A 57671-nucleotide genomic window follows, 5' to 3' on the forward strand; every position below is an offset into this window, starting at 1 on the left:
TGTTTCGCGAGACCCTGGATAAATGGCAGGCCCGGTGTAAATTTCATTCTCTTCAATCAGACAGACTTAAAATAACTGTATAAACACTGTGAATTCGACGATATTAATTCTTGGGGCCACTTCGGATATGGCCCAGGCATGCGCTTACCGCTTTGCAAAGGCTGGTTGTCAATTAATCTTAGCCAGCCGGAAAGTGTCCCGTTTGGCTCCCTTGCAAAGTGATCTGGAAATCAAACATCAGGTAAAGGTTCATTTGGCCGAATTTGATGCTTGTGCTTACATCACCCATACACAATTTTATCAATCTCTTCCGTCCAAACCGGATGTAGTCATCCTTGCCTTTGGGATTCTGGGTGAACAGGAAATTGCTCAAAAAGATGATTTTGCGGAAGCGCATAAAATCATCGATGCCAACTATACCGGGGCGGTTTCCATTTTGAATATCATTGCCAATGATTTTGAACAAAGGAAAAGCGGTACGATCCTGGCCCTTTCTTCGGTAGCAGGTGACCGCGGAAGGCAAAGCAATTATATTTATGGTTCGGCAAAAGCAGGGTTAACGGCTTATTTGAGTGGTTTACGCAATCGCTTGAGCAAAGCAGGCGTGCAGGTCATTACGGTGAAGCCAGGCTTTGTGGCTACCAAAATGACAGAAGGCTTGCCTCTTCCCAAACCGCTGACTGCAAAGCCGGAACAAGTGGCCAACAGCCTGTTCAAAGCGGTGAAAAAGAAGCCGAATACAATGTATGTATTACCTGTTTGGCGATACATCATGTTGATTATCCGGAATATACCGGAGGGGATATTTAAAAAATTAAATTTATAGTCTTGGTAAAGCTGTCTTATCATTTTGATATGTTCGTACAGGACTGCTCAGCCAGAAAAAGACGAATCACATACTGATACTTACTGAAAATCATATTTATGCAACCACTAGCAGTATTTGACCTGGACGGAACCATTACCCGGAAAGATACATTTTTGGAGTTTATCAAATTCACTCATGGGAAAGCACGCTTGTATATGAATTTTGCCTTAATCTCTCCTTTGGTGTTATTGTATTTTTTAAAATTATATAACAATACAAAGTTGAAAGAGTTGGTTCTTGGCCTGTTTTACAAAGGTGAAAAACTGGATGAATTAAACCGGTTGGGTAGAAATTTTGCCTTAAAAGAAATTCCCCGCCTCTGTTTTCCGGCCATGTCGGAACGGCTGGAATGGCATAAGGCTGAAGGGCATAAAATTGTGATTCTAACAGCTTCATGCAGTGTATGGGTGAAAGCCTGGTGTGACGCAAACGGATATCAGTTGATTGCTACGGAATTAGAGGCAATTCAGGGAGTAGTAACAGGCAAGTTAAAAACAGAAAACTGCTATGGGAAAGCAAAAGTGACCCGCTTGTATGAAGAGTTGAACCTGGCTCAATACGATTATAAATATGCCTATGGCAACTCCAATAGCGATAAGTATTATATTGAAATGGCTAGTGAAGAAAAACACTATCAGCCTCTGAACGGATTATAGGTTAATTATAAAGTGATTTAAACTAATTATTAGGTTTTAATTGTAGTTAGTTCATTTACAGGAATTTAATTGTGTTTTCAATCTTAAAAAACGCTTTTGTTTTTCGACTTTTTATGAATTGTTTTTTCTATGAAGTAGACAGAGATTAACCCCTAAAGCAACTTTTCAGGAATGTCCAGTTTCAAAAGTTTAAATCACTTCTATATGATTCAAAAAAAAACAGGAAAGGTTTCCAAGAAGCCTTTCCTGTTTTTTTGAATTCTTCTGCCACTCCTTAACGGCCTTGTTTTTCTGCCTTGGCTGATTTGGGCAGTACGTTGGTCCGGATTTTTAATTTTTCTTGAGGAGTATTGGCATTAGAATATACAGTGATAATTTTATTTTGAATGCCTGATTTGTGGGCGCTGTTGAATTTAACGGTGATTTCACCTGTTTCACCGGGCAATACGGGTTCACGTGGCCACTCAGGTGCAGTACAACCACAAGTGGTAGAAATATTGGTTAATAGTAAAGGAGCATCTCCGTTGTTTTCAAACTTGAAAACGTGTGTCACAACATCTCCTTGGTAAATATCACCAAAATCAAATTCTCTTTCATTAAATTTAATTTTAGCATTTGATTGTGCTTGAGCCACAGCTACCAAGCTTCCCATCAATAATAAAATACAAACAATTACTTTTCTCATATTGATTCAATTAAGTTGTTTCAAATTCAGTATACGTATACAGATATTATTCCATAAAGATAAAAATTTTATCAGTTTTCATTTCATTGTGATTCCTTAACAGGGTATTTTTTAACGTATATTTAACTCCTCTTCGTTTTTCCACTCTTTCCGTCAAACATAAAAAAGACGGACAAAGTCCGCCTTTTTTGAGTTACACACGAAATTTATCGAACTAGGTTGAGTGGTTCGATGAAAAATCAGATAGTAAGGTATAGGCAATGAACAGTCTTTAAAGCCCCATCCAGGGTACTATTTTTACAACTGGCAATGGGTTTGAATTTATTTTTTCGATGGAAAATGAAATCTTGTCAATCTTATTTTTCGTCCTTTTCAGGCTCATGACTTTTGATCCAGTCATTTAAATTTTTTGTCTTATCCACCCATCCGGCTTTTTCAATTTGTTGGGAAAGTTTATGAAGCCTTTTCCAATTAATGTCATAGTGGTTGGGATCTGCTCGTTGATCCAACCAAGCTTGAATTTCTTCAGCAGGTAACTGTTTGATTTCTTTTTGCAGGAGCAGGTCAGTAGAAAGTTTGGGCAAAGCATATTCCCTTCCACAAAGCAGGCTGTCTACCGCTGCGCGTATTTTCTTACTATAAGGTCTGAGGTAATTATTGTTCAGGATGATAAAGGTTTTGTTTGCATCGACATACCGCTTGATGTATGCCAAATTACCGGCCCAGCTTCCACTATGATAGACCACTTTTCCATAAGTGGAATCCTGATAAATATGCCAACCAAAGCCATAATCAGATTCTTTGTCAGGAATTGAGAAGGGAGTGAAAGCTTCTTGTATAGTTGCTTCCGAAACCAACGTATTGGTATAAAGTACACTGTCCCAACGAAGCAAATCTTCTACGGTAGAAGACAGGCGCCCGGGACCCAATCGAGCGCTTAAATAATAATAATAATCTTTTCCTGGCAAAGTTTCAGGGCGCACATATTTTCCTTCTGTTGGATTAAACATAAAACCAGGCGCATAGTTTTTTTCTTGGAAGATGGCATCCCTCGCCCAAAATCCGGTGTGTTGCATTCCCGAAGGCTGGAATACATATTGATTTAAAAATTTGTCCAAAGGCATCCCACTGGCTTGATGTACAATTTCAGCCAATAGGACATACCCTGTATTGCTGTAATGGTAATCCTGTCCCGGGGCAAAGGAAATATCCGGACGTTGCTCGTGAAAGTAAGCAACAATGTCTTTATTATTGGCCAGGCTATTAGGAGGCCAATGCTTTTTAAAATGATCTTCGTAGTCCGGTAAACCGGAAGTGTGGGTGAGTAAATGCCTGACTTTTACACCGGAATAAGGTAGGGAGGGTGTGAAAAAACGATTGATATCATCGTCAAAAGTTAATTTTCCTTGATCTTTTAGGATCATGACTGCCATGGCCGTAAACTGTTTGGAAACAGATGCTACTTCCATAGGGGTGCTTGTGGCAAAAGGTGTGTTGGACTCGAAGTTGGCAATACCATATCCTTTTTTGAAAAGAACATTTCCTTGATCGGCTACCAAAACAGCGCCATTAAACTGCCCTCTTTGGTATAAGGAATCAAAAAAACTTTCAACTTGGAATCCCAAAGTACTCTTTGGTGCTTCTTGCTGTTGAGTAGCGGCCTTGTCACAAGAGAAATATAAAAAGGGGAGTAGTGTCAGCAGTAGTATTTTAATACGTTTGTACATTTGAATCTTGGTTTTATTACCTTATTCGGAATTCCTGGAGAAAAATTTTATAATAAAAATGGACATTGTAAAAAACGCCCAGCCATAGCATGCACTATGACCGGACGGGTAGTCGTGTTGTATTAGTTAAGTGAAATATTACTTATTCACCCTGAATAGCCTCCCAGTCGACAGGGGCCAGCCCTAAGCCAGGAGTATTGGATAATTGTAACTTTCCTTGCTCAAGTCCCACACCCAAATAAGGGTTATTGGTGACCAATAAATTGCCATCCAGGTCTACAAAGTCCGCATGATGGGCCAATTGAGCTGCTGCGGAAATTGCACAAGAAGTTTCGGACATACAGCCCAGCATGACTTTTAATCCCATACTTTTGGCCAATACGATCATTTGATAGGCTTCTCGCAGACCGGTAGACTTCATCAGTTTGATGTTGACACCGTTATAGATATGTTTGGCCTTTAACACATCCGGTAAGCGTTGAACACCTTCGTCACCGATGATGGGTAAAGGGCTTTTTTCAGAAAGCCAAGCCAAATCCACCACTTGGTCTACAGGCATAGGTTGCTCAATCATGACAGTCCCTTGCTCTTGTAGCCAGTAGATCATCTCCAAGGCCTTGTTGCGGTCGGTCCACCCCTGGTTGGCATCGATGTACAAAGCCTGGTTGGAAACCTCCCGGACCGCTTGGATAATTTCCTTGTCCGTATCACTACCTAATTTGATTTTCAGGTATTGAAATTCCTTGGCTTCCAACACCCGTTCTTTTACGACATCGGGCGTGTCAATACCTATGGTTTTGGAGGTATAGGCTTTTTGAGAAGCCGGTAGGCCAAAATATTGGTAACAAGGAATTTTTAGAAGCTTACCGATCAAATCATGCAAAGCAATGTCAATAGCTGCTTTGGCTGCCGGGTGGCCGGGAGCTACTTGATCCACATAGTTGAGGATAGTTTCTAACTCAAATGGGTTTTGAAATTGCGATAAATCCAGTTGTTGGTAAAAAGCCATAGTGGACTCAACGCTTTCTCCATACAAGGGAGGCATAGAAGCTTCTCCGTAGCCGCTTACCCCTTCAAAAGTGATTCGGGTAAGTACCAGGGGAGTGGAAGTCCGGGCTCCCCTGGCGATTCTGAAGACATGCTTCTTTTTAAGATTATAAGGTTTATAGGTTAATGAAAGCATAGACAGTGGTGTTTGAAAATTAATAACCTGGGTTTTGCTCCAGATTAGGATTGGTATTCAATTCCCGTAAAGGAATTGGGAAAATAAACCTTTCATTAGGGTATTTGATGTCAAGTACATCGTCACCGCGGTTGATCATCACGTCTTTTTTCTTCCGGGTCAAATCAAACAAACGATGGCCTTCAAACGCCAATTCCTTTCTTCTTTCCAACAAAATTCTGTCTTTCAACTCCTGACCGGTTACGGTGATCGGGGCGGCAGTAGGCTCTGCACGCTGCACAATGGTTTGTAAGTCTTCTTGTGCTTTTGTATCGTTGGCAAGTTCCGCATAGGCTTCTGCCCGGATCAAATACAGTTCGGAAAAGCGGATAAGTTTGATGTTTTCATCTTGAATGACCGCTTTGTTGGGGCTGTTTCTGGAATATTTGTACACAAAATACACGTCCTTTTCATTACCCTTATCCCCCAGGTAAAAGAAGTCGGTACGGCTATCTTGATCAGTGTAGAGGTTCACCAAATCCTCTGTGGCCAGTCCATATGCATACCCATCCGGATCAAAGAAATGTGCTAAACTGTTTGAGCCGCTATGGTCGGTAATATTATTGATGATTTCGAAGATCGTTTCATCGTTAAATTCCTGGTCCCATTTGGCGGGCAGGTCTTCTGCATTGTATAAAGCATACTTGCCACTTTCAATGACTTCCGTAGCCATTTGAGCGGCTTCGGTCCACTCTTCTTGATAGAGGTATACCCGGGCCAACAGAGCCTTGGTTGCATTGATGGAAATAATTCCTTTTCCGGTTTCTTCGGAAAGTAAACTAAGTGCTTTGGTAAGATCAGCCACTACTAATTGATAGCCTTCTTTCACTGTATTGCGACTTGGGTAAGTAGGTTGGTCACTTACTTCGGTGATCAAAGGCACTCCCGCATGACTGGCATTGCTCGTAAAGTTGTAAGGTTGAGCAAACAGGCGTAGTAAGTCAAAATGGGCCATGGCTCTCAAGGTATACGCTTCTCCCAAAATTTGTTTGGCATCTTCCGTGGCTGTCTTTTCATCTGCTTCCATAAAAGCCTCCGCCCCTTTGATGGCCCGAGTGGAATTTACCGCCACCGAATACATCACATTCCATGCATTTTCTACTTCCGAGTCATTTACTTTTACTTCAAAGCGGTTGACATTGAGAAAAATACTGCTTGAGTTGGACGAACTAAGGTAAATGTTGTCGGGCATTAAGTCCGGTACCAGGATCATAGTGCGACCATAGTAATCATCGTTTTGCAGTTGGCTATAAATTCCGTTGACAGCCGATTGTAAACTGTTTACATCTTTGATGGCATCCTTAATGGCGATATTCTGTTTAGGAGTGACATCCAAAAATGAACTGTCACAAGCATTCAGCCCCAGAATCGCAATGATGTATAGTAGGTTTTTTATTGTTTTTTTCATGATCGTCAAAAGAATTAGAATGAAAAATCAACTCCGAATAAGATTTGTCTGGACATGGGGATTCTGAAATCCGTTCTTCCGGTTACTCCTACTTCCGGATCCCCTTCCAAATCTTTGTCCTTCACATACGTCCAGAGGTTGCTTCCTCTTACATAAATCCGGGCATTGCTTAAGTGAATTTTTTCTACCCAGTTTTGTGGAAGTTGGTAAGCAAGGGTTACATCACGCAAACGGATATAACTTCCATCGTATAAGAAGCGAGTAGAATGTTGCTCGGCATCTCCCGATTGGGAATTGCCAAAGACAAACTTAGGTACATCGGTAATATCACCCGGCTTTTGCCATCTGCGTTCGTAGGTTTTCCGCGATAAGTTTCCCCGGTCGCTTATTCCCAGTTTTCCATCATGGTTCGTATAGCGACTCATATGGTCGTAGATTTTATTACCCCAGTTGAAATAGAACATAAAGGAAAGGCTGAAGTTTTTATAAGCCAGGGAGTTGGTAAGACCTCCGTAAAACTTCGGCAAAGCACTTTCTTGCTTTTGATAGGTGGCTTCACGGTAATTGTTAGTAGGCACTTGTTCGCCATCTTCTACCTTGTACCAAAGGGCATCTCCGGTTTGAGGATCTACTCCGGCATAAGTTGGCAGGTAAAAGGAATAAAAATCCCCTCCTACTTCACGAATATACTGGCCATCGATGATGGGTAGGGTGTCAGCCAAAGCCTTGATTTCATTTTTATTAAAAGAGATATTGAAATCGGTGTTCCATTGGAATCCGTCTTGGCCGGCACTTTTGATATTTTCCGAAGACAGGGCTATTTCCCATCCGGAGTTTTGCATTTCACCTATGTTGGTCAAGGTGCGGGTCAAACCATTGGTAGCGGGGATAGGAACATTGAATAACAAGTCAGAAGTGACACGGTTGTAATATTCTACCGTACCGCTGATTCGGTTGAAGATCCGGAAATCTACCCCAACGTTAAAAGGTTTGTTCTTTTCCCAGGTAAGGTTCGCATTTTCGATTTGGCTGTAAATGTATCCCGGAAAATTGTTGTAATTATGTGTAGGCTCGTAAAGACCTTGTGTAGAATAATCTCCGATTTCCTGGTTACCGTTGATACCGTAACTAGAACGTATTTTCAATTCCTGCACCAGTTTCTGGTTTTGCATAAATGGCTCTTGGATAACATTCCAGGCAAACCCTACAGAACCGAAATTGGCAAAGCGAACCTCCCGGCCAAAACGGGAAGAACCGTCTCTACGTCCGGAAATATTGATCATATATTTTCCTTTGAAATCGTAACTGGCACTAAACAGGTAAGAAGTCAGTGAAGATCCGATTTCGGCAGTGCTGGCATCGATGATTTCGGAAGCATTTTCCAAAGTGGTTTGCCCTGCCGGAAATTTTTGTGCTTGGGCATAAGTGGATTTCCGGGTGATCTTTTGGGCTTCTTGTCCTAAGATAAAGTTAAAAGAGTGGTCGTTGTTTAGCTGAAAACGATACTTCAAGAGGTTGGTAATGTTCCAGTTAATCACCTTGTTGTTATAGGCACGGCCAATACCTCCTTTGTTTCCTCTTCCAAATCCGAAGTAAGGGTTATCATAGCGAAATTCGTCTGCAAGGTTAAAGTCCAAACTTCCCTTGGTTTCGAAGCTCAGGTTATCCAGAATATCGTATTTTAAGCCTAAATTACCCAAAGCACCGTACAATTGCGTTTCCCGGATATTTTCATTGACCAATCCTACAGGGTTATATGTCAATAAAAAACCTGTATTGTAAGAACCGTCAGGGTTATACACCGGCTCATAAGGTACCGCCCGGTACATAGCCCGGACAGGGTTGTTAGCATTTCCTCCATCGTCATTGGTGTGCAAGGTTTGATTATTGGCAGCCAAGCCTAACTCCAACATTAATTTGTCAGTAGCTGCATGACGCACATTCACCTTTCCGTTGACCTTTTTGTAATCAATTCCGATGATGACAGCTTCCTGATCATAGTAACCCAAGGAAGAGTAGAAGTTTGTTTTTTCGTTTCCTCCCGAAGCACTGATATTGTATTGTTGGTATTTCCCGGTGCGGGAAATCACATCCACCCAATCGGTGTTTACGGAAGAATCGATATTATTCTTTACAAAAGTCTCTGCTTCTTGCCGTGTCATTCCTGCATTCACTTGTCCTTCTGCGATCAACTCTGAAAGCTCTTTAGTATTTAGAGGCTGGTTTCTATCCGCTAACATGATATCACTTATCCCGTATTGAGCCGATGCGTCAAATTTGGTTTTTCCGGTTTTCCCCCTTTTCGTTGTAATCAGAATCACCCCATTGGCCGCTCTGGAACCGTAAATTGCAGTTGCAGAGGCATCTTTCAATACGGTGATGGACTCGATGTCATTCGGATTTAAACCGGCTATAGTGTTGGAGGAAGTTGCGATTTTTGAAATATTTCCGGCCACTACCGGGATTCCATCAATTACATATAAAGGGTCGCTACTGGCGTTGATCGAACCGACTCCCCGGATACGGATATTGGGCTCGGCACCGGGCTGGCCTGAAGCCGAAAGGGATTGTACACCCGCAACGTTTCCTTGTAAACTTTCCTGAAATGACGCACGGGGCGATTCTTTGATTTTGCTGACGTCCAACGCAACCGCCGAACCGGTAAAGGATGATTTGGATTGCTCGTTATATGCTACGACAATTACCTCTTTCAAGGTTTGTACATCTTCTTTCATCACTACTTTAAAGCTTTCCTGTGAAGCAGACAGCTCCTGGCTGACATACCCAACTGATGAAAATACCAGTGTGACTTCCCCTTCCGGAATACTTAACCTGAATTCACCGTTCAGGTCCGTAATGGTACCGTTGGTGCTTCCTTTTACCACTATACTGACCCCTGGTAAACTTAAGCCCTTTTCATCCATTACTTTACCACTGATAGTACGGTCTTGGCGGATCACTGGCTGGGTGTTTTTCTCCTCCTGTTGCGTTTGTAGGGCCACTGTTTCCAAATGCTTAGTGGACGGATTGTTTTGCCGGCTCCTGAAATCTACCGTGTAGAAATTCTTTTTGATTTTTTTAAACTGAATGTTGGTGTTGTATTGCTGAAGTTGTTGAATGCCTTCCTGCAAACTAAGTGCATTCCAGTTTTGAGGGGTTTGTATTTGGCGGTTAGCAATGGCCTCTTTGTACAAAAACTTGACAGCGTACATTGCTTCCAATTCTTTTAACACATGAGCCACTGTGTTTACAGATTTGTGATTGCTCTCTTGTGCTAGTTGTAATGAGCTACTGCCTAAGGCTTGCCCGATTGCTTGGGAAAGCTGAAAGCACAGTAGTGCCGATAGTAAAAATCTCATATTCATTCTTATTGAAAGTTTATTGTGATTGAGAAGAAATTTTAATGTGGTTTTGCTCTTGGCGGATGCTTACCGGTAGCAGAGATTCCAAACCTTGAAGCAAGGTTTCCAAATCGTTGGAGGGTATGGTACCGCTAAAGTGTTCATTGAGCAATTGTGGGTCGGAGACTACCACCGTAAGGCCATAGTTGTCTTTGATAAGTTGGGAAATTTCGGAAAGAGAGGTGTTGTCAAAAATCATCTCACTGTTTTTCCAACTGGTATACAAATGTGTATTGACTTGTTTTTTGACCACTACGTTGTTTTCCCGTGTAAATTCGATGAGTTCCCCGGGAATCATGTCCAGTTCGTTGACTTTGCCGTTGTCCCGGATTTGCAATTGCACCTTGCCGGACTCCAGTACCACCCGGCTGGTTTGGGCTCTTGAGGTAACATTAAATTCGGTGCCCAATACATTTACATAAAAACCATTAGAGGTCAATACTTTGAATTCCTGGTCGGTATTTGTATGCCGGACCGAAAAGTACGCCTCTCCGTCCAACTGCACGACCCTGGCTTCTTGGGTAGGCCAGTCTTTTGCATATTTTAAGGTGCTGTTTGCATTTAAAATTACCATTGAGCTGTCGGGTAACAGAAGGGTTTTGTTTTCTCCGTAATTTGCCTTGGCCATGACCCATTTGTCTTCTGTGATTTCTTTAAACACCAGCCAACCTGAAAAGAACATGACCAGGGTAATGACCGCTGCAATGGAATAGAAAAAATGACGATTCTTTTTGGCTTTTGATGCGTTTTGAGGTCTGTTATGAATCTTTGTTAACAGGTCATTGGCGGTGAGTTTGGGCTTGTGAATAAAGTGTTGATTGTCAGATGCGGATTCCAAATCACTCAACAAGTGGCTTTCCAGATACAATTTCCCTTCTTCCGTTTTGAACCAATCCAATACAATTTTAGCCTCCGGCTTTGAGCATTGGTTGAGAAAGTATTTTTGAATTAAATGAGAGTCAGGTGTGTGCATATAAGCGTTATTTTCTGTCTAAGGCATTTTAATTTTTGCTTTGCCGGTAATAAGAATACCTTGAAGAATTGATTTTCCTGCAAAGAATAAAATGTAATTATGACTTAGTACACCTGAAGTGGAGGGGGGTATTACTCGCTATTCAAAAAAAATTAAAAAAAGTAGTAATAGCTCGTAATGTTGGGTGATAAACTCTTTTAAAAAGTTGATTGCTTTGGTGTATTGGGCCTTTACCGTGTGAATAGAGATGCCCATATGGGTGGCAATTTCTTGGTTGGAAAGTTGTTTTTTGTGTTTGAGTTCAAAAATGAGTTTGCGCTTTTCCGGGAGTTGTTCGATTCCTTTTTTTAAAATACTGTTGGTTTCGTTGTAAAACAACGTTTGCTCCGTAGTGTTTTTATGCGCTTTGTTTTGCTCCTTTACCAGGTCGATATGTTTGAGGATTTTGCGCTGTTCGTTGCGGATGGTATTGAGCAAATAGTTCTTCAGACTGGTAAAAAGAAAACCTTTCAGTGAGTATTGGCGGTCAAGTTTGGTGCGGTAATCCCACAATTTGATAAAGGTATCCTGTAAGGCATCTTCCGCCAAAGCTTCACTCTTCAGGTATTTTAATGCCACATGATAAATTTGGGGAGAGTATTTGTTAAATACTTCCGTGAATACTTGTTCATCGCCTTGTTGTAATGCTACAATCCAGCTTTTTTCATTTTCCTGTTGCTTGTGTAGAGAGCTGTGATCTACTTGCTTGTTCATATAAGCTGCCTTACCAAATTAAGGCGTAATATAGTACAAATTTTATAAAAGCAAGAAAATCAGCTGAATGGCCGGAGAGGGGGGAGAGGGAGGTTTTACAAAAAAAAAGACGGACATATGCCCGTCTTTTTTCGCTATACACAAATTTGAAGGAAATTAATTATCGTATCCCGGATTTTGCACCATCCCCTCATTGTTAGAGTTTGCATCTAACTCTCTTAAAGGAATAGGCAGAATGAAACGGTCATTCGGATATTTCGCTACGATCACTTCATTGGTACGGATGATGTTTACATCCATCTTTCTTCGGTTCAAATCGAACAAGCGGTGTCCTTCGAAGGCCAATTCCTTTCTTCGCTCGGTTTGAATCAGTTCTTTTAAAGCATCACCGGTAGCCGTCACGTCCGGAGCACTGGGTAATGCGCGTTGGATGAGGGTTTGTACATCTTCTTGTGCTTGCGCCTCATTGCCCAATTCTGCTGAGGCTTCCGCCCGGATTAAGTATACTTCCGGTAAGCCGATAACCCGGATGTTGTCCTCTCTGCTGGAACCTCTGGGGTATTTATAAACTAAATAAGCGGTTTCTTCTCCATCTTCTCTTTCTCCCACTTTGATTAATTTTTGTCGCACATCACCCGCCTCGTACAGTTGATATAATTCCTTTGTGGCCAATGCGTCTCCGTATCCTTTTTGATGATAAAAGTAGCTCAAGGCATTGGTACTCGGGTTATCAACCAACGTATTGACAATTTCGAAAATTGATTCGGCAGGAAAGTCCGTAGCCCAGCTTTCCACAAAAGCCTCATTACTCACCAAAGAGAATTTACCGCTTTCTATTACTTCCGTAGCCAAGTCGGCCGCGCTTTGCCAATTTTCCATATACAAATGCACCCGGGCTAACAAACCTTTGGCGGCATTGATGGAAATTTTGCCATTATTTTTTTCCTTGTTCAATAGGCTAAGTGCTTTGGTAAAATCACTGACCACTTGTTCATAACCTTTTTTGACACTATCCCGGCCCGGATTGATAATTTCACCCCCTGAAGTAGTGATGACGGGAACACCCATATGGCCGGCATCTGCTGTAAAGTTATAGGGCTGGCCAAACAGACGTAACAAATCGAAATAGGCCAAGGCCCGAATGGTATAGGCTTCACCTATTAGTTGATTCGCATCCTCTTGGTTGTCCTCATCTTCAAAAGTTAGCTTTTCACCTGCCTGAATCATCAGGTTGGTATTGGCGATTACTTCATAGATCTGATTCCACAAACCGGATACGTAACCGGAGTTTTGCTGTACTACAAACGCATCAAAGTTTAAATAGCGACCCGCATTTTGTGAACTGATAAATGCATTGTCCGCCATCAGGTCGGGGATTAAGGTAAAGCTCCGGCCATAATAGCTGTTGCTTTGCATGGCACTGTAAGTTCCGTTAAGAGCGGCCTCCATGCTGGGCAGATCCACAATGGCATTGTTGACATCGGCAGATTGTTGGGGTTCGATTTCCAAAAAGGAATCACCGCAAGAAGAGGCAAGTAGGCAAAGCCAGGTGGCCAATAGGCATTTATACATCGGATTCAATATATGTTTCATCTCTTTTTCTTTTTAGGGTTAGAAAGAAAGGTCAATTCCGAACAAGATTTGCTTGGCAATTGGAATTAATTGATCAAATTGTCCGGCAATGGTGGTTTCGGGGTCGCGGTCCAGCTTGTCATCTTTTACATACGTGAATAAGTTATTTCCTCTGACATATACCCGTGCATCAGACAAGCGCAAGCTGTTGATTACATTTTTAGGAATTTGGTAAGACAGGGTAATATCTCTCAGACGGATAAAGCTGCCATCATAAAGGAAGCGGGTAGAGCTTTGGCTGGAACGGCCAGATTGCTTATTGCTATATACTACTTTGGGAATGTCTGTAATATCCCCCGGTTTTTGCCATCTTCTTTCATAGATTTGCCGGGACATGTTACCGGTACTGCTGAGGGTTCTGCTTCCGTCACTATGGGTATAGATCCCCCAGATATCATACACTTTGTTGCCCCAGTTGTAGTTGAGCTGAACGGAAAGCGTAAAGCCTTTATAACTAAGGGTGTTGGTCATCCCTCCGTAGAATTTAGGCAAAGCACTTCCCTGCTCAAAGCGTTCTGCTTCGCTATATTTGTTGGTGGTTTCCGTTTTTGTTCCGTCCGTATACCACAAGGCGTCTCCTGTTTGCGGGTCTACCCCGGCATAACCTACCCTATAGTGTTGGTAGAAATCGCCACCCACCTTGCGGATAAATCCGTTTTCGATGATCGGATCATCGCCTTGCAAAGCGGTGATTTCGTTTTTGTTTTGGGTAAAGTTGAAGCTGGTATTCCAGTTGAAGCCACCAGGGGTCTGAGATTTAATATTCTCCGTGTTTAAAGTAATTTCCCATCCCTTGTTTACCATTTCTCCCACATTGTCTACATAATTCGTTACCCCGTTGGTAGAAGATACCGGCACATCCAATAATAGGTCGGAAGTGGTTCGGTGGTAATATTCTACCGAAGCAGTAATCCGCTGCCATAATCCTACATCCATCCCTAGATTAAAGGATTTGTTCTTTTCCCAGGTAAGCCCGATATTTTCTCTTTGCGTGTAAGCAAATCCCGGTTGTCCGTTGTAGTTGTTTCCTGTGCCGTATAAGCCCCGGGAAGCAAAATTGCCAATGCCTTGGTTACCGTTAATACCGTAACTGGAGCGCAGTTTTAATTCATTGATCCAATCCAGGGGTTTTAAGAAGTTTTCCTTGTGAAGGTTCCAGGCAAGACCTACCGACCAGAAGTTGGCATAACGTACATCTCTACCAAAGCGCGAAGACCCGTCTCTCCGGAAAGTACCGTTGATATAATACTTTTCCCGGAAGTTATACCCGGCATTCACAAAGTAAGAGGCAATGGCTGACGCAGTTTTACTGGACGCAGCATCTTTGTATTCCGAAGCGTTATCCAGTGTTTCCAGATTCGGAATGAAATTGATCGCGTAGGCATTAGAGGTCGATTTGTCAATTCTCTGTGCCTCTTGTCCTAAAGTGACATTAATGCCGTGTACACCCTGGATAGAATGTGAAAACTTCAACAGGTTTGTGACGTTCCAGTTCACATATTTGGTCGTATAGGCATATCCCCGGCCGTTATCATTTCGTCCGGCACCGAATTCCGGGTTGTCAAACTGGAATTCATCGGCAAAGTTGAAATCCAAGCTGGCTTTACTTTCAAAGCTTAAGAAGTCGGCAAACTCATACCTTCCGCCAATATTACCTAAGGCATTATACAGTTTACTTTCTTTTGTGTTTTTGGCAACTATTCCGACAGGGTTATACGTACTGTTCATCCCTGTATTAAAACTGCCGTCTTCGTTATACACGGGGTTCCAAGGAGCCAGACGATACATGGCTCGTACAGGGTTGGCAAAAGAACCTTCGTCACTGACCGTATGCAATAGCTGTTGGTTAAAGGCCAGGCCCATGTTAAAGTTCAACTTTTTACTTGCCTGGTGGCGTAGGTTAACTTTCGCATTTAACTTCTGGTAATCCACACCAATGATGGTCGCCTCTTGCTCATAATACCCCAAAGAGGTATAGAAGTTGGTTTTTTCATTTCCTCCGGAAGCACTCAGGTTGTATTGTTGATATTTACCGGTTCGGGTGATTTCATCAAACCAATCCGTACTTACAGAGGTATCCACTCTGGCAAGGATAAAATCCCGGGCATCTTCCGGGGATTTTCCGGCATTGACACGGCCTTCAATCAATAGCTCCGTCATTTCAGCGGTGTTCAAAGGACGGTTGCGGTCAGCCATGGTGATTTTGCTGAAGCCGTACTGGGCATTTGCATTGAATTTGGTTTTTCCGGCTTTTCCGGACTTGGTTGTGATCAGGATTACCCCGTTTGCCCCTCTGGATCCGTAAATGGAAGTAGCTGCAGCATCTTTCAAAATCGATACCGATTCGATATCATTATTGTTGATTCCGGCGATGGTGTTGGCTGAGTTGGCAATCCGGGAAATGTCCCCGTTGACCACCGGAATACCATCTACTACATACAAGGGAGTGCTACTGGCGGTAATTGAACCGATACCCCGGATACGTACATTCGGGTTGGCTCCGGGCTGTCCGCTTCCTGACATGGATTGCACACCTGCTACATTTCCCTGTAAACTCTCTTGGAAGGAAGCACGAGGTGCTTTTTCCAATTTATCGTTTTGGATAGCTACGGCCGATCCGGTAAAAGACGCTTTGCTTTGGGTGTTGTAAGCTACGACCAACACTTCCGATAGTTGCTTGACATCGGATAACAAAGTGACACTTATCTCTTTTTGAGAGCCTACTTCTACTTCTTGAGAAGCATAACCGATAAAAGAGAAAACCAATACATCTTTGTTTCCAACCTGTATTTTGTATTTGCCGTCAATGTCGGAGATGGTTCCTTGAGAAGAGCCTTTGATCATGATGTTGACTCCCGGCAATGCAGCTCCGTTTTCATCCTTTACGGTTCCGGTAATAACCTTTTGCTCTTGTTGAATACGCAAATTGACATTGTCCAAACGCTTGAGTCGCTTCGGGTTTTCCGTAGGTTGTTTGCTGGTTTCTTCCTTTAGGGATGCTTTGATCTTTTTGAGTTTTTTGGCACTCAATTCACTTTTACTCCGGATGATATAAAAGTTTTTGCGAACCTTTTCAAAGACCAAGCCTTTGGGTTCTAACAAACTGTTGAGCACCTTTTCCAAGGAGGATACTTCTTGCTCAGCCGGAGAGTTGACATTGATTTTGGATAATTTATCTTTATATATAAAAGATACATTGTACTTCGGCTCTAACTCTGCCAGGGCCTCTTTTAAGGATTGGGTTTGTGCTGGTTTGCCTTTTTGGGGTTGCGCATAAAGATACGCGATGTCCTGACCAAACGAAGGGGACAGGCCACTGCACAGCAGTACTCCAAAACATAAACTCAGTAGATAGTTTCTCATCAGATACAAAAGTTTAAATGAACAATCTGGATCGTGTATTTGTCAGTAATTGACTAAAATCCCTTATCGAAAGGGCTGGGTTTCCGGCAATGCGGAAACAGCTCTGCCATAGGTTATTTCAAGAGTTGAAATAACCGGGCATAATTAAGTTTTGATAAAATTTGATATACTATTATTCTTAAAAATAGAGAGCCTAGCCCTATTTACGGCCAATAACTACCAGGGTCCTTCTGAATGGAAGAACGAGACCAAGCGCATAGTAAGCTTTGTTATTGACTTTGCGTATTTTGTTTTTCCGATAAATCGAAAGTAGGGTCCCTGTCTGGTGATTATGTTATTCCCTCAATATTGATTACTAGGGTAATGAACTTTAAAAAAACTCTGAAAGTGGCATTCCAAAGTCAATAGTTAGTAGATATTTTCTCATCATAGATTAAAATTTAGATGTAAATAATTAGTCATGTATTTGCTGAAATTTCACGAGGTTTCCCTCCCGTATAACTTCTATTGTCAAGAGTCGAGACAAGCCCTCCAACAGCAAGTCTACATCATCACTTGGAAAGGAACCACTAATGGTTTGTCGTAGTAATGTTTTGTCTGTGATCAGTACAGAAATCCCATAATTGTCTTTCAGGATTTGTACGAGTTCCTCTATACTGGTTTGGTCAAAGATTAATTTGTTTTCTTTCCAGGCTGAATATTGTACAGGGTTTACTTCTTTTTTGACATAGTAGGCCGAGTTTTCTTCGAATTCTACGGCCTCACCGGGTTTCATCAGGATGGTATTTTCCTCTCCTTGTTCCTGAATATGCAGTTGAATGCTTCCGGAATTCAAGACTACCCGGGAGTGGGCCTTTCGTGTAGTGACGTTAAACTCTGTGCCTAGCACCTGTACGGAAAATTGCTTTGGGGTGTGAACCAAGAATTTTCGATGATTGTGTGTATGTACTACTGAAAAATAGGCTTCTCCTTCCAGCCATACTTCCCGCGGCTTTTGGCCTTCCCAGTTTGTATCGGCAACTTTCAACGTTGAATTGGCATTTAAAGTCACTACGGATTGATCCGGTAAGGTAATTTGCCGGGTTTCTCCGAAGCTCGTATGGTAGATGCGCTCTGTGGGCATAACAAACCAATAAATAGCTCCAGTCAATAAAAACAGTGAAATACATGCGGCCACAAATAAAGGCCAACTCCTTTTTTGTGGAGATAAATCAAAAGGAGCTGAGCCTACTATTGCCTGACCTATCGAAGCGTATTGACTTTCTTTTTGATAAATGTTTGCCAACAACTTTTCAGAGTCTACAGGATCCTTAAAAAGAAAATGACTCTTGTCTTCGGTCTGTTGAAGTTTGTACGCAATGTGCTGCTCCAAGAAATGTTGGCCCTCCTCCGTGTCAAACCAATCCAATACGGCACGGGCTTCTTTGGGAGTACATTGGTTGTTTAAATATTTTTCAACAAGACTTTTGTCAAATTTCATAGAGTTCATTTATCTCTGGTGTTGTAGGCTATACACATAAGTGATAGAAAAGTATTAGGGGGAAAGAAAATTTTTTTGTGAAGCAGCTTGTGAGATCCAAACAGATCCTAAGAAATGAGAATATATCCGCCCTTAAATAGAAGGGAAAGCTAAAGAAAGGTTTTATTAAAAATCTTCGTAATTCCCAGCTTTCCAGATAAGGTTCTTATTTCAAATAATGAAATAACAGAATCAAGACAGGAATGGAGAGGTTGGAATTTTTCTTCAAATATTCCCTTAGATAATTGACCGCTTGGGTATAGCGGACTTTCACCGTGTTGACAGAAATGCCCAGCTTTTTGGCAACGTCTTCATTTTTAAGACCTTGATAGGTTTTCAATTGAAACACTTCCCGTTTGCGGTCAGACAATTGCTGTAAGGCCTGGGTTACGGCTTGTTGATATTCGTTGAGGAGGACTTGCTTTTCCGTCTCATTGCTGTTGTGCGGTTGACGGTTGGCAATTTCCATGTGTTTGAGAATGGTGGTCTTTTTATGACGAAGGAGGTTGAGGACGTGATTTTTCAGGGTTGTATACAAAAAATTTTTAATCGAAAGGGAAGGGTCGATTTGGTGCCGGTTGATCCATAGTTTTAAAAAGACATCTTGAAGCACATCTTCTGCCAGTTTGGGGTCTTTTACATAGGTCAATGCCACATAATATAATTGTTGATGGTATTCAAAGTAAATTTTTTCAAAAGCTGCTTTATTGCCTTTAATGAGTTCCTTTACTTCCGTAGGTTTGATTTGTTGGATGTTTTCAAGGTATACCTGTTCGTTCATGGTCTAGTCTCCATAATTTTCACCGAATTTTAAGAAAATATTAACAAAATATCAAATTTTCATATGTATTGGGGGATAGAAATTTCCATTTCAGCTTGATTGGAGAGGAGGGTACTCAAGTGGTAATAAAAAAAAACGAAGTAACTTGGTGACCGTTACTTCGCTTTTTTAGTGGTATGGCGAATTGAATTATTACAATATGTATTGACTCAAATCTCTGTTTTGTACCAAGCCGGAAAGTTTTTGCTGAACCATGTCCCGGGTGATGGCAATTTTAGCATTGGGGCCGATGACATCCGGCACATCAAACAAGAACTCGTTGAGTAAATGACTCATGACCGTATGCAAACGTCTGGCTCCGATATTTTCCACTTCGGTATTGATTTGGAAAGCGATTTCGGCAATTTCTTCCAATGCATCTTCATTGAATTCCAATTCCACATTTTCCGAGGCCAACAATGCATGGTATTGTTTGGTCAAGGCATTTTTAGGCGCTTTCAAGATTTGGAAGAAATCTTCTTTGGTCAAGTTTTCCAATTCTACCCGGATGGGGAAACGGCCTTGTAATTCGGGAATCAAATCCGAAGGTTTGGAAATATGGAATGCTCCGGCTGCAATGAAAAGGATATGATCGGTATTCATCGGGCCGTATTTCGTATTCACGGTGCTTCCCTCTACAATGGGTAAAAGGTCTCTTTGTACCCCTTCCCGGCTTACATCAGGGCCTTTCCCTTGTGAAGAAGACGCGGCAATTTTATCTATTTCATCGATAAAAATGATTCCGGTATTTTCGGCTTTTTGGATGGCCAGCTCCTTTACCTCATCCATGTCGATGAGCTTTGCGCTTTCTTCTTCCAAAAGGATTTTGCGAGCCTCGGCAATGGTTACTTTGCGCTTTTTATTGCGCTTAGGAAGCATTCCGCTGATCATTTCCTGAATATTCATCATGGATACTTCGTCCACGGCCCCTCCAATCACGCCAACACCGGGGTTGGTGTTGTTTTCCACTACGATTTCCACTTTCCGGTCTTCCATTTCCCCGTTGCGGATTTTTTCCCGGAAGCGCTCTCTGGTTTTTTCGTTGAGGTCTTTATCCGGGTCGGGTGTACTGAGTTGTCCGGCACTTTTCAATGGAGGAATCAAAGCATCCAAGATGCGGTCTTCCACAATTTGTACGGCACGCTCTTTTACTTCTTTTTTCTTTTGAGCTTGTACCATGCCCACTGCTTGTTCTACCAGGTCGCGTACCATGCTTTCCACATCGCGTCCTACATACCCTACTTCCGTAAATTTAGAGGCTTCCACTTTTACAAACGGAGCATCGGCAATTTTGGCAAGCCTTCGGGCGATTTCGGTTTTTCCCACCCCGGTCGAACCAATCATTAAGATATTATTGGGCATGATTTCCTTTTGCATATCGGCCTGGGCATTCATTCTTCGCCAGCGGTTACGCAAGGCAATGGCCACATTCCGTTTAGCATCGTTCTGACCAATAATGTATTTATCAAGTTCCGCAACTATTTCTCTGGGAGTAAAATAGGTTTCTTTCTCTAACATCAGCTTATAGTTTTCTTAATTCTATTTTTTATTGAAATAGCCTTTTGCTAAGAGCACGTTTCATCCTAATCTGTTGTGTTGTCTGAAGGATGCTCCAAGGCTAATTTATGGAAAAGTCCTTAGATATTTGATTTCTTATATTGGGATTTCTCTGTCTTCTCTGACGGTATTGTACTTAAAATCGGATTTGTTGGGTTCTGTAAATGGTGGAGAAAACAATAGTAACGAAAGCTGGAAATACGATGTAAATAAAGAGAGTGCTTTTTGTCGTAAAAGAGTACTCTCTTTACTTATGGAAAAGATATTTTCAATCATATTGTTCATTCTATCACTTTTTTCTTTTTGATTAACCCCTTGGTATTCAGTGTTAAAGTGAAGTTGTTTACTCCGCCGGCCAAATGATGGGTTTCCCGGGCATAAGCAAATTCCAAACGTTTGACCCGGAGCATTACACCTAAAGAGATACCTGCAAGCCCGCTTCTTTGTTCCAGTCGTAGTTCCCGCCTGCGCAAAAAATTATAGGCAGCCCTAAGCTGAAAGTTCTTACTCAGTACAAATTCTCCACCAATGATAAAGTGCCGTGCCAATTTGTCAGCAAAGCTGATTTCTTCCTCAATGGGATTACCCAAAGCATCCAAACGTGCTCTTTGGGAAGGGTCTTGATAGGCAATGTCAAATTGATGTAAATGATGGATGGTTACCGAAAGCCGCATGGGCATCCGTTCCGGTTTGTAAGTAATGCCGGCTTGTACATCAAAAGGCATCCGGAAGCTATGTTGAGGTGTGTAAGACTGAAACGCAAACCCCAGGTTTTTAAACGTTAACCCAATGACTAAATCTTTATCCGGATGGATAAAGGCCCCACCTATATCAAATAATAGCCCGGTGGCATTGTAGGTTTCAATATTGGAATGGACAAACTTGGCATTAAGTCCTAATGAAAATACACTGAGCTGATGGGCATGCGAAAGGGTAAGTGCATAATCTTTTGCCTGAAATACGCCTGTTGCATTTTCAAATGCATCATACCCTTCAAATTCGCCATAGTTTAAGTATTGTATGCCAAAGCCCCATGTGCCTGTCTTTTTGAAATGATGTGTATAAGCCAGGTTGTAATTCTGAATATCCGCATAGTAATTATAAAAGCTCAAAGCGAGATGCCGGTCGGTGGAATCGCGGAGTAAGGCCGGGTTAGCCATGAACATACTGACTTCTTTGCCGGCTGCCGAAACGTTGGTGCCTCCCAAAGCGGATTGTTTGGCTGAAACGGGTAGGTGGAGGAATTCAAAGTCCGCAATACCTCCTATTTGGGCCTGCATCGAATGTGCATAAACAATTAAAAAGAAGAGTATGAGGGGGCGATGAGTTTGTCTGTTTAATTTCTTCATGCATCAAGTTCCAAAGGTTCCGCTTTGCGTTGCCGAGCCGTAAAATATCATGATTGTTTTACGGATGGGGTGTGTTTTTCAATAAAACTTAAAGATACAATATCCACTCTCGAAAATTTAAGGAAAGTATCTTAGAGAGAAAATAATTCAAGAAGGAATTTTGTGAAATGCGAATGCCATGGTGCTATGCCAAAAGAATGGATTGGGGGTATATAAGGGTCCCCAACCTGACAAAAAAAGAACCCATGGAAAAACAAAGGTTTCCATGGGCTGTACAAAACAATGCTCTTTACATCATGCTTTGTGATTATTTTCATTCCATTTGTACCAGTCGATTTTGCGGGACAAGTACATGACAATAGCGAGAACGGTAAATAACCCTATACTACCGATCAATAAAGAGTAATCTTGCATTTGAATAATCACATACATAAAGGTATAGAGAATCAGCAAGATCAAGGCCATGAGCCGGGTGAGTTTTGTACTGCGTAAAACCGTTTGTGAATAGGCGGTGATCATGGTGATAATGGCAATACTGGATACCAAATAACTATACTGGAAACTGATATGCTCGGAAAGGGCAATTAATAAAGTATAAAAAACACAGATGGCCAAACCTACTATGATGTATTGAATAGGGTGAATACGAATCCGTTTAAGAATTTGTACAAAAAAGAAAATCATAAAGGTAAGTGTGATAAACATGATCCCGTATTTGACGGAACGGGTACTTTTTTGATACTCATCTACCGGCATTAATAAGTTGACGCCAAATTGGGAGGAGGGAATACCTGATACACTTTTGCGGAAACTTTGCGGATAAGGGCGGTTCAGATGCAAAACCTTCCAATGTGCCGAAAAGCCGGAGGGATTTATATCCCTTTGGTCTGGCAAAAAAGCCCCGGTAAAACTGGGGTCTTTCCAACCGGACTGTACATCTACCAAGGTTTCTTTACCTAGAGGGGTAAAGTGTAAACCCGAGCTTCCATTCAAGTCAAGGATCAGTTCGAAATTAAATTCTTTCAGATTCCCGGTTAACCGTAAAGGTACTTTCGTGCTAATGCCTGATTGGATTACATCTGTGCTGGGAACTCCGGGGTTAAAATTGAAAGTTTGCCGGTTCCATTGTAACTGAATGTCCTCTTGAATTCCGCGCAAGTCCGACAAGCCCAAACAAATATGCGCATCCCTCCATATGACATTGGCGGAGTCGATGCCCCATTGTGCGAAATCGGGTGGTGAGATTTTTCCTTTTAAGGAAAGTTTACTGTTATAAACCACTACTTCGTAAATACTTCTGTACCGCACTTCCGGAGAAATTTTCCCTTCAATTTGCAGAGTCTCCGGTAAAAAATGGGCATATTCCGTTGACTTCACTAAGCGAAATTTATCCGGGTTGCTGGTATCGTCATATACCTTGGTGTATACATGATAAGGAATGGTAAGTACTAATCCTTGTATGGTTTGAGCATCAGCCCATATCGAACTGATCTCTTGTACGGCTTCTTGTTGCCGGTACATTCGCTCCCTGATAAGGTCTTCAACCATATTAATCGGAATCAAAAGCAACAAAATCATGATCCCTATGGTAAGCAAGCGGATGGTAATAGAGTTTTTGATCCAATGGTTGGCTTTTTCAAAAAAAGTAGGAGGTTTAAAATTCATAGTGAACAATCTGTTTGAAGGGTGAATTTATCAAAACGGAATTGACCTCTTGCCGTTGCCGGTTTGTGAGAACAAATCCCGCTCAAGCTATGAGGAACTCGAGCCGGTACAAAGTTGAAAAGAGAAATCTTGAATTATATCCCCTTTTCCAGTGGTTTTTACTTTTATAAGTCTTTGAAGCTCTCGTATTTGGTTGGAAAAAGCATTGAGCTTTTATTTCTGTTGATGAGTTTTTCAGTAAATAATATCAAAGGAGCAAACCCCCTTAAAACCCGGTAGTTTTTTCCGGGAAACTCGACTCTGGTCAGGCTCCTTCCTAAAATATTCCCGTTCGTTCCTTTTTGCTTTTGTTGACATACACACATCCGTATGTTTGTAACAGAATTTTGAAGTTGACGCAATAAATAACTTCTAAAAAGACTAAGGGTAAAGAAAGTGCCGGGTTGGAGTAAAACAAGGGTAACCCGGCTTTTTTAAAGAAATAGAGTATAGTTGACGTGAACGTACACGAAGTAGGAAGCCAAATAATTCCTTTTTAAAAATACAAAAACAGAAAACACTCCTAAAATTAAGAATAAGAGAAAAACAAACAACAAAGACAGCTTTTTCATTACTAGCTAGTCCAAAAGAATCCTTACCGAATGGCCAAGTCATTCGGTTTTTTTATTTATACCTTTTGCCTTTGTAAAGTGCCTCTTCTTTTACAAGCAACTTTATAAAAAAGCTTGAATGCTTTATTGTAAAAGCAATGCCTTCCGGAAATAAATACCCCCCGCCTGATTAAAAGCAGTCGCCAACGGGGGGAGTATATGGGGCCTATTTTCCTTTTTCGGTTTTAATCTTAGGCTGGCTAGGTTCCAAAGGGTTGCCATTGGGGTCAATGGTAATGATCTCGTCAAAATCCAGTTCCTGGAGGCTTGCCATGATTTTTTCTTTATCTCCTACTACCAACCAATTGAATTCCTGAGGTTTCACCAGCAGTTTGCTAAGTTTTCTGACCTCCTCTAAGTCCAGGCTGCGTACATTCTGATCGAACTTTTGGTAGTAATCATCTTTCAAATTGTACTTGACAATATTGTTCAAGGAACCGGCAACCGAGCCGTTGGTTTCCCATTGGCCGGGTAATTTTAATATCCGGTTTTCTTTCACTTTGGTCAATTCCGCTTGGGTAACAGGTTTGTCTCCTACAAACTGGCTGAGTTCTTTTTGAAGTTCTTGAATCGATTCTTTGGTCTTATCCGTTTGCACCGGAGCATAAGCAAGTAGAGGCCGTTGTCCTTTGGCATTCCATACCAAGGTAAATGCACCGTATGCCCAATGTTTGTCTTCCCGTAAATTCATATTGACCCGGGAGGTGAATTCCCCACCCAGTACATTGTTCATCGTTTCGCGGGCAATTTCATTGATATCGCCATAGGGTTGGATCAATTTTCCGGCTACAATAATAGATTGTTGAGACTCGGGCCGATCCATTACATACAACTTGTTGCGGTTTGCAGGCTGTACGGCATGTATGTTTTTGGCGGGTAATTTTCCTTTTTCCCAAGCGCCGAATTTTGCTTCCAGTTGCTTCAGAAGTTCTCCCATTTCCAAATCTCCGACTACTACCAAAGTAGCGTTATTGGGTCTTATCCACTTCTGATAATAGCTGGTAATATCATCCCGGCTAATGGTCTGCACGGTGTGTTCATAGCCTGAGCCTGTGAGTGGTATGCTGTAGGCGTGAGCATCTCCGTATAAAAATTTGGGCAGTACTCTCAGGGCCATGGTTACGGGCGTTGCTTTTTCTCGTTGAATACTGGCCAACTGTTGTTTTTTTAACCTGTCCAGTTCGTCTTGTTGAAAGGCCGGACGCAGTACCACTTCTGCAAATAAATCGAGGCTGGCTTGAAAACTGGGCTTGAGCGTGTTCATGTTCACATAAGACATGTCCAGGTCTGAACTCGTATTGAGAGAGGCACCCAAAAGTTGTAGTTTTTCGTTGATTTCCAGAGAAGAGTAGCTTTCTGTTCCTTCATCCATCATATTCATCGCCAGGGAAGCGGTTCCGGCTTTTACGCCTTGGTCAGCGGCATAACCGGCATTAAACAATAGATTCATCACGATGGTCGGAATGCCTTTTCGTTGAGCCAACACGACTTGCATCCCGTTTTTTAATTTTCCTCTGTGGACTGCCGGAAACGTAGCTGTTGCGGATTTGCCTAAAGAAGGTAATGTACTGCGGTCTACCTCGGATGCCAGGGTTGTATAATTGGGAAACGGGTCGCAGATCAGGCTGTGTTTGCCTTGGGCCATCCATTTCTGAGCGGCTTTTCGGATGTCTTCCGTAGTAGCATTGGCAATGATGTTCAAGCTTTGTTTGTAATAATCCGGGGAGTTTCCATAAATCTCGTTCATGGCCAGGATATCCGATTTACCGCCAAATCCTCCGATGCGTTCGATGCCTTTGATAAAACGGGCAAAATATTGGGCTTTCACCCGGTTAAGCTCTTGCTCGCTCGGGCCTTCCTTGAGGAATTTTTCTACAAGTTGATTGAGGGTTTGCTCCACCTTTTCCCGGTCTTCTCCAGGTTTTACATTGGCCATAACCGAAAGAGTACCTGCTATTTCCATAGGGTATATACTAGCAGAAACATAACTGGCGGTTTGGTCTTCATACACCAGCTTTTTATACAAACGGGAATTTTTGCCGGAGGCGAGTACATCCGTGGCTAAGTCCAGGTAATGGGCCTCTTTGCTTCCCCACTCAGGCACCACCCAAGTTTGTAGGATGCGTGATTCCGGTACGCGGTCCTGATAGTATTGACGGGTATTTGCCAGGCGTTTGGGAATGTTGACTTCCTGCCGGGCCATAGTAGGACCCGCCGGGATATCACCAAAATATTTTTTGACCTTTTCCATAACCTCTTCCGTATCAACATCTCCGGCAATGGAAATAACCGCATTGGCCGCTCCGTAATAGCTTTTGAACCATTCTTTTACATCTTCCAGTGATGCAGCATTCAGGTCTTCCATTTCTCCGATTACCGTCCAACTATAAGGATGCCCTTTGGGCCATAGAGACTTGGTGATCAGGTCGTACTGCCTGCCGTAGGGTTGGTTTTCTCCCTGGCGCTTTTCATTTTGAACCACCCCTCGCTGTTCATCCAGTTTTGCCTGATCGATGGCGCCCAACAAATGTCCCATTCTGTCTGACTCCAGAAAAAGGACTTGGTCCAGGCCGGAGGTAGGTACATTCTGAAAGTAGTTTGTCCGGTCGTTATTGGTAGTGCCATTTAAGTCTGTGGCGCCAATTCGCTCCAGAGCTTGGAAGTAATCGTCATTAAAATTTTCACTTCCGTTAAACATCAAGTGTTCAAACAGGTGGGCAAAACCGCTTTTCCCGGTTTTTTCATTTTTAGATCCCACATGGTACCATACGTTGACTGCTACAATAGGGGCTTTGTGGTCTTCGTGGACAATCAGGCGCAAACCGTTGTCGAGTACATATTTTTTATGGGGGATGTCGATATCGTTTGGGCTGAAAAGCAGTGCATCTTGTGCATAAAGAGGAGTGTTTGAGAAAAGGAAGAGTAAAACAGCACAGCCTGCTATCAAAAAGTTTCGGAGGTTCTTCATGATCATTGTATTGTTTGAGTTAACGTTTAGTTTAGCCTCTGGTATTTTTGTAATTCTTGATTGCTATATTCCTCACTGTTCCTTTTATTGAAGTTATGGTTAAATGCTTAATTTACAAAGCGTTTTACATGAATGCCTGCCAAGTAAGCTTAAGCGGTTGAAAGGTTTGTCAGGCTAACGGAGTATTGAAAAGAAAGGGGAATTTTTAATTGATTTTGGCTTGGAGATGGTGCTTCTCGGGAAAGCATATACTTTTGCAGCATTCTTTTAAAATTTATCCTATGTATCTAACCTTAGTGGGCGATGTACATGGTTGCTATCATACCTTGCTGACATTACTGGAGAGGATTCCCCGTGAAAATAATCAGATTATTTTGATGGGGGATTTGATCAATAAAGGCCCGTATTCCTATGAAGTGTTTAAATGGGTGAGGAAAGAAGGTGTGGAGTTTATTCTGGGAAATCATGAGTATTTGTGCATGCTCCGGAATCAGGAACGGTATCAAAAGTTGTGGAGAAAACAAGGGGGGCAGGCTACGCTTGCTTCCATAGACAGGCATTATGCGTTTAAGAATGGAAAACATGTACAAGTGATTTTGGCGCAAATGGCTTATTTTTTTGCTACGCAACGCAAGTATCATTTGATTCCGACTGCTTATGGGAAAACATTTATTGTGACACACGGGGGCATTAGCAAGCGTTTGTTTCGGCAGCAAAATTACAGTCTGGAACGCTGCTTAAATGCAGATGTACTCACTCCTAATTCCTATTTGTTTAATAAACAAAAGCTACTGTCTCTGGAAGGGTATATTCAAGTGATCGGGCATCAACCCAAGGCCTATGCACCCTTAAAGGTCAGAGAAAATTATTACCTGGACTCGGGCTGTGTGTACACCCAAAGGCCGGGAATGGGCTATTTGTCGGCTCTTATGTTTAATTTACAGGAAGAGGAGCCACCCAGGGTCTTTAAACAACAAAACCTGGATTGTTGAACTTGAAAGGAGCTGAAGATCAGCCCGTATTGACCCTGCTAAGAAATAAGTCATTGAGTATACGATAATAAAATGAAACATCAAGCATCATCAAAAAAGGGAGAGCTGATTTATGGGGTACAACCTGTATTGGAAGCGATAGAAGCTGGCAAAGAGTTGGATAAAATTATGATCCAACGGGACAGTAAAAATGAACAGACGGCAAAATTATTAAGTACTGCCGCTCAATATAAAGTGCCTGTGGTAAAAGTACCTCAAGAGAAATTAAATAAAATTACCCGGAAAAACCATCAAGGAGTAGTGGCTTATCTTTCCGCGATTAGTTACGCCTCTTTGGATAATGTCGTATCCGAATGTTTTAATCAAGGAAAGACTCCATTAATTTTAGTGTTGGACCGGGTGACGGATGTGCGGAATTTTGGAGCCATTGCCCGCACCGCCGAATGTATGGGGGTGGATGCCATTGTAGTGCCGGCCAGAGGAGCGGCCCAGATTGGAAGTGATGCCTTGAAAACTTCTGCCGGAGCATTGAATTACATTCCGGTATGCCGGGAACAAAGTTTGTTACAAACTGTAAAATACCTGAAAAACTCAGGACTGGAAGTAGCCGCTTGTACGGAAAAAGGAAGTGACAAGGTTTTTCATCAGGACTTCAGAGGTCCTCTGGCTATTGTGATGGGCTCGGAGGAAGATGGCATTTCCGATGACTTGATCAAGGTAGCAGACTTTTTAGCGGAAATCCCGATGTATGGAAAAATCAACTCATTGAATGTTTCTGTAGCCACTTCTATGATTTTGTACGAAGTGAACCGGCAACGGCACGCTTGAGGGAATATCCTTTAAGCTTTTGTATTTTTAACCCTTTCATATCTTCACGGTTTACCATGTTAAGTATAACAAGCGTGGATATGTATAGAATCTATTGGACGAATAATTTACCATCATGGCATTTGAGATAGAAAAGGCATTGGCCGAATTGAATCAGGAAATCGAACACTTGCCTTTTAAGGCTGAACCGCAACGGCTTTACGATCCGATCCGCTACATCCTGGCCAATAGTGGCAAGAGGGTCCGACCTTTATTGGCTTTGATAGGGTATTATCTCTTTGACGATACATACGCTAAGGCAATGCAACCGGCTATCGGGGTGGAGATGTTTCATAACTTTACCTTGTTGCATGATGATATCATGGACCAGGCCCCTTTGCGTAGAGGTATCCCTACCGTTCATGAAAAGTGGGATGAAAACACTGCAATCCTTTCCGGTGATGTGATGTTGGTAAAAGTTTACGATCGGTTTTTGGGAGTTGACCCTGAGATATTACCTGTTATTTTGCAAAAATTCAATCGCTGTGCCGCTGAGGTGTGTGAAGGGCAACAGTACGATATGAACTTTGAAACAAGTGACCGAGTACAGGAGGCCGACTATCTGGAAATGATTCGTTTAAAAACAGCGGTATTACTTGGCTTTAGTCTGGAAATGGGTGCTTTATTGGGAGGTGCCAGTGCCGGAGAGGCTACTTTGTTAAAAGAGTTTGGTGAGAATATTGGAGTAGGTTTTCAATTGAAAGACGATTTGTTGGATGTGTACGGGGATCAACGTAAATTCGGAAAGCAAGTAGGAGGGGACATCATCGCCAACAAAAAAACATATTTATTGATCAAAGCCCTTGAACTGGCAGAAGGAGAACAAAGTGAAAAGCTGAATGCCTGGATGGAGAAAAAAGAGTTTGATGGAGCTGAAAAGGTGCGTGAAGTCACCGGAATTTATAATGACTTGAATATTAAACACCTGGCTGAAACACAAAGTAATTCCTATTTTCAAAAAGGGTTTGAAGCGTTGGAGCGCCTGCCGGTTGCGGTCGAGCGAAAGAAAGTATTATTCGATTTTGCTCAAAACCTGATAAATCGGGAAAAATAGCTTCTGAAGTTGTTTTTTAGCGATGAATTGGAGTTTTTTGATAGGTAATGATCTGATTATTCGATGAAAATAGTTCAAATTAATGGCTCAATAAAATAACTAAATCATGAAATTGCAGTATTTCTATCCTATATTATTTTTGTTCGTAACCGCTTGTGGCTTAAAGCAAGAGAATGAACAGTTGAAAACAGAAGTTGCGGAGTTGAAGCAACAAATGGAAGAAACTGAAAAAGTCAATGAGACATTGGGCAAACAGATGGACGAAGTGGCGGTTTTGCTGGATTCCATTGAAGCTTCCGAAGCCATGATTGACATCAGTTTGGAAAAGGGGACCACCTTTGCGGATTATGATACCCGCTTGCATGCCATCAGCCGCTATATGGAAGAAACCCGCTTGAAAATTCAAGAGTTGGAAAATACTTTGGATAAGTCTAAGGGGCAGAATAAGATGTATGCGAGGTTGGTGTCTACTTTAAAATCGGAACTGGCTGAGAAGGAGTTGAAAATTAAAACGCTGAATGAGCAAATCACTACTTACAAAAAAGAAAATGAGGCGTTGATGAAAACAGTGGATTTACAGAATGAAGAACTGGAAGCCAGAGACCAGGAGTTGATGTTGAAAAAACAAGAGTTGGAAGAGCTGGATGTCAAAGTGAAAGGGATGCTGGCAGAAGCAAAAAAAGCCGAAGCGGATGCTCTATACGCCCAAGCCCAAACACAAGAAGAAGTAGCAAAAAGAACTAAGTTTGCGCCTAAGAAAAAGAAAAGAGAATACAAAGCGGCTTATGACTTGTACCAAAAGGCTTTTGAGGCCGGCCGGACCGATGCCTATGAGAAAATGGAAGAATTGAAAGATAAATATTAACTCATAGTACTCCGTAGTGTTGTAATTGTAATTCTAGCTTTTTGAATCATCATGCATACATTCATCGATACCGTAATTTTTGATTTGGGAGGGGTTATTTTGAACCTGGATATTCAAGCAACTTTCAGAGCTTTTGAAAAACTGTCAGGGAAAGAGTTGGCTGCCAATTACAGAGAGCATGCCCAGGCAGATTTTTTTAAACAGTACGAAGTAGGAGGGATCAGCTCTGATGAATTTAGAAATATTTTAAGAGCGTGGTTAAGTATAGATGCCCCGGATGCAGTGTTGGATCAGGCTTGGTCTGCGATGTTAGGAGACCTGCCTCAGGAAAGAGTGGATTTTTTGAAAGAGCTGGGAAAACACAAGCAGATTTTTTTGTTGAGTAATACCAATGCCATTCACAAAGCGTCTTTTGATAAGATCTTACAGGACAGTACCGGAATGGGGAGTTTGGACGAACTTTTTGAAAAAGCCTATTATTCTCATGAAATGGGTGACCGTAAACCCAATCCCAGTATTTACCAAACTTTGATCGATACACACCGGTTGAACCCTGAGCGGACATTGTTCATTGACGATACAGCTGAGAATTTAACTGGTGCCCAAGAAGTGGGTTTGCAGACAGAGCACCTTACCGAAGAAAAATCAATTCTTACTTTGGGTTTACTATCCTAAAAAGAATTCACAATAACTTATTCATACACAAGGCAGTCATGATCATGACTGCCTTGTGTATATGTTGGGTTTTCGGCTCTTACAGCAATTGCTTTAAGGCAATTTCAAGTGACGTTTTTGCAATGTTTTTTGAAGAGGTGTTTTTTTGATGCGTCTTTTCCAAAGCGGTTCTGATGGTATCGGAAATATCCCGGAAGATGGCTTCGTCCGTAAGTTTGGCGGTGTGGTCCTCTTCCATGAGGTAAGCAAAGACTCTGGCCATACCACAGTTGGCAATAAAATCGGGAATCAGAGAGATGGAACTGTCTACATAATCAGCGATAGGGCCGATAAAGATTTCCTGATCGTTGAAAGGCACATTGGCCCCGCCGGAGATCACTTGGACACCGGATTTCCGGATTAAACTTTCGGCTTGTGCCCGGGTGATGAGGCGAGAAGCCGCGGCCGGCACAAAAATATCTGCCGGGCTTTGCCAGATGCGTTCATTGGCTTCTTCAAAAGGTAGCATTTGCTCGGCAACTAACTCATTGCCCTGACGGTCGTAGAAGAGCTTTTTGGTGGCACTTAAGTCATAACCTTCTTCGGAGATTAGGCCTCCGTTGCGGTCGATGATTCCGGTAATGCGAACTCCGTATTTTGCCAGATAGAGTGCTGCCGCAGCCCCTACATTTCCCCAGCCTTGAATGATGGCCCGTTTGCCTTCAATATTTCCGCCCCAAATCTGATAATAATGCCGGATGGATTCGGCTACGCCAAATCCGGTGATCATATCAGCGACTGTGTACTTCTTGTCGGAGGTTGGTACATAGTTTTGGTCTTCCAATACTTTGGATACCCCTTGGCGCAAGCGCCCGATCATATGGATCTTTTTGGGTTTGGAAGCATGGAAATGACCGTTGACAATGCCTTCTTGCGGATGCCACAGGCCGTAGTCTTCCGTAATCGGAATCACTTCGTGAATTTCATCCACATTCAAATCCCCTCCGGTGCCGTAGTAGGTTTTTAGAATTGGAAATACGGCTTTGTACCAGCGTTCCAATACTTCGCGTTTTCTAGGATCCTTTGGATCGAAATTAATCCCTGATTTTGCACCGCCAATTGCAGGACCCGAAACGGTAAACTTAACCTCCATGGTTTTTGCCAGAGAGACTACCTCCTGTACGTCCAAGCCCTTGCGCATCCGGGTTCCTCCCCCGGCGGCACCTCCCCGCAAGGAATTGATGACTACCCAACCCCGGGCTTCGGTTTCGGAGTCATTCCATTCAAAGATAATTTCAGGAGCTTTGCTCTCGAACCTTTGCAATAGTTGTTTCATATTTACGGTTGATTTATTGGTTGTTTATATCGTGTTGTATAAAGGGAAAAGCTTTACTCCCTTTTTAAAATTCAAAGGCGACAATATAAGAAATTTGCCGGTCATGCTGTGAATCTATAGAGCGGAAATTTCAGCAAAGGAGGCAAAAGTTTTCGGGAATATCCCCAACGTTAAAAACACAATATATACCGATGAGGTCCTGCTACTTACCTAACAGAAAACAGGGTAGTAGAATAAAAAAAGCAGAGTAATAAAAAAACCTCTCCGTTCATTTTGCCGGAGAGGTTTGAGGTTAGTTGAGTTTCCAGATAAGCCCGTCTTGCCGGATACAATACGTGGATTGAGTTTTTGGATGGGTAGCACTTGCTTCAAAAAGCCGTTCGGTATGTTGGATATTTACCTTCAATTCATCTATCCCATTAGCCTTAATATATTTTATACCTAATGCTTGCGGATCATTGGTATATTTCCCGGTTTTCTGTTTATGCTCCCGCATCCGGTAATATACTTGACGCAAGGCCCATTTAAGATCTTCATCCGGATTGAATTGGAAGGTGTCGCTTTCTGTTCCGGCTTCTTTCCCTGAAAATTGTAAAAAGCCCCACATCTCCGGATAATGCATATTGATAACCCCTTGCGGAGACCATACCCAATTGTATTCGGGAAGGCGCTTGCCCGTTTCCGGGTCGACTTTCTTTTTGTAGTTACCATCTATGATTTCATGTTGCCATTGTACCCGGGAGAAGTTAATTCGCCATTGATCACCTGGTTTCGGGATTTTCCGGTTGGGGTTTGCCTCTTTAAGTAATTCCCAGGGAAGCGCAACCTCAATAGACCAGCTTTTGTCTACATCATTAGGGTGGTTGATCGTGCCGTCAAGGTGAGTAGCTACCAACATTCCCCTGACATCCCAGGCATTCATATAAGGGCCGCCGTCACGGTAAGGTTTTACCAAAATCAAGTCCCAACGGGTGGCATATGCATTGTATTCAAACTCATAGTACAGGTGAGTGTCACCGTCCGGGTCAATGAATATCTCAAAGTCGTTATTAAAATACATGATGGCATCCCGTTCGGTGATATTTGCCCAGATATGCGGCTCTTCCAATTCTGCTGCTACGTACAAGTAATTTTCATCCCAGAGCATCTTGGTACGGGTACGGTACAGAGGTTTGGGTTTCAAATGCCCCTCAATGTCTTCGAAGTCTTCGGTCCAAGGTGTTTTTTCCCAAATGTCTTCATCCATTTTTCCATCTATGGTCAATTCATAGGGAGTCTTATAACACAGGTACTGGCGAGGGTTAAATGGCAGTTTGGGTTGCATGGCCGGTGTGTTTGCTGTCTGGCCACTGACTTCCATTCCCCATAAGAAAGTGTAAGATAATACTAGTAAAGTGCATATGCGTCTCATAAAATTTTGAATTTTAGGTATTAGGTTAATCGGATTTAGTTACTCATTTTTAAGATGGGGCATTTTTGAAAAAAGTGCTTACAAAAACGACCTCTGCAAAAATAGAGATTAAAGTCTGGGGGATCATTGGAAGAAAATTAGAAATAAGGGCAAACCTTTGCTTTTTTTGAAAGGATAGAATTAATATGGATATTCGCTAAACATGGAGATTGCTCCATAAATTGCAATGATTCCCACGTTTTTAAGAACATTGTCAAAGGAATCGGATAGTGTAATGAAGCTTAAATGATTGGAAATAAACATGAGAACGGTAAAAATCGGAACCAGGGGAAGTAAGTTAGCACTGTGGCAAGCGGAATATGTAGAGGAATTGCTAAAAGCTCAGGGATTGACCACGGAAATTGTGATCATCGAAACCAAAGGAGATAAGATATTAGATAAAGCCATTTCGAAAATTGGGAGCAAAGGATTATTTACAGAAGAATTAGAAGACCAATTACGGGATGGCTCTATTGATATTGCAGTGCATAGTGCCAAAGATGTACAGTCTTCTTTGCCGGATGATTTGCACCTAATTGCTTTTACCCAAAGAGAAATTGTCAACGATGTGTTGTTGAGTGACTCTGCACTTGATTTTGACAAACAAGAAAATATTGTCATCGGGACTTCCTCTGTACGAAGGATAGCCATGTTAAAGCATCACTATCCGAAAGCTCAGGCAGTGAATGTAAGAGGTAATCTACAAACCCGCTTGCAAAAGATGCAGGAAGGACATTGCGATGCGTTGCTGCTGGCCTATGCAGGGGTGCACCGGATGCGTTATGATGACAAGATTGTGTACCGCTTTCCGACTGAGAAATTTACTCCGGCCGTAGGGCAAGGGACAGTGGCTGTGGAAGCAAGTCGAAATATGGAAACCGGGCTGGCTCAAGCAATTAAAGCTGCGATCAATGACCCGGAAACCGAATATTGCTTGTTGGCAGAAAGAGCCTATTTACGAACATTAGAGGGAGGTTGTAGCATTCCTGCTTTCGGCTTGGCTACTTATAGCGATGGAATGGTGAATTTTACTGCGGGTATTATCGAAGTGGACGGAAGCCATGAAGTGCGTAAAACGATGCAAGCGACTCCTGAAGGTGCTGAACAAATGGGCGATGAGATGGCTGCTTGGGTGCTGAATCACGGAGGAAAAGAAATTCTGGCGAAAATCAGACAACAATGAAGCCGGAGAAACGGAGACGTTTTTTGAAGAAGGCAACATTGGTAGCCGGTGCATTAGGGGCCGGTGCTACTTGGATGAATTTCGAAACCTATTTTCAAGCACCTATGAAAACCGTTTTTTTATGGGAAAAAGGGTCTGTCAATGATCAGGCAACGGAGGAAAGCGAAAGACCAAGGTTGGATCTTTACTTCCCTGAACAGCAGCATGCCACCCATCAAAAGTTAATCATTATTTGCCCGGGGGGAGGCTATTATAAGCTAGCAGAAGAGAAAGAAGGAAAGAAGTTTGCCGAGTTATTTACCGAACAAGGCTGGGTAGCTGCGGTATTGTTTTACCGGCATCGGGAGCATAAGCACCCTGCACCTTTTACCGATGCGTGCCGGGCTATACGTATGATGAGAGCACAAGCCTCCGAATACAACATCGATCCGGATAAGATTGCTTTGATGGGCTTTAGTGCCGGAGGGCATTTGGCGGCAAGTGTCGGAACCCAACCCCATTTATACCTGGATCCGATGGATGATTTGGCCGGTAAGGTTTCATCCCGGCCCGATCGCTTGATTTTAGCCTATCCGGTGATCTCGTTTAAAGAATTTGTTCATAAAGGCTCTGTTCAAAATTTGTTAGGAGATAAGGTTTCAGATGAAAGCCTGTTGTTACAACTCTCGAACAATCGACAGGTGGATAGCAATACCCCTGCAACGTTTTTATTTCATACTGCAGATGACCCTAGTGTCGATGTGCAAAACAGTCTTTTGTTTGCTCAAGCTTGTTTACAACATAAGGTTTCCGTGGCATTACATATTTATCCGAAAGGCCCGCATGGAGTAGGGCTGGGGTTACAATACCCCGAATTGAAAGGTTGGTCGGAAGTATTATTAAAATGGATCCGTGAGTGGTAGGAATTAAGTGGGGCGCTTTTTATCTGTTAATATGATTTCTTTGAATTTCCTATAAGAAAATAAAAAAGGCTGCAAGTTTTATTTTGCAGCCTTTCGTTTTGAGATATTTTGCTTAGTTGAGCGTGATTTCCAGTGCCAGACCTCTCAACTCGTGTACTAATACGTTGAAAGATTCCGGTACATTCGGCTCTGGTAAGTTTTCTCCTTTTACAATGGCTTCGTAAGCTTTTGCTCTACCCACTACGTCATCCGACTTCACCGTCAAGATTTCACGCAATACGTGAGAAGCACCAAAGGCTTCGAGCGCCCAAACCTCCATCTCACCAAAACGCTGACCACCAAACTGGGCTTTACCTCCCAATGGTTGTTGAGTAATGAGTGAGTAAGGGCCGATAGAACGGGCGTGCATCTTATCATCCACCAAGTGACCGAGTTTCAGCATGTAAATCACCCCTACGGTTACCGGTTGATCAAATCGTTCTCCACTCAAACCGTCATGCAAGTAAGTACGGCCAAACGGAGGCAAGCCTGCATCTGCCAATTCTTTGGAAACCTCATCTTCGGTAGCTCCATCGAAAATCGGAGTAGCGTATTTTTTACCCAATTTCAATCCGGCCCAACCAAGGATGGTTTCATAGATTTGTCCGATGTTCATCCGCGAAGGTACACCTAATGGGTTTAGTACGATATCCACGGTGCTACCATCGGCTAAGAACGGCATATCTTCGTCACGAACGATTTTGGCTACAACCCCTTTGTTACCGTGACGGCCTGCCATCTTATCACCTACTTTCAGTTTACGTTTCTTCGCTACATAAACTTTCGCAAGTTTTACGATACCGGCTGGTAATTCGTCACCTACTTCCAAAGTAAAGCGCTCACGCTTGAACGTACCGGTGAGCTCGTTACGCTTTTTATTGTAGTTTTTCACCAGATGTAGGATCATATCGTTGATCTCTTCATCATCGGTCCAGTTATCCAGTACTAAGTCACCCAGTAAGTTTGCTTCTTCCGGTACATTGTAAGTACTTTCATCTCTGAAGGGGTTCTTTTCAGGGAAGAGGTTTTCTTTGATATTCAAATCAGAGAATTTCACTCCTTTACTCATGATTTCCTCCCCAAACTTATGTCGGATTCCTTGACAAGTCTTATTAACGAGTAGCTCGATTAATTTTCTCAGCGCTTTGTCGCGTAGGCCTAGTAAGTCTCTACTGTATCTTGCTTTGAGCTGCTCAACTTCTTTTTTCGCCTTCGCTCTTAAATCTTTATCTTTTTTCGGACGGGAGAATAGCTTGGTATCAATGACGACTCCTCTTAAGGAAGGTGATGCTTTCATAGAGGCATCTTTTACGTCTCCAGCTTTGTCACCGAAGATGGCGCGGAGAAGTTTTTCTTCAGGAGTAGGGTCGCTTTCTCCTTTTGGAGTGATTTTACCAATCAGAATATCCCCTTCTCTAATCTCAGCTCCGACACGGATGATACCATTCTCATCCAAGTTTTTCACTGCCTCTTCACTGACGTTAGGAATTTCAGAGGTTAATTCTTCTTCTCCTCGTTTGGTATCTCGTACTTCCAGTTCAAACTCTTCGATATGAACAGAAGTAAAGATATCATCCCGAACTACTTTTTCGGAGATTACAATCGCATCCTCAAAGTTATATCCTTGCCAAGGCATAAACGCCACGGTCAGGTTTCTACCAAGAGCCAGTTCTCCTTTATCGGTTGCGTATCCATCACAAAGAACTTGTCCTTTTTTCACCCGATCATTTCGCTTCACCAATGGTTTCAGGTTGATACAAGTATCTTGGTTGGTTCTTTGGAATTTCGTCAAGTAATGGGTCATTACTTCGTCCTCAAAGCTCACCAGCCTTTCGTTGTCGGTTAAGTCGTAGCGGATTTTGATTTTTTCCGCATCCACAAATACAACAACACCGTCAGCCAGTGCGGTAAGCACCGTTTTAGAATCCAATGCTACACGGCCTTCCAGTCCGGTACCTACGATAGGAGCTTGCGGACGTAATAAAGGAACTGCTTGACGTTGCATGTTTGATCCCATCAAAGCCCGGTTGGCATCATCATGTTCCAAGAAAGGAATCAAAGAGGCCGCAACCGACACAATTTGGTTAGGAGCAATGTCCATGTAAGTCAGTTCATTAGGCTCTACCACAGGGAAGTCACCTTCCAGACGGGCTTTTACCCTATCATTGACAAATTGCCCTCCTTCCGTAATCGGAGCGTTTGCCTGGGCAATATTGTGGGTATCTTCTTCTTCCGCACTTAAGTATTCCACATCGGTACCCATGTCCACTTTACCGTCATTTACTTTCCGGTAAGGTGTTTCGATGAATCCCATGGAGTTAATTTTGGCGTAGACACACAGGGAAGAAATCAAACCAATGTTCGGTCCTTCCGGTGTCTCAATAGTACAAAGACGACCGTAGTGCGTATAGTGAACGTCACGAACTTCGAAACCGGCTCTCTCTCTGGAAAGACCTCCCGGACCCAAAGCAGAAACTCTTCGTTTATGGGTAATTTCAGCCAGAGGGTTGGTCTGGTCCATAAACTGAGATAATTGGTTGGTTCCGAAGAATGAGTTGATCACAGAAGAGAGAGTACGGGCATTGATCAAATCGACTGGTTTGAAGTCTTCATTGTCCCGTACGTTCATTCTTTCTTTGATGGTACGCGCCATACGTGCTAAACCGACACCAAATTGGCTGTACAATTGCTCTCCTACCGTCCGTACCCGTCTGTTACTCAAGTGGTCAATATCATCGACAACCGCTTTAGAGTTGATCAAGGTGATCAAGAACTTCACGATACTAATGATATCTACTTTTGTCAGCACCTTAGTATCAATTGCCAAATCTAATTTCAGCTTTTTGTTGATACGGTATCTACCTACTTCACCAAGGTCGTAACGCTTATCACTAAAGAACAGGTTTTGGATAATCTCACGGGCTGTGGCCTCGTCAGGAGCTTCAGTATTTCTAAGTTGACGATAAATTTGCTCTACAGCTTCTTTTTCAGAGTTTGAATTATCTTTTTGAAGTGTATTGTAAATAATCGTATAATCCGCAATGTTGATATCATCTCGGTGCAAGATGATTGACTTGGAACCGGAGTCGAGAATGGTTTCGATATCTTCTTTTTCGATTACCGAGTCGCGCTCCAGAAGAACTTCATTCCGGTCGATAGAGACTACCTCACCGGTATCTTCGTCCACAAAGTCCTCTGTCCATGTTTTCAGAACTCTGGCAGCCAATTTTCTACCAACTACTTTTTTCAAGTCGTTCTCGGTAGCATTGACTTCTTCGGAAAGTTCGAAGAGATCCAAAATATCTTTATCAGTTCCGTAGCCAATGGCTCTCAGAAGGGTGGTTACCGGGAATTTCTTTTTCCGGTCGATGTAAGCATACATAACGTTGTTTACATCGGTAGCAAATTCGATCCAAGACCCTTTGAAAGGAATGACCCGAGCAGAATAGAGTTTTGTTCCGTTGGTGTGCTTACTTTGGGCAAAGAACACTCCCGGAGACCGGTGCAATTGAGAAACAATTACCCGTTCGGCACCATTGATTACGAAAGAACCCTTTTTGGTCATATAAGGGATATTTCCCAGAAAGACCTCTTGCTCGATAGTTTCGAAGTCCTCGTTGTCCTCATCGTTACAAGAAAGTCGGAGCTTGGCTTTTAGCGGTACAGAATAAGTAAGTCCCCGGTCGATACACTCATCAACATTGTATTTTGGTGGATCTATAGTATAATCTATAAATTCAAGTACAAAGTTTTCTCTGGAATCGCTAATCGGAAAGTTCTCGGCAAATACTTTGTAGAGTCCTTCTTGCTGCCTTTTTTCGGGCGGAGTTTCCAGTTGAAAAAAGTCGCTGAAAGACCTGAGCTGCACATCAAGAAAGTCTGGGTAGTCCAACACTTTTTTAATGGAGGCAAAGTTTTTTCTCTCGTTATTACTCGTAGCCAAGGCGTTAAAGTTTTTTAAGTTTTAAAAATATAAACTATAGCCAAAATGCTTGATTTCCAGTGAGATGAAAACCAAAAAGGGCGTAGATATTGCAAAATAGATCGCAAAATTATGCAATATCTGCCTGAAATCCAATAGAAATCAGTCATTTATGAGAAATGCTTGATTCCTCAATGACAGGGGTGGTGAATTCCGGCCTTGAAAAGTGTGGGCGATTTTGAAATAAAAATACAGGTATTTAAAAATACTTCCTGCGATAAACAGCAGTAATTTACAAAAAAAATGTTTGGCTATCTCTATATAGATGGGAAAACTATTTATCTTCAAACTTAAGGACCACTACATATTCCTTTCCTTTCCATTCGGGGTTGAACTTGCGTAAGTTGGCCAGAGCAAGGTTTTCGGCTTGCTTGTAGGATTTGCAGCCCAAGGCTCCTCCAAAAATTGCCAGGTTGGCTCCGTCTTCCGTTTTGATGGACGATTTGAGAACAATGCCATAGCCTTTGCCATTGGTAGAAGTGTATTTGAAAATATGCTGCTCATCATTCACTAATTCTTGTAGCTTTTGCTTTGTCAGGTATTCAGCTTCTTGCTGATTGGGCATTCCACGCATGCACATGTAATCACCCATACCTTTGTTTTCGTTTTTGTAAACGAACAAAGCAGACTGTGCCAAGGAGTATGTTTGTAAGCCTAGTATCGAAATTAGGGTAATAATACCTACTTTAGCCAGTGTTTTCATAGCGCTATAAGTGATGTTTGTAAATGGTAAATATCGGTGATTGTGTTTACTATTTAAACAAATAAGCTAATAATAAAATTGTATTGCTAATATAATAAACAATGTTTATATATTGAAATTTTTTTGTTAAAAATATAAACATAATATATTCTCTTTATGCAAAAATTCATTTTAGGTGCCGGAGCAATCATGGCAATGTTAGCGGTTATCCTGGGGGCATTTGGCGCTCATGCTTTGGAGAGCTATTTAGTGGAAAACAACCGTTTGGAAACCTACAAAACGGCTGTTAACTATCAGTTTTACCATGCCCTGGGTTTGTTGGCGGTAGGTTTATTTTATACTTACAGGCCTGTAAGTTTGACCGAGTGGGCAGGTTTGGCTCTTTTGGGGGGAATCGTTATTTTCTCAGGTTCTTTATATGCACTTTGTTTTACGGGAATCCGTATGTTAGGAGCTATCACTCCTATTGGAGGTGTTTTATTTATCGTGGGATGGTTTTGCTTTTTCTTAAGCATTTGGAATATGAAAGGAGATGGGTGATCCCATGTACTCAGTGGTAATTCCAGTTTATAATAGTGCAGAAACCTTAAGACCTCTTTTACGAGAACTAACCGGCTTTTTTGAGAGAAATGCTTTGTCTTATGAGGTGATCATGGTGGATGATGGAAGTGAGGACGATAGTTGGGGGCAGATTTGCCAGTTGAAAACAGAATGCCCCGTATTGACAGGGATCAAATTAAGGCAAAACTCCGGACAGCATCCTGCCACCTTTTTAGGTGGGCAAATGGCTCAGGGCAAGTGGGTGATTACTCTGGATGATGATTTGCAGGTGGCCCCACAAGAAATAGGTGGTTTGATCCGAAAGCAAGCGCAAACTAATGCTACTATTGTATATGGTTATTACCCGGAAAAGAAGCACTCTTTCTTACGCAATAAAAGTAGTAATTGGTTCAACGTCCTTTTGCGAATCCGGTATTCCTATGAATATTCGGTAAGCTCTTTCCGGCTCATCAAGAAAGACTTGTTTCCACCCTTGTCAACGCCTTTTACTGAAAGGCTTTTGGAGTTGTTTCTTTTGAAAAAAACGCCTTACATTGGTTTTGCTGCTATTAAACATCAAGACAGAAAAATTGGAAAATCGGGATACCACTGGGGAAAGCTATTTCAATTGTTTTTTTGGGTATTGATGGATGTGTTACGCCTACCTTCTTTTTATAAAAAACGATTCGAAATTGCTGAAAAGCTTTAAAGCATGTTTAAATTTTACCCTTACTACTATTCGGAGAACCCTAAACGGAGAATTTTTACCGCCAAAAAAGAATTTTAAACATGCTCTTAGCTGATTATTTGTTTGGCAAGGGGCTTCCTGATTAATTTCGCAGAGTGAATATTAAAAACAGAGAAAGGTCATGACAAAAGAAGAGTTAAAGCAGAATCTAGATAAGATAAACGCTGAATTAGCCGGTTTTTCTTGCCAGTTGATTGCCGTTAGCAAAACAAAACCTATTCCTCTGTTGCAAGATGCATATGCCCTCGGTATCAGAGTGTTTGGCGAAAATAAAGTACAAGAGCTGGTCGAAAAGCATGAAGTGTTGCCTAAGGATATTTCCTGGCATATGATTGGGCATTTACAGACAAACAAGGTAAAATACATCGCTCCTTTTGTCTCATTGATTCATTCGGTAGATAGTTTTAAGTTGTTAAAAGAAATCAATAAGCGTGGTAAACAAAACGAACGGAAAATCTCTTGTTTGTTACAAATACATATAGCCGAGGAAGAGACTAAGTTTGGTCTGAGTAAAGAAGAAGTCATAGATATTCTTCGTTCAGAGGAATTTGCCAAGATGGAAAATGTAAAGGTAGTGGGCGTAATGGGAATGGCAACTCATACTGAGAACTTAGAGCAGGTGCGGAGTGAATTCAGAGGGTTAAAAGAAACTTTTGACGAGCTTCAACAGCATTATACAGCCCCCAATATTGATTGGCAGGAGGTGTCGATGGGTATGAGTGGCGACTATCAGATAGCAGCTGAAGAAGGAAGTACTATGGTAAGAGTGGGCAGTTCAATATTTGGAGCACGAAATTATGCAAAGTAAATAAAGCTATTTAATTGCATGTAAAAATAGATAAAGCTCGTCCGGTCAGGCGAGCTTTATGTGTTTTTGTTGTGAATGTTTTCGGAGGTTGTCTTGTAATTGTGATTTGTCACCATCGAGCATATACACGTATTCCAAAGAGTGTCGGCTACCGTTTTTCAATGTAAATGAAGCATATGAGGGAAGCAATTCGATGGCTTCAACGTTGTTCCACAAAATGATTTCCGGGGCTTTGAAGCGACTGAGCTTGAACTGGATTTTTTCTTCATCTACTACGACAAATACATTTCCCAGTTTGGGTACAACAAAATAAGCAACAATGATAAATGCAGGGATAAAAATATTAAATCCTAAGCCAAAGAGGGTTTTGAAGTCGGGGGAAGCGTTTTGAAGAATGTTCCACATTTCCCAAATGTTCATTCCTAAAAAAACAATGGTAATACTAAAGGTGAATATTTTTAAGGCTAGTTGCCTGTGCAAGATCGTTTTAGTTAGATCTAACTTGAAGTGTTGCATGCCCAAGGATATTTAAATTTAGGTTTAATTTCTAGTATACGGGAATTCGTAAAGGAGGGTTTTGGCAAGCATAAAAAAGCCGTTTTGCAAGAAAGCAAAACGGCTTTTTTAGAAATATAGACTTCGGAAGGCTTAGCTTTTAGCAGCTGCATCTGCACTTTCTTCTTCTTCGGGAAGTGGCTCTCCTTTGAATTTAGCAATGATTTTGCTTTCTAATTCTTCCATTAATTCAGGGTTGTCTTTGATCAACTCTTTTACGGTTTCTCTTCCCTGACCCAGTTTGGTACTTTTGTAAGAGAACCAAGAACCTGATTTTTTAACAATTTCCTGATCTACGGCCATATCCAATACTTCTCCAGCCCGTGAAATTCCTTCGCCATACAGAATGTCGAATTCCACTTGTTTGAAAGGAGGAGCTACTTTGTTTTTCTGTACTTTTACACGGGTACGGTTTCCGGTGATGTTATCAGCCGATTCTTTGATCGCACCAATTCTCCGGATATCTAACCGTACTGACGCATAATATTTCAGTGCATTACCCCCGGTAGTGGTTTCAGGGTTACCAAACATTACCCCGATTTTTTCCCTCAATTGGTTGATGAAAATACAGCAGCAATTGGTTTTATTGATTGCTCCGGTGAGTTTTCTCAATGCTTGTGACATCAAACGGGCTTGAAGTCCCATTTTGCTGTCACCCATTTCTCCTTCTAATTCTGCCTTGGGAACCAAAGCTGCCACAGAGTCAATGACTATAATGTCAAGTGCTCCTGAACGAACCAAATGTTCTGCGATTTCCAGCGCTTGTTCCCCATGATCGGGTTGTGAAATGAGTAAGTTATCCAGGTCAATACCTAGTTTTTCTGCATAAACTCTATCAAAAGCGTGCTCAGCATCAATAAAGGCCGCCATGCCTCCTTGCTTTTGGGCTTCTGCAATGGCATGCATCGCTAGTGTGGTTTTACCTGATGATTCAGGTCCATAAACTTCAATAATACGTCCTCTGGGAAATCCGCCAATGCCTAAAGCCAAGTCCAAACTTAACGATCCTGTAGAGATGCAAGGAACATCCACTACATTGTCGTCAGTAAGTTTCATGATAGTACCTTTTCCGTAAGATTTCTCTAACTTACTGATGGTGATTTCCAGCGCTTTTATTTTTTCTTGTTTTTCGTTATCAGCCATAATTTTCCAATTTGCGAACGGTGTCGTTTATGAATATAAAGTTTAAGAATGTAACTTAAGTAAAGTTTTGTGATTATTTCCAATTTGCTTATAAAATTAGCAAATGTTTATATTTTGTTAAATTGTTTTCTCAAAAAAGTAATAGGTCTTTTAAAAAATGTTTTTGAAGAAGAGACTTCTGAAGCTCAAAAAACTTCAGAAGTCTGGTTTGTTATGTCTCATTCAACTAACAATTAAACCTAAGAACACTTCAAAAGTAGCAGGGCAGGCCGTAAGCTATTTACGGTCTGATTTTTTTGTGTTATTTTTCACGAATATTTCTAAAATTATCTAGTAAGACCAAGTCCTGAATGAAACGACTGTTCCTGTTTTATCTCCTTCTTTTTTATGCGTTTACAGCATTTTCGCAATCGGATAACTCACTGTTTTACGAGTCTAAACCACTGGACTCCACCTATTACAAAGAGCTTCATTTGAAAATAGATGCCTTCGGTTATTTTAAGAATAATGAATACTTTGGCCCGATTGAAAGTGGCTACACTTTATTTGGTTATCAATTTCTTCCGAAAGTAACTTACTATCCTTCGCCAAATCTCTTGATAGAGGGCGGACTGTTTTTGCAAAAAGAGTTCGGAGAAGATGACTTCACCAAAATAAGGCCTATCTTTTCTTTGAAATACAAGAAAAAATATTTTTCCATGATTTTCGGAAACTTGGAAGGAGGGTTGGGACATAAACTGCTCGAACCGGTTTATGACTTTGAAAGAGGAATTCAAAACCGGTTGGAAAGTGGTTTGCAGTTTAAATATGACCATCCCAGGTGGTATATGGACTTATGGGTAGATTGGCGAAATTCCATTTTTAAAGGTTCAACGGAACAAGAGGAGATTTCCAGTGGCTTGTATACGTCTTATAGTTTAGTACATACCGACAAGTTTCAATTCAGGCCGGTTTTACAAGGAAACTTTTATCATAAAGGAGGGCAAGTCAACCAGTCTTCCGCAGAGGTGGCCACCGTAATGAATTTTGCGGCAGGCTTAAGGTTCAACTTTTCGTTTGGAGAGGGCATTGTAAAAAGCCTGCAATTGGACGGGTACCTTTTATCTTATTCAACGGATAGTGAAAGTGCAGACCCGTCAGAGGGAGAGGCTTTGTATACTAATGCTTATTTAAAAGGTAAATGGCTGGATGTAATGGTGAGTTATTGGTCAAGTGAAAATTATTTAAGCCCTATTGGAGGAGGCTTATACACTTCCAATAGTAAAGTACCAGAGACCCCACAGCTCATTCAGCCGAACAGGGAATTGTTATTTGTACGGTTATTCAAGCCCTTCAAATTAGGACAAGATTTGAAGGCCGAAGTGCGTTTTGAGCCGTACTATGATTTCAACAATGAATTGTTTGAATACAGTTTTGGCTTTTATCTCAGAATGCCCCTTGATTTTACTTTGGGAAAGCTTAAATAAATTGCCGAAATGGAAGACAGGAGTGAAAGAGAGGTATTTTCTAAATGTTAAGAAATATTAAATAACTAAATGGTTCACAGGCAAATTTCTAATTTAAAGGGACAAAAGTTACTTTTGTAAGCGCCTAAAAATTAAATAAACATGAGTGAAGTCGTAGCAAAAAGTTCTCTTCATGAGAAAATTAATACTGTTTTTGAGGAAGTTGGAAAAGTTGTAGTTGGACAAAAGTACATGGTCAACCGGCTTTTGGTTGGTTTGTTTACCAACGGACACGTGCTGTTAGAAGGGGTGCCAGGTTTGGCTAAAACGTTAACAGTTAACACCCTTTCCAAAGTATTGCACCTGGATTTTCAACGGATACAATTTACCCCTGACTTGTTGCCATCGGATTTGATCGGAACCATGGTATACAATCAACGGGAAGCGAATTTCGAAGTAAAGAAAGGGCCTATTTTCTCGAACCTGATTTTGGCGGATGAGGTGAACCGTTCACCGGCTAAGGTGCAATCCGCTCTGTTGGAAGCCATGCAGGAGAAGCAAGTCACGATCGGAGAAACGACCTTTTTGTTAGATAAACCTTTTTTGGTGCTTGCAACCCAGAACCCCGTAGAGCAAGAAGGTACTTACCCGCTTCCCGAAGCACAGGTAGACCGTTTTATGCTCAAAGTGTTTATTGACTATCCTGAAAAGGAGTCAGAGCTGGAAGTGATGCGAAGGATGTCAAACCTGAGTTTTTCCGGAGAAGTAAAAACGGTTCTGTCAAAAGAAGATGTTTTTGCGATTCGTGATGCAGTCAATGGTGTACAGATATCCCCGTCATTGGAAGAGTATATCATTGAGTTGGTATTTGCCACTCGTAAGCCTCAGGAATATGGCTTGAAACAAGAAAGTGAATATATCCACTTTGGGGCATCGCCCAGGGCAAGTATTAATTTACACAGGGCTGCAAAGGCGGTTGCTTTTATGGAAGGGCGTGATTATGTATTGCCAGAGGATATAAAGGAGATTGCTTACGATGTGTTGAACCACCGGATTTTGTTGAATTATGAGGCGGAAGCAGATGGTGTGACGACCAAAGATATTATTGAAAGTATCTTGAATAAGGTGAAAATCAACAAGTAATTTTCTGATAAAGAAATTGCCTGAAGGATAAAACCCGCTTCGGAATAGTTCGAAGCGGGTTTTTTATTGGGAGCACTGAAGCTGGCTTTCTTGATGAAAGTTAAGATATTAGCAACAAAATTTTGATCAACTAATAAGTAGAGAATGTCTATGGAAGAGTATGGGAAACTATATGTGGTGCCTACCCCCATTGGGAACCTGGAAGATATAACCTTAAGAGCCATTAAGGTACTGAAAGAGGTGGAGTTGATACTTGCTGAAGATACTCGCAAAACCGGAATTCTTTTAAAGCATTTGGAAATACAAAAACAGGTATTTAGCCATCATAGTTTTAATGAACATAAAACGTCCAAAAGTATTGTGGAACGGTTGCTGTCAGGAAATACCATTGCATTGGTTTCGGATGCCGGCACCCCGGTCATTTCCGACCCCGGTTTTTTTCTGGTGAGAGAATGTTTGGAGAATGGCATTAACGTAGAGTGTTTGCCAGGGCCTACTGCGTTTGTTCCTGCGCTTGTGAATTCCGGCCTTCCTGCCGACCGTTTTACCTTTGAAGGGTTTTTACCTCATAAAAAAGGACGTTCGAAAAGAATCGAAGGCTTGAAAGAAGAAGACCGGACAATGGTTTTTTATGAGTCTCCTTTCAGATTAGTGAAAACGTTAGAGCAACTGAAAGAAGCCTTTGGCAGTGAACGCAGGGCTTCAGTGTCCAGAGAATTGAGTAAACTATACGAAGAAAATGTACAAGGGACATTGGAGGAGTTAGTTACTTATTTTTCAAGTAAGACCGTGAAAGGAGAGATTGTGTTGGTGGTAGAAGGATGTAAAAACTAAGCCAAATTGATCTGTGTCTGGCAAAACCGTATCGAATCAATGATTAAAAATATAGAACATTTTCGAAAGCACAAGTTTTACCCGTTGTTGCTTTCTGCTTTGACCGGGGGGCTTTTATCTTTAGCATGGTACCCTCCCTTGACACCTTTGGTTTTTATTGCTTTAGTCCCTTTGTTAGAATTAGAGCGGACTGTGTCTCAGCATTATCCCAAATGGCCCAAGTTGACCCTTTTCCTGTACACATATTTGGGCTTCCTGTTGTGGAATATTGGGGTGTATTGGTGGTTATGGAATGCTTCCGGTTGGATGACTTTGGCTGCCTGGGGAGCGAATGCCGCGTTACAATCTTTGCCGGTGTTGGTATACCAGATCATCAAAAAAAGATCCGGAGGGCGGTACCATTATTTGGCTTTTGTGACGAGTTGGCTGTCCTTTGAGTATCTACATTTACATTGGGATTTGTCATGGGTGTGGATGAATATGGGAAATGTATTTCACCGTTTTCCGGAGTGGGTACAGTGGTACGAATATACGGGGAGCTTTGGCGGGGCTTTATGGGTGTTGGTTGCAAATATATTTGCCTATAGAATATGGTCGGAAAAAAGGGCTAAGGTTCAATTTGCTATGACTATTATTTTCCCTCTGGTGGCTTCGTACTACGTGTATTTTACTTATGAAGAACAAGGGGCACCCGTAGAGGTGGTGGTGGTACAGCCTAATTTGGATTGTTATCACGAAAAATTTACATACAACGCGAAAACCGGAGAGTCGAGCCAAGCAACCCATGTTCCTTACCCGGAACAGGTAGACCGTTTGTTGAAGCTATCCGGTGAACAGATTTCGCCAAATACGCAATTTGTCGCTTGGCCCGAAACGTCATTGCATGAGTACTTTAATGAAAAGAATGCCTTACTAAATGACGAGGTGCGTAAAGTCTATGATTATTTTAAAGAACAACAAGACCATGTTTCATTGGTGACGGGAGGGGATTCTTATATCACTTATGAGAAGGGCAAAGCACCGAAATTGGCGCGTTACCGGGAGAGTATGGGGTATTATGATGTTTTCAATACAGCTATGTTTATCGGAGATACGGATAGTTTGGGTTTCTATAGAAAATCCAAGTTGGTGATCGGGGCCGAAACTACACCTTTTGCGGAGTGGTTGTCTCCCGTTATTCTCAATTTTGGGGGAGTAAGCGGAAGGTTGGGTAGCCAGGAAGAAAGAGAAGTATTTGTCAACAGCCAAGGTGTTGCTGTAGCTCCGGTCATTTGTTATGAGTCGGTTTATGGAGAATTTGTGACGGAATATATCCATCAGGGAGCGAATTTAATATTCATTATTACAAATGACGGATGGTGGGGAGATACACCCGGGCATATACAACATTTATTGTATGGAGCTTTGAGGGCTATAGAAACCCGGAGAAGTATTGCCAGAGCTGCTAATACAGGTATTTCAGGGTTTATTAATCAAAAGGGAGAACTTACCCAAGTTTCAAAATATGATGAGATGATTGCCTTAAAGGCTGAAATTAAAGCGAATGATCAACAAACCTTTTATACGAAATATGGGGATTATTTAGGCAGGCTGGCAGCATTTATTGTGGGGTTAATGTTTGTATCTGCCTTTGTAATTAAAAGAATATCCTAAACCCAACTAAGTGGCATGCAGTATTGTAAGCCATTTTTCTACTTCTATTTAGTGGAGTGTTTGATAAATCTTATTAAACAAAGGAAGTTATTTGTAGAAATAAGTAAAAACATTTCTATTATCTTCTTAATAAAATAAACCCATAAGTAAGCTTATATAGAGGAAGGCGGGCGAAATCAAATCCTTTGCATGTGTTTGAGGAGGAGGTTCGGAGTATTTGATTTTATGAATTTCAGAAAGAGAGATAAAAAAAGAAAAGCCATTCCGTTTGGGGAATGGCTTTTTTTAGTATTTGTATTAATCTCTAGTAGTTTCTACCTGGGTTAATCATTGCACAACGGAAGCCGATAGTAGCAGTCGCTGAGTCTTCTTCTAAGTATCTACGAGTACCTGGAGCTAACCAGTAAGCTACGTCCTTCCAAGAACCGCCTTTGTAAACCCTTACATGGTTATCGATGAATGTAGTATAATTAGGTTTGTCATATACATAATCCCAATCAGTATCATCTAAGTAACCGTTTTTACGAACCGGGTTTAAGTCGTCAAAATCTTGGAAAGTAAGTGGACGGTAAACGTCTTCTACCCACTCATTCACATTACCAGCCATGTTATATAAACCAAAGTCATTTGGTGGGTTCTCATAGATCCAGCAAGTAACCATTGAGGCATCATTCAAGTTACCTCCAATACCGGCATAGTCACCTCTACCACGCTTAAAGTTCGCCATGAAGTTACCCATTTCTCTTCCGTAAGGGTTACGAGTTGAGTGACCATCCCAAGGATAGATTCTTCTATGACTGTGGTTCTCATCTAATTCCTGAACACCCACTAGCGCTTGGGCTGCATATTCCCACTCTGCTTCGGTAGGTAATCGGAAATTAGGCAATACTACACCGGATTCCAATGGAATTTGTTCGCCATTTTCAGCTGCTTCAACTTCTTCGTCAGTTCCGTTTTGCAAAGCAAGTACACGGTTGACCATAGAAGTTCTCCACTTACAGTAATTGTTTGCTTGAATCCAAGAAACACCTACCACAGGGAAGAATCTGAAACCTGGATACCTTAAGTAGTTATCAACGTAAGGATCATTAAATGCCAGTTCTCTGGCCCAAACGGTTGTATCGGGAAGAGCTTCTTCATAATATTGTTGTCCCGAATCCTGAGCATAGTGAAGGTATTCTAACCAGTGGATGTTAGCAACTTCAGTTTCATCCATAAAGAAAGAAGCTACGGTAACGGTTCTCTCAACATTATCATGAGTTTGTAGTAAATCTTCTTCAAACGAACCCAAAATTAACCGACCTCCTTCGATGTAGCGCATATCCGGAGCATCAGGAATTCCTTTGTAATCTCTTACAGCAAAGGAGTTTTCATCTTTCCCATTATATGCTAATCCTGTTTTCGTACTGGCTTTTCCTGGATTGTAACTGGTAGGCTGTTTGTCTTTTCTGCAGCCAGTAAGTACAACGGTAGCTATTATAGCAGCTACCAAAAAATTAACAGAAAACCTGAGATTGTTCATAATTTGGACTTTTAACAACTATAGAGAATTAATACTATTATTCAGAATTAAGATTAGAAAATTGATTGATAAAAAAATCGCATCCATTGAGAAACTTTCAATAATTGTACCTAAAATCAAAAAGTATCAATTTTCCTCAGACAAATTAGAGCGTCATGAATAGAATGAATATCGCTAAGGGTAAGAATTACCTTGTTTTTAGCTTCTTTCAAAGAACATGCCCTATAATAACTCTTAACATAAGCTAATATTTTGCTGAAGGCCTCTGATTGATAATATTCAGCATGATTTTGACTTAAAAGGTATGCTTTTATTTTACCGTTCTTGATCAGAAGCTTTTCCATTCCTAACTTCTCCGCCAGCCACCGAAGCTTGATAGATTCCAACAGGTCTGTGACGGGCTGGGGAAGAGGCCCAAAGCGGTCAATCAAATCTTTGTGGAATTTTTCCAGCTCTCCTTGACTTTTGACCTCATCAGCTTTAATATAAAGACTTAATCTTTCAGAGATATTGGTGACATAATCTTCCGGAATCAAAATCTCTAAGTCCGTCTCTATTGTACACTCTACACGAAGTGATTGCAGATCCGGAGTTTGTGTCGGAAATAACTCTTTAAATTCAGTCTCCTTTAGCTCATTAACTGCTTCGGTTAAGACTTTATTATACATATCAAAGCCAAGGTCTGAAATAAAACCACTTTGTTCGGCTCCTAATAAATTTCCGGCTCCCCGAATGTCCAGGTCACGCATCGCCACATTAAAGCCTGCTCCCAAATCGGAAAATTCTTCCAAGGCGCTGAGTCGCTTACGAGCCTCTGCGGTAAGGTTGATCAATGAAGGTGTCAGTAAATAGCAATAAGCTTTTTTATTGGAACGACCTACCCGGCCGCGCATTTGATGTAGATCCGAAAGGCCAAACATATGGGCGTGGTTGATAATAATCGTATTGGCATTAGGGATATCCAGACCGGACTCAATAATGTTGGTAGAGACTAAAATATCGTACTCCCCTTCAATAAATTTACCCATGATTTTTTCCAAACGTTTTCCCTCCATCTGACCATGGGCATAAGCCACCCGAGCATCCGGCACTAAGGCCAGGATATTGTTGGCCATCTTTTCGATATCATGTACCCGGTTATGCACAAAAAACACTTGGCCGCCTCGTTGCAGTTCTTCACTGATGGCATCTCTTACCAAGGCATCGCTAAAATTGTGTAATTTGGTCGTTACAGGTTGCCGGTTGGGCGGAGGAGTAGAAATGATGGACAAATCTCTGGCGCCCATCAATGAAAAATGCAATGTCCGGGGAATAGGGGTGGCGGTCAAGGTAAGTACATCGACATTGACTTTCATCTTTTTGATTTTCTCTTTTGTAGAAACTCCGAACTTCTGTTCTTCATCTACAATCAATAAACCCAAATCCTTAAAATTTACATCTTTACTGGTAATCCGGTGGGTACCAATTAAAATATCCACTTTGCCTTCGGCGGTTTCTTTAAGGGTTTCTCGAATTTCTTTACTGGACTTGAAACGGTTTACATAGGCCACGGTACAAGGAAAGTTTTTGAGCCGTTCGGTAAAGGTATGATGATGTTGCATGGCCAAAATGGTTGTAGGGACTAGTACGGCTACCTGTTTGCTTTCACAAACGGCTTTAAATGCGGCCCGGATGGCAACCTCTGTTTTCCCGAAACCCACATCCCCGCACACAAGCCGGTCCATCGGGTGGGGAAGTTCCATATCTTCTTTTACTTCCTGAGTGGCTTTAGCCTGGTCTGGAGTATCTTCATAGATGAAAGAAGATTCCAACTCCGCTTGTAAGTAATTATCCGGGCTAAATGCCAAACCTTGGGATTGTTTTCTTTGCGCATAAAGGTTGATGAGGTCTTTGGCAATATCCTTTACTTTTTTCTTGACTTTTCGTTTTTTCTGTTCCCATTCGGGAGAGCCTAACTTACTTATATTGGGAATCTTCCCTTCCTGTCCGCTGTATTTGGAGATTTTATGCAAAGAATGAACACTGATATAAAGCAGGTCATTATCGCGAAAAATCAGGCGAACGGCTTCTTGTTCATTTCCTCCCACATCAATTTTCTCCAATCCTCCAAACCGGCCGATACCATAATCTATATGGGTAACATAATCGCCAATGTTCAGCGTGTTGAGCTCTTTAAGGGTGAGGGCTTTTGTTTTGGAATACTTCTTTTTGGCATGATACCGGTGAAAACGCTCAAAAAGTTGATGATCGGTATAACAGACCACTCTGGACGTTTCATCGATAAAACCGGCCCGTAGCCCTAGGTTTATTTCTTTGAAGTTCATACCCGGGTCAATCTCTTCAAAGATTAGTTTTAATTGATTCAGTTGGCGAAGCGATTCTGCACTGATAAGGTTTATATAGTCCTGGGCCTGATATTGATCAAGGTTTTCAACCAGAAGGTTGAAATTTTTATTGAATGAAGGTTGTGGCTGGCTTTCGAAAGCTATGGAGTCACCGGAAGGAAGGTAGAAGCGATTGCCAAATTCTATTTTGCTAAACTTTTCTAAGAGTGTCTGAAACCCTTCTTTGGTCTCAAACAGTTCTTCCGGATCGGTAATGACTTGTGTATCCCCGGCTTGCTTTACAATCTCCTGAAAATCTGCTTGCGCTTTTTCAAAACTCTTTGATAGAACATCTAAGGTCAGGTCGTAATCTTTAAACCAAATAATACTTTGCGTAGGGATGAAGCTCAAAAAAGACTCCCTAACTTCTTTTAATAATTTGGTTTGTACATTCGGAATGATGGAAACGTGTTCTTTAGTTTCCACCGAAAGCTGTGTAAGCGGATCAAAAGTTCTGATACTTTCAATTTCATCGTCAAAGAGTTCCAGGCGGTAAGGCAAATCATTGGCATAAGAAAAAATATCAATAATGCCCCCCCTGACGGCATATTGTCCCGCTTCGTACACAAAATCAGTTCTTTCAAAATCATATTCACTCAATAATTCTGAAATAAATTCCATGTCTATCTTTTCCCCTATTTTGGCCGAGAGCGTGTGTTCTACTAATGACTTTTGGTTGATTACCTTTTCCGTCATTGCTTCCGGGTACGTGACCACAATGGTGCCTCTGTCGTTTTGCTGATTAATCATATTCAAGGTATCAGCCCTCTGCAAGATATTGGCATTTTCTACTTCCAGAAATTCATAAGGCTTTTTATAAGAGGTAGGAAAAAAAAGCACCTCTTGATCTGGCAATAAGTTTTGCAAATCATTTTGGAAGTAAGCGGCTTCTTCCTTGTCGTGTAATATAAATATTTGGTTCTCTTCTCGAAAGGAATATACCTGACTGGCCACAATGGCATCCAAACTACCTTTGAGCCCTTTTAAATGCAGGGTGTTTTTGGTCCCGGCTTTGATTTTCTCTTTGGCCAGATGTATAAAAGAATTCTCTTCAAATAACTGAAGGAATTGTTCTACTTGTAATAACTTGTTTGCCTGGGTGGGTTTATTCAAATCTGTTTGCACGACTCCTCGGGTTTTATAAATATGGTGTTACAAAAATAAGACATTCACCGGAGCTTTGAAGAGGCTCTTCTTCTGGATTTCACCACAAAATAGTTTGTCGAATTTTTAAAATGCTTAATCTGGATTTTGTGGAGGTATGTCGAAGTAATATCTGATCCTATCTTATATGTACATATATTTGGTTTCCAAAATTTGATAAATCAATTCGTCTTAAAGATATATTTTCAGACTGAAAGGAATTTTAAAGGATTATTTGGTTTAATTGTTAAAGCTATTGAGCTTATTCTTGTTAAGAATAAGCTCTTTTATTTTTAAATGGTTTTTATTCTTCCTTTTTCTCTCTTCACAGAGTACTTCATCTAAAATGCTCAACTTCTAGTCCGCCTCAAAGAAGATATCTCCAAATTCCTTTTATCTTTGGTTGAGGATGCTTTTTACCCCACATTCGTTAAAAAACCTATATAGTCAAACCCTTCATCCTGTCTGTGAGTCTTTAGGAATGGACGGCTTGCTTGTTAAGACCTTAAATGCAGACAACAAAGATTGAGTTGAATGAAAAAAATGCTCATTTTATTTTCCCTGATTGGTAGCTGTTGGAATGCGTATGCACAAAATTCTGTGTTGCAAAATGGCGATGTCTACCGGATAAAGGTAGATAAAAGGGGAGTTCATAAATTGACGTATTCTTTTTTGAAAAAATTAGGCGTTCCGGTAGATCAGACGGACCCACGCACCATTCACTTGTATGGCAACGGGGGCGGAATGTTAGCGCAGGCAAATGCGGAACCCAGAGTGGCAGACCTTTACGAAAATGCTATCTGGGTGGAAGGAGAGGCAGACGGAGTGTTTCACCAGGGAGATTATGTCTTGTTTTTTGCCGAAGGAGCCAATGAAGTTTTCTATGATCCAAATAAACAAATCATCAGGGAAATCACCCATCTTTATGAGCAATACAATTACTACTATTTAAAAATAGAACAGAAAACAGGGAAGCGTATAGCCCCTGTAGATATTCCGGTTCTGGAAGGTCCAGTGATTCAACAATACGATGATTATATTTTTCATGAAAAAGAAGAGGTTAATATTCTCAATTCAGGCAGGAAGTGGTTCGGTGAATTTTATTTTACAACTACCGATCAGACATTTTCCTTCCCGGTGGAAGGTTTGATGAAAGATACAGACATTCGTGTTCTCCCCTCGGTAATGGCCCAGGCCTCGGCTCCAAGTAAATTTTCTTTCTCTCTGAACCAACAAGCTCTTGGCGATATTGAATTACCCGCTGTGTCTCCCTATACATATGCTGAAAAGGGGCAAATGGGAGAACAGGTTTTTACGGTGAATTCCAACCAGCTGAACTTGCAAAACCAATTGCGTTTTTACTTAAAATATCAAAAGCCTAATAATGCCGCAAAAGGCTATTTGGATTATTTTGTATTGAATTATCAACGTGCTCTCCGGCTCTACGAAACCCAGACGCTATTTCGAAGTATAAAAAGCCTTCAATATGAACAAGTAATCTATGAAGTGGGGAATATTCAGCCCCAAACACATATATGGGAGGTAACAAATGCTTTGGAACCCCAAAGAATAATTTACGAAAGTGCAAACAACAAGGGCCGGTTTATGACTGAGGGGAAAAGCTGGAAGGAATTTGTCGCTTTTAATCCTGCTCAATCTTTTGAACCCATATCGGGTCAACACTTGGCTAATCAAAATTTACAGGCAATGTCCAGTCCCGGTTTGCTCATCATTACACCGGATGTATTTGAACATACCGCTAAGCGTTTGGCTGATTTTCGTCAAGAAGTTGAGGGGCTAACTACTGCTGTAGTTCGTGTATCCGAAATTTACAATGAATTTTCTTCTGGCAAACAAGATATTACCGCGATCCGGGACTTTATCCGGCATTTATATTTAAAAGGGGGGGACCTGAAATATGTATTGTTATTTGGAGACGGTTCTTTTGATTATAAAGAAAGACTGGAGTTCAATACCAATTTTGTTCCTGTGTATGAATCTGAAGAGTCGTTGCATCCCATTGAAAGTTACTCTTCGGATGATTTTTATGGTTTTATGGAAGAAGCAGAGGGAGCTTGGCCTGAAAGTGCTCAAAGCAATGACCACGATCTGGACGTAGGTATTGGGCGCTTACCCGTTACGAATGTGGAGGAAGCGGAAGCCATCGTAGACAAATTAATTCATTATAGCGAAAACAGGATTACATTGGGGGCTTGGAGAAATCAAGTGGCCTTTTTTGCTGATGACGGAGACCTGAACGTCCATCAATTGCAAGCGGATGAGTTGGCGGAATATATCGAAACGAATTATCAACCCTTGACCATCAAAAAGGTTTTTTTGGATGCCTATCCACAGGTACAGAGTCCCAATGGGAAGCATTCTCCGGCAGTAAGACAAGAGCTGAACACTGCTGTGGATAAGGGAGCTTTAATAGTGAATTTTACAGGGCATGGCTCAGAAACTGCTTGGACGAGCGAGCGAATTCTGGAAAATGCCCAGGTGCAATCCTG

The 57671-nt window shown here is 41.6% G+C and carries 41 protein-coding genes (2 of these 41 only partly in view); 18 read left to right on the top strand and 23 right to left on the bottom strand.

Annotated elements, in window-relative coordinates; genetic code table 11:
• The 3 genes from AAG747_RS16925 to AAG747_RS16935 form a co-directional block, all read left to right on the top strand.
• A protein-coding gene (locus tag AAG747_RS16925) for an FAD-binding oxidoreductase (RefSeq protein ID WP_346822389.1) crosses the window boundary here: on the top strand, nucleotides 1–83 show its 3' portion. It extends 1252 nt beyond the left edge of the window; the window shows 83 of its 1335 coding nt (coding positions 1253–1335); its start codon lies beyond the left edge, outside the window; it ends in the stop codon at nucleotides 81–83.
• Between the two features lie 5 nt (nucleotides 84–88).
• On the top strand, nucleotides 89–826 hold the full coding sequence (locus tag AAG747_RS16930) for an SDR family oxidoreductase (protein ID WP_346822390.1): 738 nt from the start codon (nucleotides 89–91) through the stop codon (nucleotides 824–826).
• A gap of 98 nt (nucleotides 827–924) precedes the next feature.
• On the top strand, nucleotides 925–1524 hold the full coding sequence (locus AAG747_RS16935) for an HAD-IB family hydrolase (protein WP_346822391.1): 600 nt from the start codon (nucleotides 925–927) through the stop codon (nucleotides 1522–1524).
• Nucleotides 1525–1798: 274 nt separating this feature from the next.
• On the opposite strand, the gene AAG747_RS16940 is transcribed toward AAG747_RS16935, so the two are convergent.
• The 15 genes from AAG747_RS16940 to AAG747_RS17010 all read right to left on the bottom strand — a co-directional run bounded on the left by AAG747_RS16940 (nucleotide 1799) and on the right by AAG747_RS17010 (nucleotide 27216).
• Nucleotides 1799–2209 carry a DUF1573 domain-containing protein gene (locus AAG747_RS16940; protein WP_346822392.1) on the bottom strand — a complete coding sequence of 137 codons (411 nt, stop codon included), beginning with the start codon at nucleotides 2207–2209 and terminating at the stop codon, nucleotides 1799–1801.
• Between the two features lie 356 nt (nucleotides 2210–2565).
• Nucleotides 2566–3936, bottom strand: a complete 1371-nt coding sequence (locus AAG747_RS16945) for a serine hydrolase (RefSeq protein ID WP_346822393.1) — start codon at nucleotides 3934–3936, stop codon at nucleotides 2566–2568.
• A 142-nt stretch (nucleotides 3937–4078) separates the two neighbouring features.
• Nucleotides 4079–5119 carry a dipeptide epimerase gene (locus AAG747_RS16950; RefSeq protein ID WP_346822394.1) on the bottom strand — a complete coding sequence of 347 codons (1041 nt, stop codon included), beginning with the start codon at nucleotides 5117–5119 and terminating at the stop codon, nucleotides 4079–4081.
• A 19-nt stretch (nucleotides 5120–5138) separates the two neighbouring features.
• Entirely contained in the window at nucleotides 5139–6566 is a 1428-nt protein-coding gene (locus AAG747_RS16955) for a RagB/SusD family nutrient uptake outer membrane protein (protein WP_346822395.1), read from the bottom strand.
• 14 nt (nucleotides 6567–6580) lie between these two features.
• Entirely contained in the window at nucleotides 6581–9931 is a 3351-nt protein-coding gene (locus AAG747_RS16960; RefSeq protein ID WP_346822396.1) for a SusC/RagA family TonB-linked outer membrane protein, read from the bottom strand.
• Between the two features lie 13 nt (nucleotides 9932–9944).
• Nucleotides 9945–10940 (bottom strand): FecR family protein, encoded by a 996-nt coding sequence (locus AAG747_RS16965; RefSeq protein WP_346822397.1) that lies wholly within the window; start codon nucleotides 10938–10940, stop codon nucleotides 9945–9947.
• Between the two features lie 138 nt (nucleotides 10941–11078).
• Entirely contained in the window at nucleotides 11079–11693 is a 615-nt protein-coding gene (locus tag AAG747_RS16970) for an RNA polymerase sigma factor (protein ID WP_346822398.1), read from the bottom strand.
• 156 nt (nucleotides 11694–11849) lie between these two features.
• Nucleotides 11850–13286: a RagB/SusD family nutrient uptake outer membrane protein gene (locus AAG747_RS16975; protein ID WP_346822399.1), complete on the bottom strand. Its 1437-nt coding sequence runs from the start codon at nucleotides 13284–13286 to the stop codon at nucleotides 11850–11852.
• An 18-nt stretch (nucleotides 13287–13304) separates the two neighbouring features.
• Complete coding sequence (locus tag AAG747_RS16980; protein ID WP_346822400.1) at nucleotides 13305–16688, bottom strand: SusC/RagA family TonB-linked outer membrane protein; 3384 nt, start codon at nucleotides 16686–16688, stop codon at nucleotides 13305–13307.
• 454 nt (nucleotides 16689–17142) lie between these two features.
• Nucleotides 17143–18168, bottom strand: a complete 1026-nt coding sequence (locus AAG747_RS16985) for a FecR family protein (RefSeq protein ID WP_346822401.1) — start codon at nucleotides 18166–18168, stop codon at nucleotides 17143–17145.
• Between the two features lie 205 nt (nucleotides 18169–18373).
• Entirely contained in the window at nucleotides 18374–18988 is a 615-nt protein-coding gene (locus AAG747_RS16990; protein ID WP_346822402.1) for an RNA polymerase sigma factor, read from the bottom strand.
• Between the two features lie 192 nt (nucleotides 18989–19180).
• Entirely contained in the window at nucleotides 19181–20545 is a 1365-nt protein-coding gene (hslU, locus tag AAG747_RS16995; protein WP_346822403.1) for an ATP-dependent protease ATPase subunit HslU, read from the bottom strand.
• A gap of 320 nt (nucleotides 20546–20865) precedes the next feature.
• Nucleotides 20866–21933, bottom strand: a complete 1068-nt coding sequence (gene porQ, locus AAG747_RS17000; protein WP_346822404.1) for a type IX secretion system protein PorQ — start codon at nucleotides 21931–21933, stop codon at nucleotides 20866–20868.
• A 294-nt stretch (nucleotides 21934–22227) separates the two neighbouring features.
• The gene (gene creD / locus AAG747_RS17005) at nucleotides 22228–23598 is read right to left on the bottom strand and encodes a cell envelope integrity protein CreD (protein ID WP_346822405.1); all 1371 of its coding nucleotides are present in this window, start codon (nucleotides 23596–23598) and stop codon (nucleotides 22228–22230) included.
• 816 nt (nucleotides 23599–24414) lie between these two features.
• Entirely contained in the window at nucleotides 24415–27216 is a 2802-nt protein-coding gene (locus AAG747_RS17010) for a M16 family metallopeptidase (RefSeq protein ID WP_346822406.1), read from the bottom strand.
• 281 nt (nucleotides 27217–27497) lie between these two features.
• Between AAG747_RS17010 and AAG747_RS17015 the strand changes: the two genes are divergently transcribed.
• From AAG747_RS17015 to AAG747_RS17035, 5 genes are all read left to right on the top strand, one after another.
• Nucleotides 27498–28208: a metallophosphoesterase gene (locus tag AAG747_RS17015; RefSeq protein WP_346822407.1), complete on the top strand. Its 711-nt coding sequence runs from the start codon at nucleotides 27498–27500 to the stop codon at nucleotides 28206–28208.
• Between the two features lie 72 nt (nucleotides 28209–28280).
• Nucleotides 28281–29036 carry a 23S rRNA (guanosine(2251)-2'-O)-methyltransferase RlmB gene (gene rlmB / locus AAG747_RS17020; protein ID WP_346822408.1) on the top strand — a complete coding sequence of 252 codons (756 nt, stop codon included), beginning with the start codon at nucleotides 28281–28283 and terminating at the stop codon, nucleotides 29034–29036.
• Nucleotides 29037–29151: 115 nt separating this feature from the next.
• Nucleotides 29152–30129 carry a polyprenyl synthetase family protein gene (locus tag AAG747_RS17025; protein WP_346822409.1) on the top strand — a complete coding sequence of 326 codons (978 nt, stop codon included), beginning with the start codon at nucleotides 29152–29154 and terminating at the stop codon, nucleotides 30127–30129.
• Nucleotides 30130–30235: 106 nt separating this feature from the next.
• Nucleotides 30236–30994: a coiled-coil domain-containing protein gene (locus AAG747_RS17030; RefSeq protein WP_346822410.1), complete on the top strand. Its 759-nt coding sequence runs from the start codon at nucleotides 30236–30238 to the stop codon at nucleotides 30992–30994.
• Nucleotides 30995–31045: 51 nt separating this feature from the next.
• A complete protein-coding gene (locus AAG747_RS17035; protein ID WP_346822411.1) occupies nucleotides 31046–31669 on the top strand; it encodes an HAD family hydrolase in 624 nt (207 codons plus the stop codon).
• Between the two features lie 79 nt (nucleotides 31670–31748).
• On the opposite strand, the gene AAG747_RS17040 is transcribed toward AAG747_RS17035, so the two are convergent.
• On the bottom strand, nucleotides 31749–32984 hold the full coding sequence (locus AAG747_RS17040) for a Glu/Leu/Phe/Val dehydrogenase dimerization domain-containing protein (RefSeq protein WP_346822412.1): 1236 nt from the start codon (nucleotides 32982–32984) through the stop codon (nucleotides 31749–31751).
• Between the two features lie 292 nt (nucleotides 32985–33276).
• Nucleotides 33277–34395 (bottom strand): carbohydrate-binding family 9-like protein, encoded by a 1119-nt coding sequence (locus AAG747_RS17045; RefSeq protein ID WP_346822413.1) that lies wholly within the window; start codon nucleotides 34393–34395, stop codon nucleotides 33277–33279.
• Between the two features lie 301 nt (nucleotides 34396–34696).
• On the opposite strand from AAG747_RS17045, the gene hemC reads away from it, so the two are divergent.
• Nucleotides 34697–35617 carry a hydroxymethylbilane synthase gene (gene hemC / locus AAG747_RS17050; protein ID WP_346822414.1) on the top strand — a complete coding sequence of 307 codons (921 nt, stop codon included), beginning with the start codon at nucleotides 34697–34699 and terminating at the stop codon, nucleotides 35615–35617.
• Nucleotides 35614–36519, top strand: coding sequence for an alpha/beta hydrolase fold domain-containing protein (locus AAG747_RS17055; RefSeq protein WP_346822415.1), 906 nt, complete (start codon nucleotides 35614–35616; stop codon nucleotides 36517–36519). The genes hemC and AAG747_RS17055 overlap by 4 nt, the downstream gene beginning before the upstream one ends.
• A 112-nt stretch (nucleotides 36520–36631) precedes the next feature.
• Here AAG747_RS17055 and rpoB read toward each other — a convergent pair whose 3' ends face one another.
• Nucleotides 36632–40501, bottom strand: a complete 3870-nt coding sequence (gene rpoB / locus AAG747_RS17060) for a DNA-directed RNA polymerase subunit beta (RefSeq protein WP_346822416.1) — start codon at nucleotides 40499–40501, stop codon at nucleotides 36632–36634.
• Between the two features lie 313 nt (nucleotides 40502–40814).
• Nucleotides 40815–41243, bottom strand: coding sequence for a hypothetical protein (locus AAG747_RS17065; protein ID WP_346822417.1), 429 nt, complete (start codon nucleotides 41241–41243; stop codon nucleotides 40815–40817).
• A gap of 156 nt (nucleotides 41244–41399) precedes the next feature.
• Here AAG747_RS17065 and AAG747_RS17070 point away from each other — a divergent pair, with 156 nt between their 5' ends.
• The 3 genes from AAG747_RS17070 to AAG747_RS17080 all read left to right on the top strand — a co-directional run bounded on the left by AAG747_RS17070 (nucleotide 41400) and on the right by AAG747_RS17080 (nucleotide 43339).
• Complete coding sequence (locus tag AAG747_RS17070; RefSeq protein ID WP_346822418.1) at nucleotides 41400–41783, top strand: DUF423 domain-containing protein; 384 nt, start codon at nucleotides 41400–41402, stop codon at nucleotides 41781–41783.
• Between the two features lie 13 nt (nucleotides 41784–41796).
• Nucleotides 41797–42492, top strand: coding sequence for a glycosyltransferase (locus AAG747_RS17075; RefSeq protein ID WP_346822419.1), 696 nt, complete (start codon nucleotides 41797–41799; stop codon nucleotides 42490–42492).
• A gap of 160 nt (nucleotides 42493–42652) precedes the next feature.
• Complete coding sequence (locus tag AAG747_RS17080) at nucleotides 42653–43339, top strand: YggS family pyridoxal phosphate-dependent enzyme (RefSeq protein ID WP_346822420.1); 687 nt, start codon at nucleotides 42653–42655, stop codon at nucleotides 43337–43339.
• A 45-nt stretch (nucleotides 43340–43384) separates the two neighbouring features.
• On the opposite strand, the gene AAG747_RS17085 is transcribed toward AAG747_RS17080, so the two are convergent.
• Nucleotides 43385–43855: a hypothetical protein gene (locus AAG747_RS17085; RefSeq protein WP_346822421.1), complete on the bottom strand. Its 471-nt coding sequence runs from the start codon at nucleotides 43853–43855 to the stop codon at nucleotides 43385–43387.
• 132 nt (nucleotides 43856–43987) lie between these two features.
• Nucleotides 43988–45037, bottom strand: coding sequence for a recombinase RecA (gene recA, locus AAG747_RS17090; RefSeq protein ID WP_346822422.1), 1050 nt, complete (start codon nucleotides 45035–45037; stop codon nucleotides 43988–43990).
• Nucleotides 45038–45387: 350 nt separating this feature from the next.
• On the opposite strand from recA, the gene AAG747_RS17095 reads away from it, so the two are divergent.
• The 4 genes from AAG747_RS17095 (at nucleotide 45388) to lnt (ending at nucleotide 50112) form a co-directional block, all read left to right on the top strand.
• Nucleotides 45388–46503 (top strand): hypothetical protein, encoded by a 1116-nt coding sequence (locus AAG747_RS17095; RefSeq protein WP_346822423.1) that lies wholly within the window; start codon nucleotides 45388–45390, stop codon nucleotides 46501–46503.
• A 141-nt stretch (nucleotides 46504–46644) separates the two neighbouring features.
• Nucleotides 46645–47625 carry an AAA family ATPase gene (locus AAG747_RS17100; RefSeq protein WP_346822424.1) on the top strand — a complete coding sequence of 327 codons (981 nt, stop codon included), beginning with the start codon at nucleotides 46645–46647 and terminating at the stop codon, nucleotides 47623–47625.
• Between the two features lie 150 nt (nucleotides 47626–47775).
• A complete protein-coding gene (gene rsmI / locus AAG747_RS17105) occupies nucleotides 47776–48459 on the top strand; it encodes a 16S rRNA (cytidine(1402)-2'-O)-methyltransferase (RefSeq protein ID WP_430300659.1) in 684 nt (227 codons plus the stop codon).
• Between the two features lie 39 nt (nucleotides 48460–48498).
• Nucleotides 48499–50112: an apolipoprotein N-acyltransferase gene (gene lnt, locus AAG747_RS17110; RefSeq protein ID WP_346822426.1), complete on the top strand. Its 1614-nt coding sequence runs from the start codon at nucleotides 48499–48501 to the stop codon at nucleotides 50110–50112.
• 304 nt (nucleotides 50113–50416) lie between these two features.
• Here the strand turns inward: lnt and gldJ are convergent, their stop codons facing one another.
• Together gldJ and mfd are read right to left on the bottom strand one after the other, a co-directional pair.
• The gene (gene gldJ, locus AAG747_RS17115) at nucleotides 50417–51634 is read right to left on the bottom strand and encodes a gliding motility lipoprotein GldJ (RefSeq protein ID WP_346822427.1); all 1218 of its coding nucleotides are present in this window, start codon (nucleotides 51632–51634) and stop codon (nucleotides 50417–50419) included.
• Nucleotides 51635–51750: 116 nt separating this feature from the next.
• The gene (gene mfd, locus AAG747_RS17120; RefSeq protein ID WP_346822428.1) at nucleotides 51751–55143 is read right to left on the bottom strand and encodes a transcription-repair coupling factor; all 3393 of its coding nucleotides are present in this window, start codon (nucleotides 55141–55143) and stop codon (nucleotides 51751–51753) included.
• Nucleotides 55144–55695: 552 nt separating this feature from the next.
• Here mfd and porU point away from each other — a divergent pair.
• Nucleotides 55696–57671, top strand: the 5' portion of a protein-coding gene (gene porU / locus AAG747_RS17125) for a type IX secretion system sortase PorU (protein WP_346822429.1). Its footprint extends 1390 nt past the window's final position; only the first 1976 of its 3366 coding nucleotides appear in the window; its start codon is at nucleotides 55696–55698; its stop codon lies beyond the right edge, outside the window.

It is taken from the genome of Rapidithrix thailandica, assembly GCF_039710355.1.
Taxonomy (GTDB): Bacteria; Bacteroidota; Bacteroidia; order Cytophagales; family Flammeovirgaceae; genus Rapidithrix; species Rapidithrix thailandica.

Excerpts from the sequence above, each read along its gene's own strand:
- AAG747_RS17055 (WP_346822415.1), top strand. The coding sequence starts at position 35,614 with ATGAAGCCGGAGAAACGGAGACGTTTTTTGAAGAAGGCAACATTGGTA.
- AAG747_RS17025 (WP_346822409.1), top strand. The coding sequence starts at position 29,152 with ATGGCATTTGAGATAGAAAAGGCATTGGCCGAATTGAATCAGGAAATC.
- AAG747_RS17010 (WP_346822406.1), bottom strand. The coding sequence starts at position 27,216 with ATGAAGAACCTCCGAAACTTTTTGATAGCAGGCTGTGCTGTTTTACTC.
- rlmB (WP_346822408.1), top strand. The coding sequence starts at position 28,281 with ATGAAACATCAAGCATCATCAAAAAAGGGAGAGCTGATTTATGGGGTA.
- AAG747_RS17065 (WP_346822417.1), bottom strand. The coding sequence starts at position 41,243 with ATGAAAACACTGGCTAAAGTAGGTATTATTACCCTAATTTCGATACTA.
- lnt (WP_346822426.1), top strand. The coding sequence starts at position 48,499 with ATGATTAAAAATATAGAACATTTTCGAAAGCACAAGTTTTACCCGTTG.
- AAG747_RS16990 (WP_346822402.1), bottom strand. The coding sequence starts at position 18,988 with ATGAACGAACAGGTATACCTTGAAAACATCCAACAAATCAAACCTACG.
- AAG747_RS17045 (WP_346822413.1), bottom strand. The coding sequence starts at position 34,395 with ATGAGACGCATATGCACTTTACTAGTATTATCTTACACTTTCTTATGG.
- hslU (WP_346822403.1), bottom strand. The coding sequence starts at position 20,545 with ATGTTAGAGAAAGAAACCTATTTTACTCCCAGAGAAATAGTTGCGGAA.
- AAG747_RS17095 (WP_346822423.1), top strand. The coding sequence starts at position 45,388 with ATGAAACGACTGTTCCTGTTTTATCTCCTTCTTTTTTATGCGTTTACA.
- AAG747_RS17080 (WP_346822420.1), top strand. The coding sequence starts at position 42,653 with ATGACAAAAGAAGAGTTAAAGCAGAATCTAGATAAGATAAACGCTGAA.
- porQ (WP_346822404.1), bottom strand. The coding sequence starts at position 21,933 with ATGAAGAAATTAAACAGACAAACTCATCGCCCCCTCATACTCTTCTTT.
- AAG747_RS17070 (WP_346822418.1), top strand. The coding sequence starts at position 41,400 with ATGCAAAAATTCATTTTAGGTGCCGGAGCAATCATGGCAATGTTAGCG.
- AAG747_RS16985 (WP_346822401.1), bottom strand. The coding sequence starts at position 18,168 with ATGAAATTTGACAAAAGTCTTGTTGAAAAATATTTAAACAACCAATGT.
- AAG747_RS16935 (WP_346822391.1), top strand. The coding sequence starts at position 925 with ATGCAACCACTAGCAGTATTTGACCTGGACGGAACCATTACCCGGAAA.
- AAG747_RS16970 (WP_346822398.1), bottom strand. The coding sequence starts at position 11,693 with ATGAACAAGCAAGTAGATCACAGCTCTCTACACAAGCAACAGGAAAAT.
- AAG747_RS16955 (WP_346822395.1), bottom strand. The coding sequence starts at position 6,566 with ATGAAAAAAACAATAAAAAACCTACTATACATCATTGCGATTCTGGGG.
- AAG747_RS16960 (WP_346822396.1), bottom strand. The coding sequence starts at position 9,931 with ATGAATATGAGATTTTTACTATCGGCACTACTGTGCTTTCAGCTTTCC.
- AAG747_RS16965 (WP_346822397.1), bottom strand. The coding sequence starts at position 10,940 with ATGCACACACCTGACTCTCATTTAATTCAAAAATACTTTCTCAACCAA.
- recA (WP_346822422.1), bottom strand. The coding sequence starts at position 45,037 with ATGGCTGATAACGAAAAACAAGAAAAAATAAAAGCGCTGGAAATCACC.
- AAG747_RS17085 (WP_346822421.1), bottom strand. The coding sequence starts at position 43,855 with ATGCAACACTTCAAGTTAGATCTAACTAAAACGATCTTGCACAGGCAA.
- AAG747_RS17015 (WP_346822407.1), top strand. The coding sequence starts at position 27,498 with ATGTATCTAACCTTAGTGGGCGATGTACATGGTTGCTATCATACCTTG.
- AAG747_RS16980 (WP_346822400.1), bottom strand. The coding sequence starts at position 16,688 with ATGAGAAACTATCTACTGAGTTTATGTTTTGGAGTACTGCTGTGCAGT.
- AAG747_RS16975 (WP_346822399.1), bottom strand. The coding sequence starts at position 13,286 with ATGAAACATATATTGAATCCGATGTATAAATGCCTATTGGCCACCTGG.
- AAG747_RS17040 (WP_346822412.1), bottom strand. The coding sequence starts at position 32,984 with ATGAAACAACTATTGCAAAGGTTCGAGAGCAAAGCTCCTGAAATTATC.
- rsmI (WP_430300659.1), top strand. The coding sequence starts at position 47,776 with ATGGAAGAGTATGGGAAACTATATGTGGTGCCTACCCCCATTGGGAAC.
- AAG747_RS17030 (WP_346822410.1), top strand. The coding sequence starts at position 30,236 with ATGAAATTGCAGTATTTCTATCCTATATTATTTTTGTTCGTAACCGCT.
- AAG747_RS16950 (WP_346822394.1), bottom strand. The coding sequence starts at position 5,119 with ATGCTTTCATTAACCTATAAACCTTATAATCTTAAAAAGAAGCATGTC.
- hemC (WP_346822414.1), top strand. The coding sequence starts at position 34,697 with ATGAGAACGGTAAAAATCGGAACCAGGGGAAGTAAGTTAGCACTGTGG.
- creD (WP_346822405.1), bottom strand. The coding sequence starts at position 23,598 with ATGAATTTTAAACCTCCTACTTTTTTTGAAAAAGCCAACCATTGGATC.
- gldJ (WP_346822427.1), bottom strand. The coding sequence starts at position 51,634 with ATGAACAATCTCAGGTTTTCTGTTAATTTTTTGGTAGCTGCTATAATA.
- AAG747_RS16945 (WP_346822393.1), bottom strand. The coding sequence starts at position 3,936 with ATGTACAAACGTATTAAAATACTACTGCTGACACTACTCCCCTTTTTA.
- AAG747_RS17100 (WP_346822424.1), top strand. The coding sequence starts at position 46,645 with ATGAGTGAAGTCGTAGCAAAAAGTTCTCTTCATGAGAAAATTAATACT.
- AAG747_RS16940 (WP_346822392.1), bottom strand. The coding sequence starts at position 2,209 with ATGAGAAAAGTAATTGTTTGTATTTTATTATTGATGGGAAGCTTGGTA.
- AAG747_RS17035 (WP_346822411.1), top strand. The coding sequence starts at position 31,046 with ATGCATACATTCATCGATACCGTAATTTTTGATTTGGGAGGGGTTATT.